Origin of the sequence: Lactobacillus kimbladii (genome assembly GCF_000970755.1) — a bacterium.
Lineage (GTDB): Bacteria > Bacillota > Bacilli > Lactobacillales > Lactobacillaceae > Lactobacillus > Lactobacillus kimbladii.
The window spans coordinates 1,584,891-1,626,677 of the sequence record NZ_KQ034007.1 but is presented as its reverse complement, the minus strand read 5'-3'; the positions used below and the strand labels follow the sequence as shown (position 1 = coordinate 1,626,677).

The 41,787-nt window shown below is 36.5% G+C and carries 28 protein-coding genes, 1 tRNA gene, 1 pseudogene and 1 riboswitch; of the genes and pseudogenes, 24 read left to right on the top strand and 6 right to left on the bottom strand.

Annotation, left to right across the window (positions count from 1 at the left end; all coding sequences use genetic code 11):
* Nucleotides 1-100 precede the first annotated feature (100 nt).
* The 3 genes and pseudogenes from JF75_RS08115 to JF75_RS08105 form a co-directional block, all read right to left on the bottom strand.
* On the bottom strand, nt 101-1,417 hold the full coding sequence (locus tag JF75_RS08115) for a C1 family peptidase (RefSeq protein ID WP_046332574.1): 1,317 nt from the start codon (nt 1,415-1,417) through the stop codon (nt 101-103).
* 92 nt (nt 1,418-1,509) lie between these two features.
* Nucleotides 1,510-1,611 (bottom strand): annotated as a pseudogene (locus JF75_RS10795) (SHOCT domain-containing protein); the annotation flags it as partial.
* A gap of 438 nt (nt 1,612-2,049) precedes the next feature.
* Nucleotides 2,050-2,472: an Hsp20/alpha crystallin family protein gene (locus tag JF75_RS08105; RefSeq protein ID WP_034978036.1), complete on the bottom strand. Its 423-nt coding sequence runs from the start codon at nt 2,470-2,472 to the stop codon at nt 2,050-2,052.
* Nucleotides 2,473-2,680: 208 nt separating this feature from the next.
* Between JF75_RS08105 and greA the strand changes: the two genes are divergently transcribed.
* The 4 genes from greA (at nt 2,681) to JF75_RS08085 (ending at nt 5,634) form a co-directional block, all read left to right on the top strand.
* On the top strand, nt 2,681-3,142 hold the full coding sequence (greA, locus tag JF75_RS08100) for a transcription elongation factor GreA (RefSeq protein ID WP_046332573.1): 462 nt from the start codon (nt 2,681-2,683) through the stop codon (nt 3,140-3,142).
* Nucleotides 3,143-3,220: 78 nt separating this feature from the next.
* On the top strand, nt 3,221-4,534 hold the full coding sequence (locus JF75_RS08095) for a Y-family DNA polymerase (protein WP_046332572.1): 1,314 nt from the start codon (nt 3,221-3,223) through the stop codon (nt 4,532-4,534).
* Nucleotides 4,512-4,883 (top strand): hypothetical protein, encoded by a 372-nt coding sequence (locus JF75_RS08090; protein WP_245190720.1) that lies wholly within the window; start codon nt 4,512-4,514, stop codon nt 4,881-4,883. Before JF75_RS08095 ends, JF75_RS08090 begins: the two co-directional genes overlap by 23 nt.
* Before the next feature lie 88 nt (nt 4,884-4,971).
* The gene (locus tag JF75_RS08085) at nt 4,972-5,634 is read left to right on the top strand and encodes a CPBP family intramembrane glutamic endopeptidase (RefSeq protein WP_046332571.1); all 663 of its coding nucleotides are present in this window, start codon (nt 4,972-4,974) and stop codon (nt 5,632-5,634) included.
* Nucleotides 5,635-5,947: 313 nt separating this feature from the next.
* On the opposite strand, the gene JF75_RS08080 is transcribed toward JF75_RS08085, so the two are convergent.
* Nucleotides 5,948-6,018, bottom strand: a tRNA-Gly gene (locus tag JF75_RS08080).
* A 187-nt stretch (nt 6,019-6,205) separates the two neighbouring features.
* Nucleotides 6,206-6,811, bottom strand: a complete 606-nt coding sequence (locus JF75_RS08075; RefSeq protein ID WP_046332570.1) for an SOS response-associated peptidase family protein — start codon at nt 6,809-6,811, stop codon at nt 6,206-6,208.
* 97 nt (nt 6,812-6,908) lie between these two features.
* On the opposite strand from JF75_RS08075, the gene trpS reads away from it, so the two are divergent.
* The 11 genes from trpS to glmU all read left to right on the top strand — a co-directional run bounded on the left by trpS (nt 6,909) and on the right by glmU (nt 19,041).
* The gene (gene trpS / locus JF75_RS08070; protein ID WP_046332985.1) at nt 6,909-7,928 is read left to right on the top strand and encodes a tryptophan--tRNA ligase; all 1,020 of its coding nucleotides are present in this window, start codon (nt 6,909-6,911) and stop codon (nt 7,926-7,928) included.
* A gap of 4 nt (nt 7,929-7,932) precedes the next feature.
* On the top strand, nt 7,933-8,412 hold the full coding sequence (locus JF75_RS08065) for a deoxycytidylate deaminase (RefSeq protein ID WP_045928576.1): 480 nt from the start codon (nt 7,933-7,935) through the stop codon (nt 8,410-8,412).
* Nucleotides 8,342-9,004 carry a TPM domain-containing protein gene (locus JF75_RS08060; RefSeq protein ID WP_370448920.1) on the top strand — a complete coding sequence of 221 codons (663 nt, stop codon included), beginning with the start codon at nt 8,342-8,344 and terminating at the stop codon, nt 9,002-9,004. The genes JF75_RS08065 and JF75_RS08060 overlap by 71 nt, the downstream gene beginning before the upstream one ends.
* 68 nt (nt 9,005-9,072) lie before the next feature.
* Nucleotides 9,073-9,238, top strand: a riboswitch (M-box (ykoK) riboswitch).
* Between the two features lie 87 nt (nt 9,239-9,325).
* Nucleotides 9,326-12,016, top strand: a complete 2,691-nt coding sequence (mgtA, locus tag JF75_RS08055; RefSeq protein ID WP_046332568.1) for a magnesium-translocating P-type ATPase — start codon at nt 9,326-9,328, stop codon at nt 12,014-12,016.
* Nucleotides 12,017-12,132: 116 nt separating this feature from the next.
* Entirely contained in the window at nt 12,133-14,109 is a 1,977-nt protein-coding gene (gene metG / locus JF75_RS08050; protein ID WP_046332567.1) for a methionine--tRNA ligase, read from the top strand.
* A complete protein-coding gene (locus tag JF75_RS08045; RefSeq protein ID WP_046332566.1) occupies nt 14,109-14,876 on the top strand; it encodes a TatD family hydrolase in 768 nt (255 codons plus the stop codon). The genes metG and JF75_RS08045 overlap by 1 nt, the downstream gene beginning before the upstream one ends.
* Nucleotides 14,863-15,429 carry a ribonuclease M5 gene (gene rnmV / locus JF75_RS08040; RefSeq protein WP_046332565.1) on the top strand — a complete coding sequence of 189 codons (567 nt, stop codon included), beginning with the start codon at nt 14,863-14,865 and terminating at the stop codon, nt 15,427-15,429. The genes JF75_RS08045 and rnmV overlap by 14 nt, the downstream gene beginning before the upstream one ends.
* The gene (gene rsmA, locus JF75_RS08035) at nt 15,419-16,312 is read left to right on the top strand and encodes a 16S rRNA (adenine(1518)-N(6)/adenine(1519)-N(6))-dimethyltransferase RsmA (protein ID WP_046332564.1); all 894 of its coding nucleotides are present in this window, start codon (nt 15,419-15,421) and stop codon (nt 16,310-16,312) included. The genes rnmV and rsmA overlap by 11 nt, the downstream gene beginning before the upstream one ends.
* An 84-nt stretch (nt 16,313-16,396) precedes the next feature.
* Nucleotides 16,397-16,642, top strand: a complete 246-nt coding sequence (locus tag JF75_RS08030; RefSeq protein ID WP_046332563.1) for a Veg family protein — start codon at nt 16,397-16,399, stop codon at nt 16,640-16,642.
* A 123-nt stretch (nt 16,643-16,765) separates the two neighbouring features.
* On the top strand, nt 16,766-17,596 hold the full coding sequence (purR, locus tag JF75_RS08025; RefSeq protein ID WP_046332562.1) for a pur operon repressor: 831 nt from the start codon (nt 16,766-16,768) through the stop codon (nt 17,594-17,596).
* A 59-nt stretch (nt 17,597-17,655) separates the two neighbouring features.
* Nucleotides 17,656-19,041 (top strand): bifunctional UDP-N-acetylglucosamine diphosphorylase/glucosamine-1-phosphate N-acetyltransferase GlmU, encoded by a 1,386-nt coding sequence (gene glmU, locus JF75_RS08020; RefSeq protein WP_046332561.1) that lies wholly within the window; start codon nt 17,656-17,658, stop codon nt 19,039-19,041.
* 104 nt (nt 19,042-19,145) lie between these two features.
* Here the strand turns inward: glmU and JF75_RS08015 are convergent, their stop codons facing one another.
* Entirely contained in the window at nt 19,146-30,089 is a 10,944-nt protein-coding gene (locus tag JF75_RS08015) for an SLAP domain-containing protein (RefSeq protein WP_167334216.1), read from the bottom strand.
* Between the two features lie 589 nt (nt 30,090-30,678).
* Between JF75_RS08015 and JF75_RS08010 the strand changes: the two genes are divergently transcribed.
* The 9 genes from JF75_RS08010 to JF75_RS07970 all read left to right on the top strand — a co-directional run bounded on the left by JF75_RS08010 (nt 30,679) and on the right by JF75_RS07970 (nt 41,749).
* Nucleotides 30,679-32,238: an SLAP domain-containing protein gene (locus JF75_RS08010; protein WP_046332559.1), complete on the top strand. Its 1,560-nt coding sequence runs from the start codon at nt 30,679-30,681 to the stop codon at nt 32,236-32,238.
* Between the two features lie 148 nt (nt 32,239-32,386).
* Nucleotides 32,387-33,763, top strand: coding sequence for a glycoside hydrolase family 1 protein (locus JF75_RS08005; RefSeq protein WP_046332558.1), 1,377 nt, complete (start codon nt 32,387-32,389; stop codon nt 33,761-33,763).
* A gap of 16 nt (nt 33,764-33,779) precedes the next feature.
* Nucleotides 33,780-34,661 carry an ROK family protein gene (locus JF75_RS08000; RefSeq protein WP_046332557.1) on the top strand — a complete coding sequence of 294 codons (882 nt, stop codon included), beginning with the start codon at nt 33,780-33,782 and terminating at the stop codon, nt 34,659-34,661.
* Entirely contained in the window at nt 34,648-35,631 is a 984-nt protein-coding gene (locus JF75_RS07995; protein ID WP_046332556.1) for a LacI family DNA-binding transcriptional regulator, read from the top strand. Before JF75_RS08000 ends, JF75_RS07995 begins: the two co-directional genes overlap by 14 nt.
* Nucleotides 35,624-36,952, top strand: a complete 1,329-nt coding sequence (locus JF75_RS07990) for an alpha-L-fucosidase (protein ID WP_046332555.1) — start codon at nt 35,624-35,626, stop codon at nt 36,950-36,952. The genes JF75_RS07995 and JF75_RS07990 overlap by 8 nt, the downstream gene beginning before the upstream one ends.
* A gap of 140 nt (nt 36,953-37,092) precedes the next feature.
* Nucleotides 37,093-38,424, top strand: coding sequence for a PTS sugar transporter subunit IIC (locus JF75_RS07985; RefSeq protein ID WP_052726898.1), 1,332 nt, complete (start codon nt 37,093-37,095; stop codon nt 38,422-38,424).
* A 179-nt stretch (nt 38,425-38,603) separates the two neighbouring features.
* Nucleotides 38,604-39,002 (top strand): nuclear transport factor 2 family protein, encoded by a 399-nt coding sequence (locus JF75_RS07980; RefSeq protein WP_046332554.1) that lies wholly within the window; start codon nt 38,604-38,606, stop codon nt 39,000-39,002.
* Nucleotides 39,003-39,272: 270 nt separating this feature from the next.
* Nucleotides 39,273-40,637 (top strand): PTS sugar transporter subunit IIC, encoded by a 1,365-nt coding sequence (locus JF75_RS07975; RefSeq protein WP_046332553.1) that lies wholly within the window; start codon nt 39,273-39,275, stop codon nt 40,635-40,637.
* Nucleotides 40,638-40,651: 14 nt separating this feature from the next.
* Nucleotides 40,652-41,749 (top strand): DUF871 domain-containing protein, encoded by a 1,098-nt coding sequence (locus JF75_RS07970; RefSeq protein ID WP_046332552.1) that lies wholly within the window; start codon nt 40,652-40,654, stop codon nt 41,747-41,749.
* The last annotated feature ends 38 nt before the right edge of the window (nt 41,750-41,787 follow it).

Genomic DNA, 41,787 nt, shown 5'->3' with positions numbered 1-41,787 from the left:
GAATATCGAAACACGGCCTTAGCAAACATGAATTAATGTTAACGTCCAATTCTAGGGGTTAACTTCAGAATTTCGGCTTTTTTATTAGGTATAAATTAATTTAAGCTAATGAGTCCCAAGCTGGTAAGTCTGTAATTGGACCTTCAGCAATAGCAACTTGTTCTGGAGTCAAGTACTTTTTATGGACAACAACTTCATAAACATAGTCATTGAACCAATCATTGTTCATGACAAAGTATCCCTTGTCACCGTTCTTTTCACCCCAGGAGTTTTCAACTTTCCATTGACGTACATGACCACTGTCTTCATCAACACCGACAAAAGCCATAGCGTGAGTTGATGCACCAGCACCGGTTCGTAAACGGTCAGCTTTAGACATCTTAAGATCTACGCCAAAGAGATCGCTGAGTTGATATAAGTTACTGTCAAGATAACCTTTTTTACGATCGCTTTGTTCACCAACATCATTGCCAAACCAAACAGCTTCGCCGTCTTTTAATTGGTTAACGGCTGCAGTTTCCAAGTATTCCATTGGCACATTCAAGAATTTGATTCGGTATGAACCTTCGACATTGTCTTCAAATGGTAGGCCATATAACTTATCATATTCATGATCTGGTGCATTAGACAATACCACGTAATCATTGAAGTCAACATCACCCATGTATTTATGCAAAAATTCCAGTGGGGTGAGATCTTTATCCAAGTGATATTTCTTGTCATCATCACGGTATTCCAAGTCAAATTTCTTAGGAGGTTCACCGACTGCAATTGCTGTTATTTGGTAAACTTCACTTAAAAATTGTTTACGAGCTTTTTCTATCTCATCATCTTTGCCAGCTTGCTTTAACTTGCGTAAAACTAAAGCATCCTTTTTCAGTTTATCGCCCAAGGCCTTGCCCAAACCAGCAGTATTATTAGTATTAAAACTTTCAGGCATTGCATAAGAAGGCACAACACCGTATTTTTCAATTAAAGCTGCACCCATGTGGAATTGACCACCATCTCCACCAGCGCCGTTTAAATAAGCTTTTACGGTACGAGAATCAAGCGGTTCATCAGCAGTAGCTAAAATATTGTCATAAAAAATATTTGCTCGCTCTATTTTATCCCAGAAAAAGTTGTAACTTTGTGAGAAAGTAAAATTCTTGCAGTGATATTTTTTACCAAAATAATGCCGTAAAATATTAAGGGTGGCAAATTCCCAGCAACGACCCGATTGGCGCTGGTTAGTAACATTTTCAGTATCCAGCTCTGTTGAAAATACGCGGGTCAATTCGCCTTGAACACGTTCATTGTAAGACGCTGCAAGAACACCGCTTTTTTGAGCAGCTCGTGCAACAACTTGATTTTGCGGTTTTTCATTAAAGTTTTCCGCAAACTTTTCCAGTTCTTGGACAGTTAATTTATGAGCCATGAAATATATTCTCCTTTTTTAATCTATTTTTAAATTACTTTATATTTTAAGCTAAAAGAAAAGCGAGTTCAATAGCTGAACCCACTTTGGCTTTATAATCCTAAAATTTGCTTCTTCTTAGCCGCAAATTCTTCTTCTATCAATATGCCCTCATCAACTAACTCTTTTAATTGCTTTAACTCTGCAATCATATCTTGAGTATTTTCTGTTGCATTTTGTACTGGAGCACTTTGAATACTTTGTTGGTAATTCTGCGACATGCTTTTAATAGCATCTGCTAAAATTGGTACAACAGTTTTATCTAAATTGGTAAGATAAATATTTGTTGCGCCATTGGTTATTTAAATTTAGTAGCTTATAATCTTGAGGATGAAAAAGATTAAAAGGTGAAGTGCACCTCTGCTATAGCAGACTGAATATTAGTAATGACAAAGCTGCAAAAATTTTAATACTATTCTGCACGCTCAAAAACTACTTGAAGCAGTTGGAAACAAAATAAGCCATCCAGACTGTGTTCTGGGTGGCTTATTTTGGTGCTACTGATATGTTTTATTTTAAAAACAGTTCAGATAAATTTAAATAGACTTTCTATTATTTAAGCGAGTTAACATACCTTAATAATTTGCAGACAATTAGTCAATTTGAATTGAATTATCGCTTGCGCCAGCTTGTTGCTTTGGCAGGGTGATTGTCAATACACCGTTATCGTATTTGGCATGAATATCACTGGCAACTACGTTTGGTAATCTGAAGCTGCGTGAAATGTGGCCTTCGCTTCTTTCACGGTGAATAATGCTGTTGTCCTTAGACATATCCTTAAATGACTTTCTTGAGCCTGACACGCTTAAAATACCATTATTGTAATTTAGGTGTATCTTATCCTTGTCCATTCCAGGCATATCAACTTTGATTACATATTCTTTGTCGTTTTCAACAACATCTGATTGCATTAATTTTGCTACTTCGTTATCATCGAAAAATTTTCTTGGAAGATCAAACCAATCGTTCATCGCATCGAATAAATCATTGTGCCGATTCATCATATCATTTGCCATAGTAAAAAACTTCCTTTCGAAATTTATATATTTGTATCAGAAGACTTCCATTTCTTCCTTGCAATTATTATTATAGTATGCAGATTCATAAAATGGAAATAATTAGCACTATTATTTTTGAAGTGCTAATTAATAATAAATAAGTCCTACATATTAGTGATTATAGCTTGTGGATAATATTGAAAAGAAAAAATTAGGAGAGAATATTTTGGTTTATTATCAAAAAATGACGCCGCAGGGTTACCAAAAAATTAAAGACGAAATTACTAGTTTGAAAAAAGATAGACCCAGAAGAATTAAAATTTTGCAGGAGGCACGCTCCTTGGGTGACTTGTCTGAAAATACCGAATATACAGAAGCAAAACGTGATCTAGGTCACCTGCAGAGCCGATTGCGGTACTTAGAAAAGCAGTTGAAATATGCCGAAATTATTGAAAAAACGGCTGATGGTAAGGTGGATTTAGGCAAGACGGTTACTTTAAAATTTGCTGATGATCCAGAAACTGAAACATACCAAGTTGTCGGTCGTATGGAAGCTGATATTGGAGCTGGTAAAATTGCTTTTGACTCGCCTTTAGGACAAGCAATTATGAAAAAAGAAGTTGGTGAAACCGTGAAAGTAGTGGCACCAGCTGGGGAGTACCGGGTAACGATTAAAGCGATTAAATAATTTTTTACTTGATTATTCGAACTTGCGTTTGTATAATTTATTTTAGCGAACGTGAGTTTGCAATAGGAAGTGAGAGCAATGTATGATTATCGTTATGAACCACACCGGTTAATTTTTATGATTGATAACAAATCATTCTTTGCTAGTTGTGAGGCACTTCAATTAGGTCTAAACCCAATGAAAGCTGTATTGGCAGTAGTTTCGCATCAGCCACATACAAATTACGGCTCGGGGCTCATTATGGCGGCCTCACCATTAGCGAAGAAAAAATATGGGTTGACTAACGTCATGAGAGTACGTGATTTACCCACGAAAAAAGAAGCACCGGATTTGATTTTAGTAGAACCCCATATGAACTTATATATCAAACGCAGTATGCAGGTATTGGAAATTTTTCAAAAGTATGCTGCTGATGAGGATATCCATGTTTATTCTATTGATGAAAGCATGATCGATATGACTAAGTCATGGCGTTTGTTTGGTAAAGATCCGTATCTGGTAGCACGCAAAATTCAGGTAGAAATTAAAAATAAGATTGGTCTTTACACTACTTGCGGAATAGGAGAAAATCCCCTGCTAGCTAAACTGGCCATGGATATTTCTGCTAAACACCGCTGTTCAATGATTGATTACTGGCATTATATTGATGTGCCAGATACTATTTGGCAAATTAAAGATTTGGAAGATGTTTGGGGGATTGGCAAAAGAATAGCTGCCCGTTTGCGCCGATTACACATTAATAATATGTATGAATTAGCACACACTGATCCGGCAATTTTAAAAAATGAGTTTGGCGTGATTGGCGAACAATTATTTGCGATCAGCTGGGGAGTTGATCGCAGCATTATCAGCGAAAAATATTTTCCCATAATGAAAAATTACGGCAATTCACAGATTTTAAACCGTGATTATACAAATCAGCGAGAAATAGAAATAGTTTTACGTGAAATTGGCGAGCAGGTGGGTGCCAGAATAAGGGCACACCAATTACAAGCAGGCTGTATCAGTTTGTTTGTTGGCTTTTCTAAGTACGAACAAGATGGTAGTCGCAAAGGCTTTAATGTGCAACAAAAAATTTGCCCTACTAATGATAATGATTTATTAGTTGACGAAATATTGGCACTTTTCCGTAAAAACTGGCATGGAGAAACGGTTCGAGCTTTAGGAGTCAATTGTAGTCGCTTAGAACCTGATACTTGCCAGCAATTAACCTTCTTTGTTCCAGCTTCTGAGCAGATAAAAAAACGTACTATAAACATAACTATTGATAGAATCAGAAAGAAATATGGCTTTACCAGTTTGGTCAAAGCATCGAGCTTGGCTAAAGGTGCAACAGCAATCAGGCGTAGCAGTTTAGTTGGCGGGCATAATGGCGGAAATGCATATGAATGATTTTGATAAAATTGTCCAAGATTTTTTTAAAAACTATCAAGATCGCAAAATGAAAAAGTGGCAAGGCTTCTTTTTAAGCGATCATACAATGGCAATTAACAAAGATAAGCAAAAGCGCAGTGTGCAGCATCCCGTTAAAAAAACTATGAATATAGAGGACATAAGCTTGCTGCTGCTTAAAGCATATGGCAATCACCGCATAGTCCATCTGCAAATTAAAGTCATGAACAGTGATGATCAATTACCAGCTGATATCTGCGGCTTTGTTAATGGCTATAGTGAAGACGGCATTATTGTTGACGGTCAAAAAATTGCTTTGGAAGATATCAATAATGTTAGTGTAGATTAATAAAAATTGCCTTGATATTTTATATAGATATCTTTTTTTGCTATAATATGGAACTTGTAAGGTACATAATAGTATAGAGGTAATTTCTGTGAATACACCAGCATCAAGGCAAGGCAACATCATACGCTATCTTATTTATTTCATTAGCTATTTGATGGTTGTCGGGGTGATTAAGTTAGTTACTGCTAATTCACCAATTCATATTTGGGATCTAATCTTATTTGCAACTATCTCATTAATGGTTTCACTGTTTTTTATTTATCGTTTTAATAGGGAACAACGTTTTTTTGACCGTAGTTTTGCGGGTTCCTGGCTTAGCAACTTTGGCTTGATCGTTGGTTTGACTGCTGTGGTAACAGCATTGCGTATCAGTGTTTCCTGGTTACAATCCTATGGCAGACTTAAATTATATAATTTTCAAATTGCCTATTTGCACCATGAAGGAGTAGCGACCTACTGGTTTTTAGTAGTTGCAATTGGCATCGTTTTACCAATACTGCAAGAATTTTTGATCACCGGTTTTTTATTCAATTATGCTTTTAGAAGCAATACCGTCTTAACTGCAGTTCTGGGAATATTTACCTCAGGTATTCTGTTTAGTCTGCTTAACTGGCAAAGTTCGCTGCCACTATTACTAATTAATATGATTTTTGGAGCACTTTTTGCTTGGTCATACCTCTATACGCAAACTTTATGGATGCCAATCTATTTAGCAGTGCTAAATGGAATTATTCTACTGATTATGACTTAATAATCGAAATTAGAAAAAGTCAGGAAATAATGTTTCCTGGCTTTTATTTTTTATTCAAAAGTTGTTATCACCCTGTTAAGTTCTACAAATTATTTTTTGCAATACAAGGGAACTAATCTTGCACCCTAATGATTGCATTGGAGATCTTGATTATTTATTTGCACATTTTAATGCCCAGCTAACAAGAAAAAGTGCAATTACCTTTTAAAAAGATAGTTGTAATAATTTATAATTAAAAGTTAAATTTATTGCTGGTAACTAATAATTCGGCAGCTAAAAAGCAATGACTTTGATGGTCATTGCTTTTTAATTAAGCGGATAGCGTGAATCGAACCCGCATCTTCAGCTTGGGAAGCTAACATTTTACCATTAAACTATACCCGCATTACTCAAACAGTTTACCATGTTTCGTTTTCGAAACCAAGTTTTGTTTTTTTTAATTTTACAAGTAAGTTGCTAGCTGAAGGAAAAATTTCCTAAAGTAATGTCATTTTTTAAGAGTTCCAGTCTAAATTTGCGTAATAATAAATAGGAGCAAGAAGTTATTTGAATTAAGTTGGAGATATAGTTGTCACTTTTTAGGTGGTAACTTAACAGAATTAAGACTTAACTGGCTGCGATCAACTAAAGATGAAAAGTTTTGAAACAGCCATTGGCGTAATTCAGCAGCTTGGAGAACTAAAGGCATCCGGTCATGGACTGGGGCATAGGAAGCATTAGGTTTAGTAGTAACCATTGAAAAATAATCCTTTCGGTAAATCCCGGCAATTAGTGTCAGAGCAGCATTTGCATTCTTGAAACTAAAGCGTTCATGATACCTGTGTTCATTTCCAGCTTCATAGGTATCATGACCAGATTCAAAGAATTGACTGGCAATAATAATGCAGCGAGACTTGGCAAAGGAAGAGTCCCACATGGAATGTTTTTCTTCAAAAAAACGTTCAACACGGGCATTAAAAACTACTTTTTTGTGATCATACGGACTCGGATAACCCCAAGATTTAGGCAACAATTGCAATTGATTATCTGTGTAGACTAGTACCGGGGCAATTCCCTTAGGAAAAATATTTTGATTCTGGGGCAAATTACTTGCTGGTTCTATTAGTGGTAAATTTAAGTCGTTTGCTAAGTATTTTTTAATTTCTGCCAGGCTTGGCAGCTGAAATTGATTGCACATTTTTTCCTCCGTGTTTAATCATTACGTGATTTTTGGTAGAATTATTATAAATTATTATATTAAAAAGATTTTAATTATTTAAGGAAGGCAGATTATGATGAAAAAGAAAGTTATCCTTACAGGTGACCGCCCAACAGGAAAATTGCACGTAGGACACTATATTGGCTCACTAAAAAACAGGGTCAAATTACAAAATTCCGGTGAATATCATCCTTATATTATGATTGCTGATACGCAAGCACTGACTGACAATGCCCGTAATCCTGAAAAAATTCAAAAAAGTTTAATTCAAGTAGCGCTGGACTATTTAGCAGTTGGCATCGATCCTGATATTTCTACAGTTTTTATTCAATCACAAATACCAGCTTTGTTTGAATTGACAGCCTATTATATGGATTTAGTTACAGTTAGCCGCTTAGAGCGTAATCCAACTGTTAAAGCTGAGATCAAGCAAAAAGGTTTTAACGATTCCATTCCCGTGGGCTTCTTAAATTATCCAGTATCACAGGCAGCTGATATCACAGCCTTTAAGGCAACTTTGGTACCCGTTGGGGATGACCAAGAGCCGATGCTAGAGCAAGCACGTGAAATTGTGCGCACTTTTAACCGCGTTTATAACTGCAATGTATTAGTAGAACCTCAAGGTTACTTCCCGGAAAAAGGCGAAGGACGCTTACCCGGCTTAGATGGCAATGCCAAAATGTCCAAATCCTTAAATAATGCTATTTATCTTTCTGACGATGCCAAAACCGTTGAACAAAAAGTAATGTCAATGTATACTGATCCCCAACACATCCATGTTGAAGATCCAGGCAAAGTAGAGGGCAATACTGTCTTTACCTACCTTGATATTTTTGATCCTGACAAGAATAAGGTAGCGCAATTGAAGGAAGATTACCAAAAAGGCGGCTTGGGTGATGTCAAAATTAAGCGTTATTTAAATACAGTCTTGGAAAAAGAATTGACTCCAATACGTGAACGGCGCGCTAAGTACGAACAGAATACATCTGCTGTCTATGATATGTTAATTGAGGGCTCTAAAAAAGCAAACGAAGTAGCAAACCAGACCTTACAAGAGGTAAGGGATGCAATCGGTTTGAATTATTTTAAGAGGTAAAAAAATGCGTAAGCGAATTCCCTGGAAGCAGTATTTTATGATGCAGGCCTTAGTAATTGCTCAGCGTTCGACATGTGATCGGGCACTAGTAGGCAGTGTTTTGGTAAAAAAGAATCGGATCATTGGCACCGGTTATAACGGTTCTGTTACGGGACAACCTCATTGCGATGATGTTGGACACCAACTGGTTGATGGGCACTGCGTGCGCACCATTCATTCTGAAATGAACTCACTGATTCAATGTGCGCGTAACGGCGTTTCAACCGATGACACAGAAATTTATGTCACACACTTTCCCTGTTATAATTGTGCTAAAGCATTAGTGCAGGCTGGAGTGAAAAAAATCAATTATTACTTTGATTACAATGACAGCCCACTTGCGATTAAACTTTTTAAAGACTGCGGGGTTCCTTATGAACAAATTAAGATCGATCGGCAATATGTGGAGCAACTGGCCCATAAACTGGAAGACGCTGAAAACTAAACTAGTATTATTTACTGCTTTAATTGGTATTTTTCTAACAATGACCGGTTTTTCAAGTCCTAATATTAAAGATAACAGCAATCTGCTTGAGCGTGAAACCAGCAAATTAATTTTAGCGAAAAATGATCGTTATTTTCAAACTAGTGAGCAGCCACAAATTATTGTAAAAACGGTGAATCGCACTGATCACTTGACACCAGCAAAGTTAAATAAGTATAAGCGGACGGTTTTTATTGTTGTTGGTACTAAAAATAAAAAGCGCAACGTGCAAATTTATTCCAGTAAAGACTTGCACAGCGCATTTTCGGCCGATGTGCGAGGCAATATCATTCGATCACAATCAGATAAATTGCGTAGCACTAATAAAAAGAAATTTAATGAAGGCTTGCGTTTCGTATTTAGAGCATGTGCCACTACTATTGATCAACGTTACCAATATTCACTGGATAAGTATGATTTGACCAGTGATGAGCGGGCACAGCTTTCTCACCCTCATAGGTTGGCCTTGCCTATAGCCTTGGCGCTTGCTTTATTAATTGGCGGTTTGATTTATTTCTTCAAAAATAATTTGAACCTAAAAAAAGAAAAATAAAAAAAGATAAAAATATTGACTTTATCATGTGTTATGTATTACACTCACAATGCAAATTAAATAAACAACAAATAAACTGTTAGGTGAGACTCCTACGTGAACAAATGCTATCGCCCGGAAACATCCAGAGATGCCAACGGGTCAAATAGTTATCGTCGATATAAGGCGAAAACCAGATGGCTAGCTGCAAGGCTTACGTCACGTAGTGTTAAAACTGAACGATGAGTATAATATACCTGTTGAAAAGGGACGCCAAGCGGTTAGCATGGGCGGCTCTTTTTTAGTTTGTTTGGATTAATTATGTGATGAGGAGTGGGGATAATGCTGAAAAAACCAAATGGCACAACTAGCAACAAAGATTTGGCACTGGTCAAGGCAATTGCCAAGGAAAGCAGATCAGAAACTTTGGCGAGGCTACATGCGAGCAGTAACGGACTAACCAGCAAGCAGGCTGAAGAAAATAGGGAGGAATACGGTTCTAATACTATTGCTTCAAATAAACATAATTCTAAGTTGCGTTTTTTAGCTGAAGCTTTTATTACTCCTTTTACATTAGTATTGCTAGTTCTAGCAACTTTGTCTTTGTTTACTGATTATATCTTTGTGCCAGCAGGTGAAAAAGATCTGACAACCGTTGCCATTATGCTAACGATGGTCTTAATTTCTGGTATTACCAGTTTTGTACAAAACGTTAGGTCCTCAAATGCGGTAGATTCACTATTAAAAATGGTTTCTGTCACAACAGATATTATTCGTGATGGCAAAGACCAGGAAATTGATACCAGTGAAGTAGTGGTAGGTGATGTAATTCGCCTGGCTGCTGGAGATATGGTACCAGCCGATATGCGCCTTTTGACTAGTAAGGATCTCTTTTGTTCATCTAGTTCTTTAAATGGTGAATCAAATCCGGTAGAAAAGATTGCTACAGAAAAACCTAAACTTGGTGCTGATCGCGACTATCTTGATTACCCCAACATTCTCTACGAGGGCACGACAATCGTATCCGGCTCAGGTTTGGGCATTGTCTTTGCTACTGGTGAGAGAACTATATTCGGCAAACTGGCTCATGATATTTCACATAATGATGTTAAGAATACTACCTTTGACATTGGTATCAAAAATGTTTCTAAATTATTGATTATCATGACTGCGATCATTGCACCTTTGGTCCTTATCATTAATGGCATTACCAAAGGTGACTGGGTCAATGCTTTAATTTTCTCAATTGCTACAGCTGTTGGCTTAACCCCTGAGATGCTGCCTGTAATTGTGACCACCAATCTGGTCAAGGGGTCAATTGAGATGTCCAAAAAAGGCACAATTGTTAAAAAGATGAATTCAATTCAAAACTTTGGCTCTGCTGATATCTTGTGTACGGATAAAACGGGAACATTAACGCAGGATAAAGTAGTTTTGGAACGTCATTATGATCTCAACTTAAGAGAAAATCCGCGTATTTTGGAATTAGGTTATCTTAATTCTAATTATCAAACGGGAATGAAAAATCTGATTGATAAAGCAATTATTGAAGCTGCTGGCGATGAACTAGACATCAGTGAAATTCAGCGTGATTACAATAAAATTGATGAAATTCCCTTTGATTTTTCCAGAAGGCGCATGAGCGTCGTGGTGGAAAACTCTGATGAGCAACATGGTGAGCACCTGTTAGTAACTAAGGGTGCTTCAGAAGAAATGATGGCTGTGGCCACTAAACTTGAAGTTGACGGGCAAATTTTACCTTTAACTCCTGAACGGAAACAAAAAGTAATGGCCAAAGTGAACGATATGAATGATGATGGTTTGCGCGTTATCATGCTGGGCTATAAGCGTAATCCTGCTCCTGTTGGCGAATTTTCGGTTAAAGATGAGAATGACCTTATTTTATGTGGTTATCTGGCCTTTCTTGATCCTCCTAAAGAGAGCGCTAAAGATGCATTAGCTCGTCTAAAATATGACGGCATTAACGTTAAAATTTTAACGGGTGACAATGAAGCTGTTACCAGAACTGTAGGTCTGCAAGTGGGTTTGAATGTTGACACAGTTTATTCAGGTGCAGATTTAGAGGGTAAGAAACCAGAAGAATTAGCTAAAATGGTGGAAGAGTGCAATATTTTTGTCAAACTATCACCAGAAGATAAAACCAAAATCATTAATCTGCTAAAGCAAAACGGTCATACAGTGGGCTACATGGGTGATGGCATCAATGATGCTCCAGCGATGAAAGCGGCTGATGTCTCAATTTCTGTTGATACTGCTGTGGATATTGCCAAGGAATCAGCTGATATTATTCTGCTGCATAAAGATTTGAATGTACTAGAAGAAGGCGTGAGAATCGGGCGCAAAGTATTTGGCAACACTATGAAGTACATTAAGATCACGCTTTCTTCCAATTTTGGCAATATTTTATCAATTATGGTGGCTTCTTCATTCCTGCCATTCCTGCCAATGCTGCCCTTGCAGCTTTTAGTTCTTGATTTACTTTATGGAACCAGTTGCCTGGCACTGCCATTTGATGATATGTCTGATCAGTTTTTAAAAGAACCACGAACATGGTCAACTAAGAAGCTGCCTAAATTTATGTTTTACTTCGGTCCAACTTCATCTGTTTTTGACATTTTGACATTTGCTCTATTATTCTTTGTAATTTGTCCGCAATTAGTCGGTGGCAATTATAGCGCGCTTGGAGCAACACAAAAAGTAGCATTTGTAGCACTTTTCCACACTGGCTGGTTTATTGAATCACTATGGACTCAAGAAATGGTCATTCACGCATTGCGTGATCCCCGTCTGCCATTTATTAAACAGCACGCAGCACCTGGAGTAACTTTAGCTACATTTGGAGCTGGAGTAATTGGAACATTGATCCCATTTTCATTTTTAGCAACAAAACTGGGTTTTGGCAAGATGCCAATTGAATTCATGTGGGTAGTATTTGGTATACTTGTTCTATATATTTTACTGACTACAGTTATCAAGCATTTCTATTTAAAGAGTGAAAAATTTTTAATCTAAAAATAAGCCTAAAATGCTAAATATCTACTAAAAAAGAGGACTCCGTAAGGAATTCGCTTTTTTATTGGTGTAGTATAATATAATATAATTAAACAAAAATTAAGGAGAAAATGAATATGGCTGATAAAAAAACTTTTTATATTACAACACCAATTTACTATCCATCTGGTCGATTGACTATCGGTAATGCGTATACTACTATCGCAGCAGATGTGATGGCACGCTACAAACGTAGTCAGGGTTACGACACCTTCTTTTTAACCGGTACTGATGAACACGGATTAAAAATTGAACAGAAAGCTGAAAAGCAGGGAGTTAAACCGCAAGAATTTGTAGATAAAATGGTGGTTATTTATAAAAAGTTGTGGCAAAGCCTTGATATTTCTTACGACAAATTTATCCGGACAACTGATGAAGAACACGTAAAAGGCGTTCAAAAGATTTTTGAGCAGCTGTTAAAACAGGGTGATATCTACCTTGGTGAATATACTGGCTGGTATTCAGTAGAAGACGAAGAGTACTTCACAGAATCACAATTGGCTGAAGTTTATAAAGACGATGATGGTAATGTGATTGGTGGTAAGGCGCCATCAGGTCATGAAGTGCAGCTTGTTAAGGAGCCTTCATACTTTTTCAAGATGAGTAAATATGCTGATAGGCTTTATCAATATTACCAAGATCACCCTGACTTTATCCTGCCTCATTCTCGTGAAAAGGAAATGGTCAACAATTTCTTAAAACCGGGTCTTGAAGACCTCTCAGTTACTAGAACTACTGTTTCCTGGGGCATTCCGGTACCAAGTGATCCTAAACATGTTGTTTATGTTTGGATTGATGCCTTATCTAACTATATTACAGCTTTGGGATATGGTTCGGATGATGATTCGCTATTTAAGAAATACTGGCCTGCAGATGTTCATCTGGTAGGTAAAGAAATTGTGCGCTTCCATACTATTTACTGGCCAATCATGTTGATGGCTTTGGGATTACCGTTACCTAAACACGTCATTGGTCACGGCTGGGTATTAATGAAGGACGGCAAGATGTCCAAGTCAAAGGGTAATGCTGTTTATCCTGAATCTATTATTAATCGCTACGGTGTGGACGCTTTGCGCTACTACTTGATGCGCGCTTTGCCGTTTGGCTCCGATGGTGTCTTTACTCCAGAGGACTTTGTTGAACGGGTTAACTATGACTTAGCCAACGACTTAGGTAATTTGCTTAACAGAACTGTTTCAATGATCAATCAGTATCAAAATGGCAAAGTTGAACCAGTTGCCCAAGAGCAGGATGACTTAGGTAAGGACTTGGCCCAAACAGCGGCAGACGTTATTGCCAGCTACAAAAAAGAAATGGATACTTTGCACTTTACTCAAGCAATTGAGAATATTTGGAAGTTTATTAATCGTGCTAACAAGTATATTGATGAAACAATGCCTTGGAACTTAAACAAGGAAGGAAAATCTGCTGATTTAGCTCGAGTAATGTCAAACTTGGCAGAGAGCCTGCGAATTATTGCCTTATTAATCGCACCAATCATGACCAGAACTCCAGTTGAAATGTTCAGACAATTAGGTCTTGACTGGAACAATGATAAACAAAAGAAATTAGAGTTTGGTGCATGCACCTGGGAAACTCAAGTCATCTCTGATCCTAAGCCGATTTTCCCAAGAGTTAAGCCTGAAGAAGAAATTAAATACATTCAAGATGAGATGGCTAAAGCTAAGCCAAAGAAAGAAAGCCGCAATGAACAAGGTAAAGATAAGGAAATTTCAATTGACGATTTTGCTAAGGTAAAAATTCAAGTTGGCAAAATTTTATCTGTTGAGCCTGTTCAAGGGTCTAAGAAATTGCTCCAGTTCCAAATGGACTTTGGTAATGGCGATGAAAGACAGATTTTAAGTGGTATTCGGCAATATTATCCTAACGCCAGCGAATTACTGGGTAGAAAAGTTTTGGCCGTAACTAACCTTAAGCCGCGCAAGATGCTGGGTCATTTGAGTCAGGGTATGCTCTTGTCCAGTGAGAAAAATGGTGCAGTCAAATTAGCCTTGGTTGGTGACGAGCATGAAATCGGGGCAGAACTTAGTTAATGGAGTTAATTGATAACCATACTCATTTACAGGATGAGCCTTTTCGCGGTAAAGAAGAATTTTATCTTGACCGTGCACAAAAACTGGGTGTAACCAAAGTAATTTGTGCAGGGCAGGATTCTGATTTTAACAAGCGCGCGATTGATTTAAGTCAACGTTTTACGCAAGTCTATGCGATGGTGGGCTATTGCCCTGATGTTGCCAAAGATTATGACCAAAAAGCAGAAGATTTACTGATCGAGCAAGTGCAGCTTCCCGGCGTTGTGGCCGTAGGTGAAGTAGGACTTGACTATTATTGGGATGAATCTCCGCGTGACAAACAAAGAGAAGTTTTTGCAAGGCAGGTTGAACTGGCTCATGAATTAAAAAAACCGGTTGATATTCACACGAGAGATGCTTTTAGTGATTGCTACGAAATACTAAAAAACAGCAATTTAGAGTATGGTGCGATTTTACATAGCTTTAATGGTGATATTTCATGGCTGAAGAAGTTCTTAGACTTGAATGTGTACTTTTCATATTCAGGGGTTGTTTCTTTTACTAAAGCAGTGGAAGTGCATGAAGCGGCTCAGAAAACTCCTTTGGAGCGTTTATTAGTTGAAACAGACGCACCCTATCTCACTCCTAAGCCGTATCGTGGCAAGCAAAATGAACCTGCAAATGTTTATTATGTAGCCCGGGCAATTGCTGAATTGAAAGGTCTTACGCTAGAAGAAGTTGCTCAGGCAACATATGCAAATACAATGAGGGTCTATGGACTTAACTAAGAAACATTTTGATGCCGTTGTAGTCGTTGAGGGAAAAGATGATACAATTCGGCTTAAGCAATTTTTCCCAGGCATTGAAACAATTGAAACTAATGGCTCCGATGTGCCTGAAACTGTGCTGATACAGTTGCAGAAATTAGCTCACAAAAGAGAGATTATTGTTTTGACCGATCCTGATTTAAACGGTGAGCGGATAAGGCGCTTAGTGACTGAAGCAGTACCAACAGCTAAACAAGCTTTTATCACGCGTAGAGAAGGCGAGCCGCATAAAAAAGGCTCCCTTGGTGTTGAGCACGCATCAAAAAATGCATTGGTGAAAGCCCTAAGTGATTTACATGAAAAAAAACAGCCGGTAAGTGATCTTACGAGAGCAAAATATCAAAAACTAGGCCTAGCAAGTGGCCCTAATTCACGTAAATTGCGTGAATTAGTTGGCAATAAGCTGCGTATTGGCTATGGCAATGGCAAGCAGTTTTATCACCGTTTACAAACTTTTGGTATTTCACTTGCTGAACTTAAGCAAGCGGTTAAGGAGGTGCAAGATGAAGACTGAGATTCCCATTGGTTCTCCTGTTAGAACTCAGGCAATTATTAATCGCTATTTTATGAAGGCTAAAAAAAGCTTGGGTCAGAATTTTTTAGTAGACTTGGATGCTCTTCAAGGTATTGTGCAAGCGGCTGACATAAAAAAAGATGACCAGGTAATTGAAATTGGCCCGGGAATTGGGTCTTTAACCGAACAATTGCTGAAGGCAGGAGCAAAAGTTTTTGCTTATGAAGTAGATGAAAAGCTTCCTGAAATACTGCATAACGAACTACCGGTAAAAATTGCTGGAGCACCACTGAGCGCCCGGTTTAAGCTTAAAATGAAAGATATCTTAAAAGCTGATTTTAAACAGGATTTAAGTGATTTCTTTGATTTAAGCAAGCCAATCAAAGTTGTGGCTAATCTTCCTTATTACATCACAACGCCGATAATTTTCTTTCTTAATGGTTCTGATTTAAAATTTTCCAGTCTGACGCTGATGATGCAAAAAGAAGTGGCAGATCGCTTAAGTGCTCATTCTGGGACAAAAGAATATGGTCCCTTAACGATCGCTGTTCAAGCAGAAATGGCCGTTCAATCATATATGACGGTAAAAAGTTCTTCTTTTATTCCAAGACCAAAGGTTGACTCCAGTGTCGTGGTTTTAAAGCCTTTGCCTGCGGAAAATAAAATTGATATAGCTAATTCTAAACACTTTAACTGGGTAGTTAAGATGTGCTTTGCACAACGCCGTAAAACATTAAATAACAATTTGAAAGCACTCATACCAAACACTGATGATCGAGCACATTTAATTAAGTCATTAGGAGTCGATGCTCAAATTCGTCCAGAACAGTTGACTCTTAAGCAATTTGTCCAAATTGCTGCAAAGGTTCCAGTTAAAAATTGACGAAAATATTCTGTGGTACTTTTTAAAAAGAATTGAAAAAATAATAATAAAGTGGTATAATTCAACCCAAAGGAGTTGTTTTCATTGCCAACATCTATTATGACCATTAAGAGTAAGCTGGATTCACATTTGGGTGATTCGTTGACTGTAGTTGCAAGAGCTGGACGTAAGAAAGTTACAAAAAGACGTGGAATTTTAAAGAATACCTTTCCCGCAGTTTTTGTAGTTGATTTGGATCAAGATTCAAATAATTTTGAACATGTTTCCTATAGTTATACGGATTTGTTAACCAAAAATATTACATTAAAATTTGATGACGCTGTGCAGTAAGACTAAAGCGATTATCTAGAAAATACTTTTTGGCATTAACATTTGGTAAAATGTTAGTGCCTTTTTTTATGGTTGAGTGTATAGTAGTAACTGGCAAAAGACAAACAATAGGAGGGTAATTCTATGAAACGTTCAGAGAGATTAGTTGACATGACTAAATATTTGATGGAACGACCACATGACTTAATTCCACTGCCATTTTTTGCAAAAAGATATGGCGCAGCAAAGTCTTCGATCTCGGAAGACCTTGCCATTTTGAAACACACCTTAGCAAATAATCAAGATGGTATTTTAGAAACTGTCGCTGGCGCGGCTGGGGGAGTACGCTATATTCCTTTTTGGGGTAAAAAGCATGCTCAGAAGTATTTAAATGAATTGGCTAGTCGTATTGAAGATCCTGACCGCATTTTAGCGGGAGGATTTGTTTATCTTTCTGATATCATTGGCAATCCACAAGATTTGGATAAGATAGGCAAATTAATTGCTACCAGGTATGCGTATTCCAACATTGATATTGTAATGACGATTGAAACTAAGGGCATTGCTTTGGCACAGGCAGTTGCACGCTATTTAAACGTGCCATTTATCATTGCACGTAAGCGTTCAAAAGTTACAGAGGGTGCGACGGTATCAGTAAACTATATTTCTTCTTCACTTGATCGTGTTTCTAAAATGGAATTGCCAACTAGAGTGTTAAAAGAAAATTCCAATGTTTTGCTGATAGATGATTATATGATGGCTGGCGGCACTTTGACAGGAATGCAACAATTAGTCAGAGAATTTAATGGCAATATTGCTGGTGTTTGCGTTTTATGTGAAGCAGATTTTGATGATGAAAAATTAATTGAAGGCCATCTTTCTTTAGTAAAAATTAAAAGAATCGATGATAAGAGAAAAGTCATAGTGGCAGAGCCGGGATCTTTGATTGTACACACAGATTTTGACCGCTTTTAATTTATAAGATGATATACTAAGATAATAATAATATAGGAAAATAGAAGAGGCTAAAATTAATGAAAAAGTTTGTAATTGTTCTGGCAGCGGGCAAGGGGACCCGCATGAAATCAAAATTGTATAAGGTCTTACACCAAGTATGCGGCAAGTCAATGGTCGAATATGTTGTTGAAGCGGCACAAGCAATAAAACCAGATAAAATAGTTACAATTGTGGGTAATGGTGCAGAAGAAGTTAAAAAGGTGCTTGCCGATAAGTCTGAATTTGTTTTACAAAAAAAGCAACTTGGTACGGGCGATGCCGTTTTAACTGCCTCAGATGAGTTAGCAGCAGAAAAGGGTGCTACTTTAGTAATTACGGGTGATACACCACTATTTACAAGCCAAACTTTTCAAAAATTATTTGATTACCATCAAAGTAAAGGTAATGCTGCCACTGTTTTGACCGCTCAAGCTCCAAATCCTTATGGCTATGGCCGCATTATTCGGGATGACCAAGATAATGTCTTAAGAATTGTTGAGCAAAAAGACGCTACAGCAGCTGAACTAAAAATCAACGAAATCAATACAGGTGTTTTTTGTTTTGACAATCAATTGTTATTTAGTGCCTTAAAAAAAGTTGATAATCACAATGCTCAAGGAGAATATTATTTAACTGATGTGCTGGAAATTTTGCGTAACAAAGGGCAAAGAATTGGTGCATATAAAATGCCAGACTTCAGCGAGAGCTTGGGGGTTAACGATCGCTCTGCTTTAGCTCAGGCCACCAAAATTATGCAAAAAAGAATTAATAAAAAGCATATGGCAAATGGAGTAACTTTCATTGATCCCGATACGGCTTATATTGATGCGGATGTTAAAATTGGCTGTGATACGCTGATTGAAGGCAATGTCGTGATTAAGGGCAATACTGAAATTGGGGACGACTGTGTAGTAACTTCTGGCTCCAGAATTATTGATTCCAAGATTGCTAACAATGTTACAGTAACTTCTTCAACGGTTGAACAAGCAGAGATGGATGATTTTTCAGATGTTGGTCCTAATTCCCATTTACGTCCAAAAGCAATCATTAGAAAAGGTGCCCATATTGGTAACTTTGTAGAAATTAAAAATGCTGAAATTGGCGAGAATTCTAAAGTGGGTCATTTGACTTATGTTGGGGATGCTACTTTGGGTAAAGATGTCAATGTTGGTTGTGGTACTATTTTTGCTAATTATGATGGTGTCAAAAAAGATCATAGCAATGTAGGTGATCGTGCGTTTATTGGCTCGGGTGCTACTTTAGTTGCACCCGTTAATATTGCTGATCATGCCTTTGTGGCAGCAGACTCAACAATTACCAAAGATGTGGCCAAATATGAAATGGCGATTGCTCGTGGTCGTCAGGTAAATAAGCCTGATTATTGGCATAAATTGCCTCTGTCTGATGATCCGAACTGGAAATAAGATTAACAATGAGCCGGAAGATGATTCCAGCTCATTTTGTTTACAGCATAATAAAAGCTCCAGAGTTTTAAACTTCTGGAGCTTTTTAGCTAAACTAAACTTAATTATTTAAAATTAGCTTTTTTAACAAACTTATTTTTAGCAATAATATAATATTTCTTATTGTTTATTTTGACAGGATCGCCATAAGTTTTAACTGCTTTACGTTTCTTTAAAACTTTTTTACCAATTCGATTACCATGTTGACTATAGATATAAGCGTTATGCTTTAACTTCATCTTCTTAGAATCGATATTAGCAGCAGCGATGAATAAACCATCTTCTAGTTCATAGAATGACCTGCCATTAATTAATCGCTTGTTAACAGTATTTATACTTGAACCAGCCAGAATGACTAACTTATTGGCACGTTTTCCTTGTTCATCGTACAAATATGAATTGTGCATAATTGCTTTTTCGACTACTGGTTTTGGCTTTTCAGTAATCGGTTCGTTAAGTGGAGCTGCAGTTACAGCTGCAACGGCAGCCTTTTGGACTGCAATATTTGCGGCCTTAACAAAACGGTTCTGAGCAATAATAAAGTACTTCTTGCCCCGAATGGTTACCGCATCACCATAAGTATTAATGCTATTGCCTTTTCTTAATACACCTGCTTTCTTAACACGTTTGCCATGCTTATTATAAACATAGGCGTTATGCTTTAATTTTTGACTAGTTGAAACAACATTGCCAATAGCAACATAGTAAACTTTGTTCTTATTGCCTTTGTCAACCAGAAGATAATAATTTTTACCGTTAATCTCTTTTGTACCGTATGAAGTAATGATTGAGCCAGCGCCTAGTACAACCTTATTGGCACGGTTGCCATTTTCGTCATATAGGTATGCATTATGCATTAAAGCTAATTGTTCACTGTTACTTAAATCAAGTTTTGGCTCTTCTTTTTCTTCTTTGCCGGCATTGTCAATAGGGCTAGGAATAACTGGGGCAGAACCACCACCAGTATTAATGTCATTGCCATGATTATTATCATTACCATGATTATTATCATTTTCATGATTATTGTCATTATCATGGTTGTTATCATTGCCATGGTCGTTATCGTTGCCATGATCGTTATCGTTATCGTTGCCATGGTCGTTATCGTTGCCATGGTCGTTATCATTGCCATGGTCGTTATCGTTATCGTTGCCATGGTCGTTATCATTGCCATGGTCGTTATCGTTGCCATGATTATTGTCATTATCTTGGCTATTGTCATTGCCATGAAGAATATGATCAATCGTTTCAGAATCAGTGGCATCGAGATAAAGTTGATTAATAGCATCATCACGTAATTTGGTAATTGTCTTACTGTCATTGACCTCAGGCTGATTGATAGCATCTATTGCATTATTCATATCAGTAGAAATTTGTTTAATAACAGTTTCTTTTTCTTGTTCAGTGTATTTGCCAGACGACTGAATTTCACTTGTTGCAGCTTTTTGAGCCTCTGTCAATGCTCCAGCAGCTATTTCTTTTTCACCAGCTAATTCTATTGCGGTAAGTTTATCCGCGTTAGCAGGATCACTGAGAGCATCTTTAGCATTTTCGTATGCTTTATCAATGCTGGTAGTGTTTGCTTTATCCTTAAACCTGTCTGTAAGAGCTTTAACAGCGGAATCATAGGCAGCTTTTAGTCTTTCTTCTTGTACTTTGCTATTGTTGTTTAAAACATCATCAAGTTCTTTACTGTCGGCTACAATGATACTGCTTATCTTATCAACTGCATCTTTTCTTGCAGTTTCTACCGCTTCTGAGTCTTGAGCTTGGTCAATAGTGCCGATTTTATCGGTATTAGCTTTAGCTATTTCCTGGTCAATACGATCTTTTATTGCTTGTTTTTCAATATCAGTATAATCGCTGCCATCCTGATGTTTTAATTTATCAACTTGGTTTTTAGCGTTATTAGCGGTATCAGTTACTGAACCTTTGGCTATTTCTTTTTCAGCTGCTATCTTATCAGCTGCAATATTTTCAGGTGAGTCACCATTGACACGTGAATGCTCATGGTAGGCTTTATCAACGCTGGTAGTATCTGCATTTTCACCAAATTTTTCTTTTAGTTCATCAACTGCTTGTTGGTGTTTATCAGCTAATTCAGCGTTTGCCTCTTCTTTAAGCATATTGTTAGATTCATCTTTAGCGGCATTACCAGCGCTGTTGATATCTTCTTTAGCGATTTCTGTGATTTTATCAATCTGTTCCTTCTTGTTAGAGGTGTCACCTTTAGGAGCATTAATTGCATCAATCTTATCCTTTGCTTTTTGGCTATCCTCTTTGATTTGCTCTTTCAGCTTGTCTTTTGATTCAGTAGATAATTTATCATTGCCGTCGATTTCTTTATTAACTTTATCAGCTTCTTCATCAATGTTAGCTTTAGCATTTTCTTTGTTGATGATAGTCATAGCCTCATCATAAGCGGCACTAGCAGTCTGGATATCAGTAGCATCGTTAATGGCTTTTATTTGCTTGTCAATACGATCTATTAATTCTTGAGACAGTTTATCTTTTAATCTGTCTTTTAATGTCTTGTAGGCGTTTTTGATACCAGTCACGCCATCAGCACCTTTAAGGGCATTGTTTTGTTCATGGCCAAACCATTCTGGTTCAGTGCCAGTTTCAGGTTTAGTTAACAGACGATCAATATTTTGACCAATATTTGCTTCATCTGGGAGGTCATCAATTGTTTGAGCACTCTCTATATCTTGGAAACTCTGCTGATAAGCGTCATCAATTGCAGCTTTAGCTGCTTTCTTTTGCTCGGCTGTTAATTGAGATTGATCAATTACAGAATGAGCCTTAGTTTGTTTATCCTTTAGAATACTTTCAGCTTTTGTCTTTTGACCAGCTAGGGCAGCTTGATCTTTAATAGCATTGATAGCGGAAATAGCTTGCTCTTTACTGTTATTTATCTTTTCTTCAGCATTTTCTTCAGATTGTGAAATAGAGTTAATGTCAGTTCTTGCTTTTTCAACAAGTTTTTGAACTTGTTCCTTCTGCTTTTGTTGATCCTCTGGCGATAAACCTGATTTGTCTATTGCATCATTAGCTTCTTTTTGAGCTTTTTCTACTTGAGAGATTGCATCTTGTTTAGCCTCAACTATCTCGACACTTTCCTGTGCAACTTGGAAAATACGGTCGACTTCTGCTTCACCGAAATCTTCTGTAGCTGATCCTTTTTCGGCGTGTTGAGCTTGTGCTATTGCATCTTCGTAACTATTTTCAAGTTTAACACTGGCAATTTTATCTATAGTTCTCTTGATGGCTTCATCAAGTTGCTTTTGCAATGAGTCAATTTGGTCTTGCCCTAGGTTGGTTGCAACATCTTTAATTTTCCCTTTACTGTTAACATAGTCCTTAAACTGGTTAATCAGCTTATTCTTTTCTGCAGTTAGTTGACTAGGCAACTTGGCTTGATCAATATTTGCTTTGGCATCTTGCTCTAACTGCGACAGCTTATCACTTGTACCGCCATAAATTGAACTAATGCCATCATTTAATGCCTGATCAATATCCTTATAGCCACTAATGGTATCGCTGCCTGCTAGGCCTAAACTATCAATCTCATTCTTGGCACTTGTTGCATATTCTTTCAAGTCCTTAACAATTTGATTTTTATTATCAAAGTCTTCACCCAACTTGTTAATTGTAGCAATGCCTTCATTTGCAGCTGCTTGAATTTGCGTAATAGTGTTTTGCTTATTATTTCTAGCGGCATTGATCTTTGCAGCAGCTTTCTTTTGCTCTTGATCTATTTGCGCTTTCATTTGGCCAGCAACATCGCTGTCTTCAGTTTCATCAGCTTTAGCCTTGGCGTTAGTGGCTGCAGTTTGTAGATCATTTAAAGCTTTGGTTAAAGCTTCTTCTTTATCAATGTCACTGCTAATGTTGTTAAGAGCAGACTCACCCTTACTCCTGGCAGCGTTGATTTTATCTTGATCAGTAGCAGCAGAAATATTTGTTTTAGCTTTGCCTAAAGCTTCGCTAATAGCATTGCTTAACTCGTCAACCTGATTTTGATCAAGTTTATTGTGCAACAGGTCATCGTTTAAGCGTTGGTTCAATTTCTTAGCTTGCTCAACCAGTGCATTGTATGCGGCATTTTGTTCCTGCAATAAAGTAGCATTATCTTTAGCATTTTGCACAATACCGTTAATGGCGTCTTTACCCACTTGTTTTGCTTGTTCGACGTCAGCTGGAGTTTGCGCCTTGTCGATGTTTTTGATCGCCGTATCTTTATTTGAATTAATTAAATCGATCTGTTTTGCTTTTTCTTCATCACTTAAAGCTGATTGATCTATTTTATTGATTTCATCTGCAGCTGTTTGGGCGATATCATCTAGATATTTATTCGCATTATTCTTAGCAGCTTGTAATTGAGCATCGCTCAAAGCCTTGTCAATGTTAATTATTCCAGTTATTGTAACAGATTCTATGTCAGTAACTTTTTGCTGACCGTTAACCTGGTTGACAGCTTCTTTCCATGCATTTGTTGCTTGACTCTGATATTTGTCTTTTTCTTCCTTGCTTAAACCTTTGATTTGGTCAATTTGATTTAAAATTCCTGGAGCATCAGGATCAAGGGAACCATCTGCTTTATGCTTACCGTTGAGTTCATCAGTAAGTGCATTAATAGCTTCTTCTTTTGCTTTTTTAATTTTGTCAGAATCATTTGATTCCGCTGTTGCTTTAATAGCCCTTATTTGTTTAATAGTAGTATCCCGAATGCCTAAAACGGTGCCACTATCTTGGGCGGCATTAATTGCTGTATTAGCAGTCCCAACAATTGAGTCAACGCTCTCTTGATCTGCCTTATCTTTTAAGTTGTTCTTGACTTCGGTTGCAACATCCTTAATAGCCTTTCTTGCTTGGGCTTTGGTGATTGCCAAGTTGCCACTGGCTTCAGCTGTATTGATTGCAGTAATAGCATCGGTAGTGATTTTATTGATAACATCTTTTGTTTTGACGCTTTGTAATTTGTTGATGGCACTAGTAGCAGCTTGATTAATATCCGAAATTGCCTGATCATATTTTGATTTAGCGTCTGCCTTTTCTTCAGCGCTCAGAGAATTATAGGAGGAATTCAGCCTGTTAATTGCTTCTTGAGCAGCGTTGTTGATATTATCTTCACTGTTATTTTTAGCATCTTCCAAATCTGCAGTAGTTGCATCTGCTACGACTTGATCAATAGCATTTTTACCGTCGTTTTTAGCCTTGTCAACTGCGTCATTAGTCTTTTGTGACTCAATATTCTGCTTAGCTTTATCTTTTTCATCATTGATTTTTGAGATAGTCTCTGTCTTGTCAGCATCAGACATTGAAGACTGATTAATTTCATCAATTGCTTGCTTAGCATGTTTATCAATTTCATCTTTGGCAATATTAATATTGGTATCAAGGCTTTGAGCATCCCTGATTACCTTACGCATGTTATCGATGCCTTTTTGCTTCTCAGTATCAACTTGATCAATGGCAGCGTTCTTTACTTTGGCAACTGCCTCATCGTAGTAATTGGTTAACTGTTTAATTAAGCCTTCTTTAGTCGTACTGTTGACATTCTGTAAGCCGGAAATTTTATCGTTGACTTCGTTATAAACACTCAGTAATTCTTTCAGAGCGGCGTTTCTGGTAGACTGCAATGCTGCTTTATCGCGAATCTTGTTTAGGTCTTCTCGACCAGCATTAGCTGCGGAATCAATTTCTTCTTTAGTGTCAGCATTTTGAATATTAGTTTTTGCTGTTGTTAAAGCATTATCAATTTCGTCATAGTAGCCGTTCTTTTCTTTTCCAGAGAGGTTAGGATCCTTTTCAATGTCCGCACGTATTTCTTCTGCTAGAGCATTAAGTCCAGTTTCTTCGTTAGTTAAAGCGTCATCTTTTTGTTCTTCTAAGAATTTTGCTTCTTCGCTGGCAATACTGCCGGCCACACTGGCCATAGCATCGATACCGTCATCTCTATCTTTGACTACCTGTTCGGTGGTCAAGTCTTTATAAACGTTGCCAACTGCTGTTTCGTAAAAACCATTAATTTTATTAGTTAAAGCATCTTTTTGCTCACTATTAATTTTATTATCTTTAAAAGCCTGATCGATAGTGTTTAAGTCTTTTTCTCTCTCTTCTTGCAAGGCTTTATTTGCCTGAGATTTTGCGACTATCAATTGGGCCGCAGCCAAATCCTTGTTAATACTGTCTTTAGCTGCTTGCTTGGCGGAATTAACACCGTCGATGTCTTTAGCAGCATTAATTAAAGCCTTGGCATTATTAAAGTCTTTATCAATAGCTTCTTTATAATGTTGTTTAGCTTCTGGACTTAAATCAGTATCGTCAAAGCCATCTATTTTATTTTTAGCGGCTTTAGCGGCATTCTCAACTTCCGTAATTGCAGCTTGGCGTTGTTGGTCTAAATTGTTTGTACCGGCATTAGCAGCATTCTCCAGATAGTCTGTGATATTACTAATAGCATTGTTTTTATCCGTTTCAATTGCGGTTTCATTATCATCTTGAGTGACATTAGTGACACCTGTATCTGCAGCTGCGTTAATTAAATCTTGATATTTAGTCTTGTCTTCAGCACTCAGATTATTATCATTTTTAATCGTGGAGATAGCTTTGTCTTTAGCGTTCTGAATATCTGTTATAGCTTGATTACGTTGACCCCTGAGGTTTTGCTCATTAAGTAAATCGTTTAATGCAGCAGTACCTTCTTTAGTAGCTTCATCAACATCTGCTAGAGTTTCTCCCTTATCAATGCGGTCGTTATAACCCTGACTTCCAGTAAGCAAATTATTGGCTTTGATTACAGCTTCATCTTTATTTTTAGCCGTTAGATTAGGGTTCTTTTGAATTTGATCAACAACAGCTTTTTTGGCTGTTTCCAGTTGATTCTTAGCAGCAGATTTATACGCGTCTAAAACATTCTTTTTACCATCAATAATGTCTTGCTTAATGTCAGCAGCAGAACTGTGACTATCGATGGCTTTATCAGCGTTTTTGACTGCGTTATCAATATTAGTCTCTTTAGTTACTCCTAAGTTGGCCTTAGCCGTATCTGCATCTGCCTTAACTTGTGCTTTAGCGTCTTCTTTAAATGCGTTTAAAATATTATCCTTTGCCGTTTTTACAGTTTGAGTAATATTTTGGTTGCTGTCAGCATTATCTTCAATTTTATCAATTGCCGTTAATGCATCTTTTAAAGCTGTCTCGACCTTGTTCACTTTGCCGAGAACATTTTCATAACCTTTTGTATAACCAACAATTTCTGACTTAGCAGCAGCTTTGTTGATTAAACTCTCAGCAGTATCTTTTCTCTTATTGATAATTTCATCGTCATCAGTGCCGTAAATAGATTTGCCAGTATCGCCAGATGTAGCTGTCGCGTCAGCAACCGCTTGCTTTACTTCATCAAGGTAGGGCTGTTGTTCATCTTCAGATAAACCAGAATTCTTAATCCGCTCAATAGCTTTAGCAGCAGCTTCATTAATATCATTTGCTGCCTTTTCTCTTTCCTTGTTGGCATGTGTGCCATTAATATTATCAAGCCCCTTATTAACGTCATCTTTAGGGTTATTGCTGTTAATAATATCTTTGATAGCTTGATTTAAAGCACCTTGGATGTCCTCTTTATCATCTGCATGTTGAGCTATTTGCTTTTTAGCAGCTTCTTCTAAAGCCTTGATGGCATCAACAGTATCTTGCACGCCTTGAATTGCATCTTTTGCTTCTTTTTGATGGTTATTAATAGCTTTTTCATTATCGTCTTGATCAAGATCACCGTCAGTGGCAACAATTTCTTTTGGCCTCTTTATTCTGTCTTTTAAGCCGGTAATTAATTCGTCAACAGGCGATTTGACATTTTCGTCTTTTGCGACTTCGTCAATGGCCTTTTCGACATTTGAAATTGCTTGGTTGATATCTGTTTTGACACTATCACGATAATCTTTACCTGATTGATTAATAGCAGTAATACCGTCACTGACGACTTGTTCAATATTAGTGTTATTTGTTTCAGGTGCTTGTACTTTGCTTATGGCTTGCTCTTTGGCATTAATTATAGTTTGTGCCTGTGAAGGAAACTTAGAAATTTGATCATTGGCCTGTTGAGTTAATTTTGTAATTGCATCAGATTTTGCTTTTTCAAAGTCTGCCTGACCTTTGGCTGCTTGTACGGCCTTTGCCACTATGTCTAAAGCCGTCTTTTTCCTTTTATTTATTTCACTAATTGCAGTTTTGGAAGATTGCACCCCGTAAACTGATTTATCAGACTCGTAATTGCTATCCTTAATATTAGCAGCATACTTGGCAGCCTCATTCATTGCATCTGTAAATGCTTTTTCCTGATCTTCAGTTAAACTTTTTGGCTTATTGTCTTTAGCTGTGCTAATTGCATCTTTAATTGCTTGAGCAGCTTCTTGTTGTATTTCACTAAACGGCTTGATCCCCAGACTAACAATAGTAGGTCGAATGCCATCAGCAATGTCTAACGGACTATATTCAATAAAGTTCGCATGAGGAGTTAGCTGAATGGTAGCGTCTTTAGCCATCTTGGTGGTAATTTCAGGAGGAAGGGTAATGGTAAAGGTGCCATCTGCAGCAACTTGGGCGGCAAATTTAGTTGGCAAAAGAGCCAAGTCATTCGCTTCGCCGCGGTATGTATCAATGGTTTCTGCATAAGGGTTATCTATTGTTGAATCAATAATGGTCTGACCATTTTTGTAAACTCCACTATCCTTGAAACTGGCTAAAACATAGGCCTCAGTACCACCTGGTAATACACTTTGGAATAAGTTGTCACTAGCTGGACCGTCATTTGCTGGAGTATAGTTTAAAACCTGTCCTTTAATAATCTTCGAACCATCTTCTTGATCGGTTACTGTGACGTTTGCCGGGTCTATGTCTAAGAACCCACTTGGGTTAGCCGGTATAAATCTGATGTTATTGTAACCCGGATTTTCTTTGTTGGAAAAAGCCGCTTCAATGACAGCATCAAAGAGATCATCGTATGTTTTACCATTATTAGTCTCAAGCAGTTTCCTAATGCTATCTGGTAGGTTTTTAAGGATTTCAGCGAGTTGAGGGTTGTCATTTTTAACTTGATCAAGGTCAAATTTTCTCATGCCGTTTAATAATTCCAGTGTATTGACAGCAATTGTTTTTTTGGTCTTTTCAACCTGTAAAACGTGAAAAGGGGGTAACACTAAATTGTTCTGACTACCGTCTGTTTTGCCTAAGAAATCATTAAGGTTTAATAACTGTCGCACATTGGTGACTGTAATTTTACTATCACCAATAATACTGGTAGTGTCATTTGGATTCAGATGTGCGTCCAATACAAGAGAAGTAGGGTTATTAACAATCAGCAGCCCAGTTTTTGCAACATCAACCAGTTTAATTGCTCCAGTACCCGCATCATCAACCAGTTGAATTTCAAAACCACCATTTTGGACATTGGCTTTACCGTCTATCTGTACTAAGGTACCTGAGTATTTACCCATGTTTTTACCGGTAATTTTCAAGGCACCACCTGAGTGAATGGTGAAATCACCACCTACATAAATTAAGTGTTGGCCATTTTTAGTAGAAATATTGCCGTTTGTGTTGACGTTAATAGTGCCGCCTCTACCAATGTTAACTTTTGATGATTTGGATGCTAAGTAAATTGCTCTTGACTGACCAGCATTTTGTACACCATCATACTTAAGTCCGCTACTTTCACCAATGCCAATGTTTACTGTACCGTTAACATTTACTTGGCTGTCGCCTTCAATATAGATTGCACTGTTTACGCCATGTTGACCATTATTGGCACCATTTTTCCCGTTATATGTCTTAAGTGGAGTAAGGTTAACTTCGGCTCCATCTTCAACATTGAGAACGTTATTTTTACCGTTCATTTCAATCACGGTACCGCCAAATGTTGCCCCTTTGAACTTACAGCCAGCTTTAAAAGTAATACTGTTATTATTACTGGTAAATTCTAATAATTGTTGATCACTGCCATCATCTTTCCCGCCTGTTTCCATAGGCATTTCAGTCGTTTCCGCATTGATGATGCCTTCGAAAATAATGTCGGTGTTACTATCGGTATATAATAATTGTGAACCCGTAAAGTCAATATTCCTAAAAGTTACTCTTGCTGACTTTCCCCCACGAGTATTAACGACACCATAGAAGTCAGCACTCTTGAGTTTCAAATTTTCGTAGGTAATATCACCTATGGTATTACTCTCAATTTTGGGATGGATACTTCTAAAATCTATAGTATATGGAGCATCACCAGCAGACTTAATTAATAATTTTCTTCCTGGAAAACTAAAGCGGACACGTTTATCGCCCTTATTGGAGCGAATATTAGCAGTGATATCAATCTCGCTTACATTGGGATTTTGATAGGCTTTGACAAAATCTTCCCAGGTACTCACACTTCTAGTTGGACTGGAGTCTTCTTGCTCCTTAGTATCAATTGGAGTAGTATCAATGTCTTCGTTTGCATCAGTCTGATCTTCATTCGTGATATCAGCTGTATTTGAACTGTCTGTCGTGTCAACAGGCTTTTGGTCAGTAGTTTGATCTTGCTGGCCTTGATTGCTATTTTGTTCAGAGTTAGTGGCAAGATCTTGCTGATCATTTTTGTCAGCAGAATTTTCCGTTTTGTCTGTTTTAGCAGAGTCATCTTGCTTGTTATCACTATTTGTAGCTCTTAAAAACGAACTCAAGCCAGAAAATGTGGCCAAATTTGGTCCATCTTCTGGCTTGTTGGTTTTTTCTGCTTTAACAGCAGTAGTTGAATTTTGAGCATCACTAATACTACCAGGAGGAGTGGTAGTATCTTGAGGTGAAATATTCTCTTTAGTTTTGGTATTTTCTTCAGTTTGTTGAGTTGGAATAACAGTATCAGCCTTAGCTGTCTTGCTGTTTAAACCAAAAAAAGTAAAGCCAAGCAATACAGAAGCAGCACCAATACTCAATTTGCGAATTGAGAAATGGTCTTGCTTATCTTGCATAGCCATTTTTTTCACCCGTTCATTGTTATTATTCTTTCCTAGCATATATATAAATATCCTTTCTTATTCTAAATACTATACAACTATAAATTTACTTGACGATTTATCAAATGTCAATAATTGAACTTTATTTTATATTATTTTATAAATAACTCGTTTTTAAAAATAAACTATAAAAATCAAAATTTATATATAATAAAATAAATCGAAGCTTTAGTAGCAAAAGGAAAATTAATATAACAAAGTATGCTTTAATATTGATATTTTTAGAAAAAATAACAAAAATAATTTTTTAAAATGTTGTAAAAATTACGCTCATTATAAATGTATTTTAGTATAGTATTTATACATATATAATAAGTTTTTGCGTTTAACAGCTTAAATTTATTTATGATAGCTAGTAAATAAAAACTGTGAGTTAATTAAAAATTACAACTTGTAAAATAAGTAATATAAATTTTGCAGTTATTTTACATTTATGCAAGAGTATTAAGAAAAAGTAAGCAATGTTTTACATTGTTTATGTCAATCATTTTTTAGTATACAATATTATGTATTAATACAATTTTTATAAATAACGAGGTAGAGAAGCAAAATGAAATTTAGTCATAAATTTATGATGATATCGGCTGCTGCGTTAATTGGTGTTAGCCCTGTAATAGGAGCAGGTCAGTTTACTGTTGTTCAAGCTGCTGACAAGGTTGCTACGAAGAAAAACAACAATTCAAAGCAAAATACGATTAAGTTGAGTCATAATGCTTATGTTTATGACAAAAATGGCAAGAGACTGAAGACCTATATGGGTAGTGCTAAGAATACTAAAATTGGTAAAGGCATCACCTTAACGTTTAATGGCAAAGTTACAATCAAAAATAAGGAATATTATAATTTGGGTGGCAATGCCTACGTTAAGGCAGCTAATGTTGGCTATGTCAATGGTAAGAAGGTTGTAAAACCTGCAGCTACAACGAAAGCCAAAATAAAGCATAATGCCTACATTTATGATGCAAAGGGTAAAACCGAGAAAAAGAAAATAAAAAAGGGCCAAACAGTTACAGTTGACCAACTCATTTATATCGGCAAAAAGCTGTTTTATAGAATCGGTGGTCAAAGCAACCAGTTTATTAAGGCAGCTAACGTTGGAAAAACAACAGGAGCTAAGTTAAAGCCAGTTAATAAAAAGCCAAGTAAAGATGATAATTCACCAAGCGACAACCAGAATGATCCTACAGTGATCACATTAAGTCATAATGCCTATATTTATGATGGCAATGGTCATTCGACTAAAACTTTGATTAGAAAAGACGAAAAGATTACAGTTGATCAACTTAAATATATCGGCAAAAAGCTGTTTTATCGGATTAAAGACGATAACTTCCCTGGTGAAGACCAATGGGTTAAGAAGAATAACGTTGGTATAGTTTCTGGTAAACAATTGCAGCCAACAAATTCTAAGCCAGAAGATGATAAAGATGTCACAACAATTACTTTAGCCCGTACTACCAATGTTTATAACAGCAAAGGTGTGGCACAACCAACCAAAACTTTTGCTAAAGGTCACAGAGCACGTGTGACAGAATTAAGGTACATTTGGGTAAAGGATGACAATAAGGCCGAATTGTTCTACAAATTACAAAGTGACAGAAACGGTTACATTAAGCAAGACGATATTAGTAAAGTTAGTGGTGTTAAACTAACGCCAGTCAATACTCCGGAGACAGCTAAAGGTGAGACTGTCACTGCTACTTCAACTGATAAAAAGGCCCTGCAAGACTTGTTAACTCAAGATGCAGCAGTTAAAGCGAGTGATTCATATAAGCTTTCTGCTAAAGCTCTGCGTAATGCCTATGATTCAGCTATTTCAAGTGGCAATCAAGTTAATACAGCTATTGCAACGGTGGCTCAAGTTAGTGATATAGTAAGCCAAATAAATAATGCGAAGGCTGCTCTAAATGGCAAAAAGGTTGTCGTTAGTGATTTGAAAAATTTGACGATCAATGAATCTAATCAAATAGTTGATTTGGTTGCCAGCGTCAACGGCGTTGATAAAAGTGTCGTTCGGTTTAGCAACAATAATACAGTATTGACTGTTACGAGTGCTAATGGTTTCCAACAAACTTTAAATATTGCTGACTATGCTACAACAAATAAGTAGTGTTTTGATATTCAAATAGGACGACATCTTTTGGAGGTGTCGTTTTTCTATATGGTTTTGCAGTGAATTAGTTAAGTACTTTACTAAATAAAACCATTTTTATATAATATTATTGAAACGTTTCAAAGAAATGAAATGAGGTTAAGAAATGGTAAAAAAGGTTTTCCCGAAAAATTTTCTGTGGGGCAACTCCACATCTAGTATGCAAACTGAAGGAGCTGTCAAAGAAGGAGGCAAGGGTAAGTCAGTTTATGATACTTATAGAGCAAAAGATGGCACTTCAATTTGGGATACAGCAATTGATGAATACCATCGCTATCCAGAAGATCTGGATTTGTTTGCCAATCTAGGGATTAACTGCTATCGTTTCCAAATCTCTTGGAGTAGGGTTAATCCTTTGGGTGATGGTGATTTTAATCCTGAAGGAATTAAATTTTATTCAGACTTAATTGACAACTTACTTGCAAGAAATATCGAACCAATGATTTGTCTTTACCACTTTGATATGCCATTGAATTTAGCCCAAAAGTATAACGGTTTTAGCAGCAGACACGTAGTTGATGCTTTTGTTCGTTATGGCAAAAAAATGATTGATATTTTTGGCAAAAAAGTAAAATACTGGATAACATTTAATGAACAAAATCTTTATTTTATGCCTGGAGCAACAAAAATAGCTGGCAAAATAAAGGGTAAGGAAACAATGGCTGATTTATATATTATTAGTCACCATTTGATGCTGGCTCACGCGCAAATTGCTAATTATTTACATGAAAAAACAAGTGCGAAAATTGGTGGTATGTTGGCGTATAGTGAAGTTTATCCCGCTTCATCAATGCCTAAAGATATTTTATATGCTCGGCAAATAGACGAATTTCTTAACAAAAACCTGCTGGATGCCTTTGTTTTAGGACATTATTCAAATGAAGTAGTCAATTTTGTCCAAAAAAATAATATTCAAACTGGTGTCCTACCTAGTGATCTTGCAGAAATCAGTAAAATGAAAAGTGATTTTATCGCATTCAGTTATTATCAAAGTTCGACAATTAGCAGCACTCTTGTACCCGAAAAAACTGCTCCTAATTATTACTTTAAATTTGGTGGGAAAGAGAATCCATTTTTACCAGTAAATGAGTGGGGTTGGTCGATTGATCCTGACGGCTTTAGGGATGTTTTGACCAAAACTTATAATCAGTATCATGTACCTCTGTTTCCGATCGAAAACGGTATTGGATTGCGAGAGACATATTATGGTAAAGAAATTCAGGATAATCAGAGAATTGAATACCACAAAGAACATTTACGTGCTTTAGAAAAAGCAATAAATAATGATGGTGTCAAGGTTCTAGGCTATTTAGTCTGGGGGTTAATTGATATACCCAGCTCTGCCGGAGATATGGCTAAACGTTATGGCATGGTTTATGTTAATCGCACTAATACCGACTTATTGGATCTTAAACGCATTCCTAAGAAGAGTTATTGGTGGTTTAAAAAGGTAATATCAAGTAATGGCGCAAGCCTGAATTAAAAAAGAAGGCACAAATATGAAATTAGCAGTTTTTGATATTGGTGGAACGAATATCAAGTGTGGTAGCTTTCATGACAATAAGATAACTAGCATAGAAAAATTTGCGACACCCAAGACTTTTGCAGGTTTGAAATTGCAAATGCACCGCTTCATTGATCAGCATAATTTTGACGGCATAGCTATTAGCGCACCTGGTGCTGTTGATAAGTCAAGTGGCACAATTAAAGGCATCAGTGCAGTTCCCTATATTCATGACAGACCAATATTTAAAGAATTACAAGAGGAATTTTCTTTACCTGTCGCAATTGAAAATGATGCTAATTGTGCTGGTATTTGTGAGGTCAATATCGGTGCCGGTAAAAAATTTACCAATGTAGCTTTCATTATAATTGGCACAGGTATCGGTGGTGCAATTTTTATTAATAAAAAATTATATAAAGGCAATCATTTATTTGGCGGAGAATTTGGTCTCATGCAAACCAGTGATGGTGGAACTCTGAGTACACGGGCAACAATTGTTAAAGCTGCATCTGAATATGAAAAACAAACCCACGTTGATAATATCGATGGTGAAAAATTATTTCTGTTAGCAGATCAAGGAGATAAATTAGCGCAAGACCTGATTGATAAAGTTTACAGTTTTTTGGCTGTTGGCTTATACAATATTGAAGTTGCTTTTGATTTCGATGCTTTAATAATTGGAGGTGGTATTTCAGCTCATAAAGGTTTTAGTTCTGAATTATCTAAACGTTTATATGCAGAATTGGTAAAAAATAAAGTGGGTGAAATAATGCCTGAAGTCAAAGAGTGCCAGTACCACAATAATGCGAATTTATATGGTGCCGCATATAACTTTATTTCAGATTATGCTATAGAGGTGGGAAATGGCAACAATTAAAGATATTGCAAATAGGTCAGGTGTATCCGTAGGCTCTATCTCTCGTTATTTAAATGGTGTTCATTTAAAAAAAGAAAATGAAGAGAAGATCAAGCAGGCTATCAAGGAATTACACTATATACCAAATCAAACCGCTAAATCTCTTAAGATGAATAAGTCCTTTTCAATTGGTATATTGGTAGATAACATGGATAACTTCTACAGCTCTCAATTAATAGCAGCTTTAGAGCAATTGTTCGATCATGCCGGGTATTTTTTACTTTTAACCAGTCATCGTAATAATGAAAAAACTTTTGAATTTAAACTAGCAAAATTAATTGAACGGTCTGTTGATGCTTTAATCGTTTTGAAAGCAGAAAGTAAGTGGCAATCATTTCAAAAAGTGGGGCAATTGCCATTACCGGTTGTTTCAGTTGAAGCTTCATTGCCAGATAAAAGAGTGCCGGAAATCATGAGTGCAGATATGATGGCTTCGCAAAAGGTTGTTACTAAAATATTGCAAAAAAGGAATAAACCTGCTTTTTTGGTTCCAACCGAAAGTGACTATGTGCTGCAACAACGGCTTGCAGGTATTAATGCTGCTTGCAAATCAATGGGGGTAACACTTACTCCTGATCAAGTAATTTATGTTGATTATGGTACAACTGAAGCTTATGAAGCCGTTGCAGGATTAAATGAAAAAGGTTTTGACTCAATTTTTGTCACTAATTATACTAACGCTATTCAAGTCGTTCAAGGAGTTCGTGACTGTGGTAAAAAGATAGGAACTGATATTGCTGTGGCTGGATTTGGCTATTCCCATTTATTACAAAATATGAGATTACCGGTTACTTTAATAAAGCAACCAGTTGAGAAGGTAGCAGAGAAAGTGGCAGAAACAGTATTAAAGCTGCTTGATCATCAAAAAGTGGAAAAGCAGGTTTTTATTCAAGACAAGATATTTTGGCAAAAGGAGTTGCAAGATGAATGAGAAGAACAAGAAGAGACAGGATATAGTTGAAAATAAGGAAACCCAACAGGAAAACTACCAAGATCTACCGCAAGCGATTCAAGATAAACTAGACTGGTTTCAAAATCAAAAATTGGGTATTATTTTTCATTGGGGTTTATATGCGCAAGCAGGTGTTGTTGAATCATGGCAATTATCAAAAGAAGATGATTGGGCCCGTAAACATGGTGCTTTTCGCAAGGATCTAAAAGAATTAAGACATGATTATTGGGCATTAAACCATGAATTTAATCCGGTGAATTTTAATCCAGAAAGTTGGGCTAAAGCAGCAAAATATGCTGGTTTTAGATATATGATTTTTACCACAAAGCACCATGATGGTTTCAACATGTACGATACCAAATATAGTGACTATAAGATTACCAGTAAAGATTCTGCTTTTCATAATAATCCATTGGCTGATATCTTAAAATATGTTAACGAGGCTTTTCGCAAGGAAGGAATTGCTACCGGTGCTTATTATTCAAAGGCTGACTGGCACTGTCCTTTTTATTGGGAACCGGGCTCTGATCCTCGAGGTAGATATGCAAGTTATGATCCAGCACAAAAGCCGGAGTTATGGCAAAAATTCCAGAAGTTTGTTGAAAATCAGTTAGTTGAAATTTGCCAAAATTATGGACCAATTGACATATTATGGCTTGATGCTGGCTGGGTTAATGGCGGTCACCATGAATTCTTGCCTATGAAACAAATTGTTAGAAAAATCTGGCAAATTAAAGCAGATACCTTGATTGTTGACCGCACAATTGGCGGAAAATACGAAAATTATGTTACACCAGAACAACAAATACCTACCATACCTCCACAAAAGGTTTGGGAGTCTAACTTAACTTTGGCTAAAAATTGGGGATATGTACCTAATGATCAATATAAAAGTTTTAGAGAAATACTAGATAATATTATCAAAATTATCTCACTGGGCGGCAACGTCATTTTAGGAATTGGTCCTAAACCAGATGGCACATTACCACAACAGGCCATCAAATTAATGAAAAAACTGGGAGATTGGCTGAAAGTTTTTGGTGAAGCCGTCTATGATACCCGTGGCTGTCCAGAATATGTCAATAAAAATATTTTTATGACGAAGAAAAATTCAGATTATTATTTATTTTACAATAGTGATGAAGCTGATCATAAAATTTCAGTGAATGATTTGCCAGTAAAATCGAATACAGTTTTAAGCATAGAAACGGGAAAATCAGTTTTTGTTAACAACGGTATTATTAATTTGCCGAAAACTGCTTTTCCATATGGTGTAATAGAAATTAAATGTGATAAATAGTTTTTAAAAGCACTCAAGCTTCTATGTAATCACTTACATTTTTTAGTTGAAACGTTTCCAATATAGAGTTATAATAATATTGTTGAAACGTTTCAAATATTATTAATTTAGATTAAAAGGTAAAAGATGAAGGGGACAAAATGAGTATTTCTGACAAAATTAGTAAAATGGTTTTACCATTAGCTACTAAGATTGGTAATCAACGGCATTTGGTAGCTATACGTGATGCCTTTGTCGACATTACACCTATTATAATGGTAAACTCATTGTTTATATTATTAAATTCCTTGGTTTTAAATCAGCCCGCTGTTTTAAAAGTGTTTCCGTATGCTGCAAACTTGACCCAAATGGGAACTATGGTAAATAACGGTACCATGGGTTTTATGACCATTTTTGTAACTTTTATTATAGGTTATAGGTTACTAAATTCTTATATTGCAGATGGTAGGATCAGTAATAATGACATTAGTCCTATTCATGCTGGAATATTAAGTGTAGCTACCGCTTTGATAATGTTTCCTTTAAATAATCAAGCTGTTGTTTCTGGTTCAATGAAAAATGTGACGGTAACTGGGGTCTACACCCAAGCGCTAACTTCTTCTGGGGGTATGTTTGTTGGCTTGATTGCTGCAATTTTGAGTACCGAATTATTACTATTCTTTTATAAATCTAAGAAATTAAGAATAAAAATGCCAGATGGAGTACCACCAGCAGTGGCTCAATCATTTAATTCTTTGATTCCTGAATCTCTTGTAGTAATTGTTTTTGCTGTTTTTAGTTTTGCCTATGTTCAAATATTTCATCAAGGAGTTACTGACTTGGTTCAAACAATTATTTCTAAGCCTCTGCAAGCTGCTATGGAATCTTGGATTGGTTGCTTTGTCATTCAGTTTGTTACTCAATTCTTATGGTTCTTTGGTTTACACGGACAAAATATTGTAGCTTCAGTTACCTCTCCTCCTATGTTAGCTGCAATCCAACAAAATATGGCTGCATTCGCGGCTCATAAAGCAGTACCTAATATTGTTACTAATCCTTGGCTCGGGATGTATACTTTGTTCGGTGGCACTGGAGCAATATTACCGTTCTTAATAGCAATTTTTATTGTATCTAAACGAAAAGATTACCGGGATGTTGCTAAATTAGGTTTGTTACCAAGCTTTTTTAATGTTTCAGAACCAATCATGTTTGGTCTTCCAGTAGTTATGAATCCATATTTTGTAATTCCATTCATTTTTGTACCATTAATTAATTTAGCAATAGCTTATCCTTTGACTATGATGGGCTTAGTTGCCAAAAGTGTTGTAATACCAGCTTGGACAATCCCGCCTATTTTAACTACCTGGGTTACTACTGCTGGAGATATTCCTGCAACAATTTTATCTTTACTGCTTTTCATTTTAGATATATTCCTTTACATGCCATTTGTTATTGCAAGTAATAAAGGAATTAAAGTAAAGCCCGAGAAGTAAAACTCAATTTAGTCTAAAATAACTAGCTTATTTATTAAGTTAGTTATTTTTTATTGCTTTGATATGTATATTAATTGATAATAAATTATAAGAAGTGGTCATTTTAGACTTAATATCATGATCTTTTGCTTATAAATTTTATGCAGACTTAATTTATTAAAAATTAGGAGATGAATATTATGTTATCAAATTCCAGTCAAACTATAGAAAAAGAACAAACTATCAGAGATTACTTTAACTCTTGGATTAAAAAAGATTTTTCTAATCTTGATAGTTGGTTTAGCCAAGATGTTTATTACCGAGAATGCTATGGTGCTACTTATGAAGGACTAGATGAGCTAAAAGCCTATATCAATTCAAAGTCTAAAGAGCAGACAGTTTTAAAATGGGATATTTATAACATTGAACAAACTAATACTGGTAAATTTGTTGTTACTTGGTATTTTGATGCTGTAGAAAAAGAAGAATATTGCTTCGATGGGGTGTCACTAATAGAGTTTACTGGGAATAAGATAAAGAAGGTTGTGGAATATTCAACTAAACATGAAATCTTTCGTCCATTTAAAGATAAACTCTAAATCAAAGTCATTCCCATTGAATGTGGCAGATAATAGATGAATACTTTTATTAAATAATAATTAAAAAAATGTATTTTATTAGTAAAAAAAATATGGTATATACCATTTTAATCACTTGACTAATATCGATTAGAGAATATTGAACTATATTGGTGTAGACCAAAGTCATAAAACGTACAGCCTCAACAATTCCCGACTGCAAAAAGGTAAACGGTTCCATCTGCTATGGTATAATGCAAGTGTAGTGAAATATTAGTAGGAGGAATTATTATGAATGCTATAATTAACTGGCTAAACAAGCATCTCGTTCCTGTTGCAGCTAAGATCGGTTCTGTTCGCTGGCTTGTTGCATTGCGCGATGCCTTTATCTCAATTATGCCGATTATGTTGGCTGGTTCAGTAGCTAGTGTCTTAAATGCTATCTTTAGGGATGTTCCCACTAACCTAGGATGGACGGGCGTTGTTAACTCAATGCAATGGCTTATCAATATCAATGCGTTGGTATGGACAGGTTCTACTGCAATTTTAGGCCTGCTGTTTGCCTTTACATTTGGCTATCACATGTGTGTTCAATATAAAGTTGAACCGATCGCAGGGGGCTTGCTGACATTAGGTACCTTTATCATGAGCTTGCCTCAGAGCTTTTCAGCTGACTTAAAAAATGTTCTTACCAAGGGTGATATAAAAACCCTAACTGCTGCTAATATGGCTGTTAATGGTAAGAATATTAGTGCTTGGGGCTGGTTCAATTTTAATAAGTACTTTGGTGCTTACGGCTTCTTTACCATAATGATTATGGGTGCTATTTCTGTTGCAGTTTACATTGTTTTAGTTAAGAGACATATTACTATTAAAATGCCTGACAGTGTTCCACCCGCAGTTTCCAATGCCTTTACAGGTATTATTCCTGCAACCGCTGGTTTGTTCGTTGTTGGTATTATTAACTATCTATTTAGTCTTAGAAATACAACGGTGATTGACTTAATTGCCAAAACAATTCAAGAGCCGTTAATGAAGATGGGCCAAGGTTATGGTTCATTATTACTGATAGTGTTCCTAGTTCAACTATTTTGGTTCTTTGGTATTCATGGCACCAATGTCTTGGCTCCGGTCACAGAAAGTATTTGGACTACCGCATTGATTGCCAATACTAATGCCCATAAGATGCAAAAGGCATTACCGTATATGTGGACTAGAAGTGACTTTGACCTTTATGTTTGGATCGGTGGTGCAGGTTCAACTCTGTTACTTATTTTAGCCGTTCTTGCTTTTTCAAAGCGTGAAGATGAACGTGCCGTTGCTAAGATTTCACTTGTACCTGGGATCTTCAACATTAATGAACCTATGATGTTTGGTATGCCAATCGTTTTAAACCCAATTTACATTATTCCATTTGTTCTTGCTCCATTAGTTATGGTATCAATTGCATATGGTGCCTTAAGTCTTGGCTTGGTAAACAGAGTTGCCGTACAGACAACCTGGGCAATGCCGCCATTTCTTAATGCTATCATTGCTACTATTGACTGGCGTTCAGTTATTTTACAAATTGTCAATATGGTCGTTGGTTTCTTGATTTATGTGCCATTTGTAATTGCTTCTAATAACGTGGACCCTCAAAAAGTTAATAAAGTTTAAGGAGCAATAATTTTATGAAACAGTTGGGTATTTCACTTTATCCTGAGCAAAGTACATTTGAGCGGGATAAAGAGTATATGGATTTGGCTCATAAGTATGGTTACAGGAGAATTTTCACCTCACTTTTGCAGTTAAAAAGTGCAAGTGGTGAAGATATACTTGCAAAATTAAAAAAAGATGTTGCTTATGCAAACGATTTGGGTTTTAAAACTGTAGTCGATATTAATCCCGTTTTGTTTAAAGACCTAAAAATTGATTATAATGATCTAGTTTTCTTTCATGATCTCGGAGTCTGGGGCTTGCGGTTAGATGAAGGTTTTAGCGGCATGGAAGAAGCTGCCATGACTCGTAATCAATATGGACTCAAGATTGAACTGAATATGAGTCGAGGTACTAATTATCTTGACAGCATTATGGCTTATGACCCTGAGAATGATAATCTAATTGGTTGTCATAACTTTTATCCACAAGAATATACGGGTTTAAGTGAAAAGATTTTTAATGAATATTCACAAAAGTATCGTGACTATAGTTTGCATACTGCTGCGTTTATTTCATCTAAAAATGCGAAATTTGGTCCGTGGCCTGTTCATGAAGGGCTTCCAACAATGGAGAGCGATCGTAAGCGCAATATTTTTAGTCAGGTTACTCACTTACGCTTGAGCAAAATGATTGATGATATTATTATTGGCAATGCTTTTGCTAGTGAAGATGAATTAGCTGCAGCAGCAAATGCTTTTAACAGTGCATATCCTACTTTGAAAATTAAGTTTGAAGATGATGTTTTACCAATTGAGCAAACTATCTGCTTAAAAGAGCCCCATTTATACCGTGGTGATGCATCAGAATTCTTATTACGTGATACTAAACCTCGTGTTGTTTATGCTAAAGAAAATATTCCAGCTCATAATAATGACAAAGCCTCTTTTGCAAGAGGGGATATAGTTGTTGTTAATGATCAATATCCGCGCTATAAAGGAGAACTTCAAATTGTGTTAACGCCGTTTGAAAATGACGGCAGACGTAATCTTGTGGGACACTTATACGCAGATGACTTAGACTTGCTAAAAGCCGTAAAACCTTGGAGTACATTTATAATGAAGCAAAGCTAATTCATTTAGTTTAAATATTCAAGCTGTGAGCAAATTAA

Bases quoted from the DNA above. Each gene is read 5' to 3' on its own strand.
- JF75_RS08115 (WP_046332574.1), bottom strand. From the start codon at position 1,417: ATGGCTCATAAATTAACTGTCCAAGAACTGGAAAAGTTTGCGGAAAAC.
- JF75_RS08105 (WP_034978036.1), bottom strand. From the start codon at position 2,472: ATGGCAAATGATATGATGAATCGGCACAATGATTTATTCGATGCGATG.
- JF75_RS08095 (WP_046332572.1), top strand. From the start codon at position 3,221: ATGTATGATTATCGTTATGAACCACACCGGTTAATTTTTATGATTGAT.
- JF75_RS08090 (WP_245190720.1), top strand. From the start codon at position 4,512: ATGGCGGAAATGCATATGAATGATTTTGATAAAATTGTCCAAGATTTT.
- JF75_RS08075 (WP_046332570.1), bottom strand. From the start codon at position 6,811: ATGTGCAATCAATTTCAGCTGCCAAGCCTGGCAGAAATTAAAAAATAC.
- trpS (WP_046332985.1), top strand. From the start codon at position 6,909: ATGAAAAAGAAAGTTATCCTTACAGGTGACCGCCCAACAGGAAAATTG.
- JF75_RS08065 (WP_045928576.1), top strand. From the start codon at position 7,933: ATGCGTAAGCGAATTCCCTGGAAGCAGTATTTTATGATGCAGGCCTTA.
- JF75_RS08060 (WP_370448920.1), top strand. From the start codon at position 8,342: ATGAACAAATTAAGATCGATCGGCAATATGTGGAGCAACTGGCCCATA.
- mgtA (WP_046332568.1), top strand. From the start codon at position 9,326: ATGCTGAAAAAACCAAATGGCACAACTAGCAACAAAGATTTGGCACTG.
- metG (WP_046332567.1), top strand. From the start codon at position 12,133: ATGGCTGATAAAAAAACTTTTTATATTACAACACCAATTTACTATCCA.
- JF75_RS08045 (WP_046332566.1), top strand. From the start codon at position 14,109: ATGGAGTTAATTGATAACCATACTCATTTACAGGATGAGCCTTTTCGC.
- rnmV (WP_046332565.1), top strand. From the start codon at position 14,863: ATGGACTTAACTAAGAAACATTTTGATGCCGTTGTAGTCGTTGAGGGA.
- rsmA (WP_046332564.1), top strand. From the start codon at position 15,419: ATGAAGACTGAGATTCCCATTGGTTCTCCTGTTAGAACTCAGGCAATT.
- purR (WP_046332562.1), top strand. From the start codon at position 16,766: ATGAAACGTTCAGAGAGATTAGTTGACATGACTAAATATTTGATGGAA.
- glmU (WP_046332561.1), top strand. From the start codon at position 17,656: ATGAAAAAGTTTGTAATTGTTCTGGCAGCGGGCAAGGGGACCCGCATG.
- JF75_RS08015 (WP_167334216.1), bottom strand. From the start codon at position 30,089: ATGGCTATGCAAGATAAGCAAGACCATTTCTCAATTCGCAAATTGAGT.
- JF75_RS08010 (WP_046332559.1), top strand. From the start codon at position 30,679: ATGAAATTTAGTCATAAATTTATGATGATATCGGCTGCTGCGTTAATT.
- JF75_RS08005 (WP_046332558.1), top strand. From the start codon at position 32,387: ATGGTAAAAAAGGTTTTCCCGAAAAATTTTCTGTGGGGCAACTCCACA.
- JF75_RS08000 (WP_046332557.1), top strand. From the start codon at position 33,780: ATGAAATTAGCAGTTTTTGATATTGGTGGAACGAATATCAAGTGTGGT.
- JF75_RS07995 (WP_046332556.1), top strand. From the start codon at position 34,648: ATGGCAACAATTAAAGATATTGCAAATAGGTCAGGTGTATCCGTAGGC.
- JF75_RS07990 (WP_046332555.1), top strand. From the start codon at position 35,624: ATGAATGAGAAGAACAAGAAGAGACAGGATATAGTTGAAAATAAGGAA.
- JF75_RS07985 (WP_052726898.1), top strand. From the start codon at position 37,093: ATGAGTATTTCTGACAAAATTAGTAAAATGGTTTTACCATTAGCTACT.
- JF75_RS07980 (WP_046332554.1), top strand. From the start codon at position 38,604: ATGTTATCAAATTCCAGTCAAACTATAGAAAAAGAACAAACTATCAGA.
- JF75_RS07975 (WP_046332553.1), top strand. From the start codon at position 39,273: ATGAATGCTATAATTAACTGGCTAAACAAGCATCTCGTTCCTGTTGCA.
- JF75_RS07970 (WP_046332552.1), top strand. From the start codon at position 40,652: ATGAAACAGTTGGGTATTTCACTTTATCCTGAGCAAAGTACATTTGAG.